The 53,307-nt window shown below is 42.4% G+C and carries 72 protein-coding genes and 1 other annotated feature (2 of these 73 running past the window's edge); of the genes, 60 read left to right on the top strand and 12 right to left on the bottom strand.

Going from position 1 to position 53,307, the window contains the following annotated elements; genetic code table 11:
- The 7 genes from FRX57_RS03080 to FRX57_RS03050 form a co-directional block, all read left to right on the top strand.
- Positions 1-662 carry the 3' portion of an alpha/beta hydrolase gene (locus FRX57_RS03080; RefSeq protein ID WP_146566515.1) on the top strand. 115 nt of this gene lie to the left of the window's left edge, so 662 of the gene's 777 nt are visible here — the last part of the coding sequence; its start codon lies off the left edge, out of view; it ends in the stop codon at positions 660-662.
- Positions 663-772: 110 nt separating this feature from the next.
- Complete coding sequence (locus tag FRX57_RS03075) at positions 773-1,486, top strand: M57 family metalloprotease (protein WP_146566513.1); 714 nt, start codon at positions 773-775, stop codon at positions 1,484-1,486.
- Positions 1,487-1,572: 86 nt separating this feature from the next.
- Positions 1,573-3,468 carry an ABC transporter ATP-binding protein gene (locus FRX57_RS03070; RefSeq protein ID WP_146566511.1) on the top strand — a complete coding sequence of 632 codons (1,896 nt, stop codon included), beginning with the start codon at positions 1,573-1,575 and terminating at the stop codon, positions 3,466-3,468.
- Positions 3,469-3,907: 439 nt separating this feature from the next.
- Positions 3,908-4,867: an ABC transporter substrate-binding protein gene (locus FRX57_RS03065; protein WP_146566509.1), complete on the top strand. Its 960-nt coding sequence runs from the start codon at positions 3,908-3,910 to the stop codon at positions 4,865-4,867.
- Between the two features lie 17 nt (positions 4,868-4,884).
- A complete protein-coding gene (locus FRX57_RS03060) occupies positions 4,885-5,868 on the top strand; it encodes an ABC transporter substrate-binding protein (RefSeq protein ID WP_146566508.1) in 984 nt (327 codons plus the stop codon).
- A 110-nt stretch (positions 5,869-5,978) separates the two neighbouring features.
- Complete coding sequence (locus tag FRX57_RS03055) at positions 5,979-6,872, top strand: ABC transporter permease (RefSeq protein ID WP_146566506.1); 894 nt, start codon at positions 5,979-5,981, stop codon at positions 6,870-6,872.
- A 9-nt stretch (positions 6,873-6,881) separates the two neighbouring features.
- Positions 6,882-7,682, top strand: coding sequence for an ABC transporter ATP-binding protein (locus FRX57_RS03050; RefSeq protein WP_146566504.1), 801 nt, complete (start codon positions 6,882-6,884; stop codon positions 7,680-7,682).
- Between the two features lie 69 nt (positions 7,683-7,751).
- Here FRX57_RS03050 and FRX57_RS03045 read toward each other — a convergent pair whose 3' ends face one another.
- The gene (locus FRX57_RS03045; protein ID WP_146566502.1) at positions 7,752-8,309 is read right to left on the bottom strand and encodes a hypothetical protein; all 558 of its coding nucleotides are present in this window, start codon (positions 8,307-8,309) and stop codon (positions 7,752-7,754) included.
- A 49-nt stretch (positions 8,310-8,358) separates the two neighbouring features.
- Between FRX57_RS03045 and FRX57_RS03040 the strand changes: the two genes are divergently transcribed.
- The 5 genes from FRX57_RS03040 to lpdA all read left to right on the top strand — a co-directional run bounded on the left by FRX57_RS03040 (position 8,359) and on the right by lpdA (position 14,043).
- Positions 8,359-8,559 carry a hypothetical protein gene (locus FRX57_RS03040; protein ID WP_146566500.1) on the top strand — a complete coding sequence of 67 codons (201 nt, stop codon included), beginning with the start codon at positions 8,359-8,361 and terminating at the stop codon, positions 8,557-8,559.
- A gap of 200 nt (positions 8,560-8,759) precedes the next feature.
- The gene (locus FRX57_RS03035) at positions 8,760-9,728 is read left to right on the top strand and encodes a thiamine pyrophosphate-dependent dehydrogenase E1 component subunit alpha (RefSeq protein ID WP_146566498.1); all 969 of its coding nucleotides are present in this window, start codon (positions 8,760-8,762) and stop codon (positions 9,726-9,728) included.
- 54 nt (positions 9,729-9,782) lie between these two features.
- Positions 9,783-10,778 (top strand): alpha-ketoacid dehydrogenase subunit beta, encoded by a 996-nt coding sequence (locus tag FRX57_RS03030; RefSeq protein WP_146566496.1) that lies wholly within the window; start codon positions 9,783-9,785, stop codon positions 10,776-10,778.
- 79 nt (positions 10,779-10,857) lie between these two features.
- Positions 10,858-12,246, top strand: coding sequence for a dihydrolipoamide acetyltransferase (locus FRX57_RS03025; RefSeq protein ID WP_146566494.1), 1,389 nt, complete (start codon positions 10,858-10,860; stop codon positions 12,244-12,246).
- Positions 12,247-12,291: 45 nt separating this feature from the next.
- A complete protein-coding gene (gene lpdA / locus FRX57_RS03020; RefSeq protein ID WP_146566492.1) occupies positions 12,292-14,043 on the top strand; it encodes a dihydrolipoyl dehydrogenase in 1,752 nt (583 codons plus the stop codon).
- 43 nt (positions 14,044-14,086) lie between these two features.
- On the opposite strand, the gene FRX57_RS03015 is transcribed toward lpdA, so the two are convergent.
- Positions 14,087-15,418 (bottom strand): NtaA/DmoA family FMN-dependent monooxygenase, encoded by a 1,332-nt coding sequence (locus FRX57_RS03015; protein WP_146566490.1) that lies wholly within the window; start codon positions 15,416-15,418, stop codon positions 14,087-14,089.
- Between the two features lie 131 nt (positions 15,419-15,549).
- Between FRX57_RS03015 and FRX57_RS03010 the strand changes: the two genes are divergently transcribed.
- The gene (locus FRX57_RS03010) at positions 15,550-15,933 is read left to right on the top strand and encodes a winged helix-turn-helix transcriptional regulator (protein WP_146566488.1); all 384 of its coding nucleotides are present in this window, start codon (positions 15,550-15,552) and stop codon (positions 15,931-15,933) included.
- 168 nt (positions 15,934-16,101) lie between these two features.
- Positions 16,102-17,091 (top strand): lipoate--protein ligase, encoded by a 990-nt coding sequence (lplA, locus tag FRX57_RS03005; protein ID WP_146566486.1) that lies wholly within the window; start codon positions 16,102-16,104, stop codon positions 17,089-17,091.
- A gap of 19 nt (positions 17,092-17,110) precedes the next feature.
- On the opposite strand, the gene FRX57_RS03000 is transcribed toward lplA, so the two are convergent.
- Positions 17,111-17,434, bottom strand: coding sequence for a DUF4298 domain-containing protein (locus FRX57_RS03000; RefSeq protein ID WP_146566484.1), 324 nt, complete (start codon positions 17,432-17,434; stop codon positions 17,111-17,113).
- An 82-nt stretch (positions 17,435-17,516) separates the two neighbouring features.
- Positions 17,517-17,591, top strand: a sequence feature (ribosomal protein L21 leader region).
- Between the two features lie 32 nt (positions 17,592-17,623).
- On the opposite strand from FRX57_RS03000, the gene rplU reads away from it, so the two are divergent.
- From rplU to rpmA, 3 genes are read left to right on the top strand one after another with little or no spacing between them, the layout of a single operon-like run.
- Complete coding sequence (gene rplU, locus FRX57_RS02995; protein ID WP_146566482.1) at positions 17,624-17,938, top strand: 50S ribosomal protein L21; 315 nt, start codon at positions 17,624-17,626, stop codon at positions 17,936-17,938.
- Positions 17,939-17,952: 14 nt separating this feature from the next.
- Positions 17,953-18,297, top strand: a complete 345-nt coding sequence (locus tag FRX57_RS02990; protein ID WP_146566481.1) for a ribosomal-processing cysteine protease Prp — start codon at positions 17,953-17,955, stop codon at positions 18,295-18,297.
- Positions 18,298-18,317: 20 nt separating this feature from the next.
- Complete coding sequence (gene rpmA, locus FRX57_RS02985; protein WP_003032879.1) at positions 18,318-18,611, top strand: 50S ribosomal protein L27; 294 nt, start codon at positions 18,318-18,320, stop codon at positions 18,609-18,611.
- An 84-nt stretch (positions 18,612-18,695) separates the two neighbouring features.
- On the opposite strand, the gene FRX57_RS02980 is transcribed toward rpmA, so the two are convergent.
- The 5 genes from FRX57_RS02980 to FRX57_RS02960 all read right to left on the bottom strand — a co-directional run bounded on the left by FRX57_RS02980 (position 18,696) and on the right by FRX57_RS02960 (position 23,907).
- Positions 18,696-19,799 (bottom strand): site-specific integrase, encoded by a 1,104-nt coding sequence (locus FRX57_RS02980; protein ID WP_146566479.1) that lies wholly within the window; start codon positions 19,797-19,799, stop codon positions 18,696-18,698.
- Between the two features lie 150 nt (positions 19,800-19,949).
- On the bottom strand, positions 19,950-20,933 hold the full coding sequence (locus FRX57_RS02975; protein WP_146566477.1) for a virulence RhuM family protein: 984 nt from the start codon (positions 20,931-20,933) through the stop codon (positions 19,950-19,952).
- A gap of 424 nt (positions 20,934-21,357) precedes the next feature.
- Entirely contained in the window at positions 21,358-22,185 is an 828-nt protein-coding gene (locus tag FRX57_RS02970; RefSeq protein WP_146566475.1) for a KilA-N domain-containing protein, read from the bottom strand.
- Between the two features lie 93 nt (positions 22,186-22,278).
- Positions 22,279-23,118 carry a DNA damage-inducible protein D gene (gene dinD / locus FRX57_RS02965; protein ID WP_146566473.1) on the bottom strand — a complete coding sequence of 280 codons (840 nt, stop codon included), beginning with the start codon at positions 23,116-23,118 and terminating at the stop codon, positions 22,279-22,281.
- Positions 23,119-23,121: 3 nt separating this feature from the next.
- Positions 23,122-23,907 carry an XRE family transcriptional regulator gene (locus FRX57_RS02960; RefSeq protein ID WP_246100916.1) on the bottom strand — a complete coding sequence of 262 codons (786 nt, stop codon included), beginning with the start codon at positions 23,905-23,907 and terminating at the stop codon, positions 23,122-23,124.
- Between the two features lie 330 nt (positions 23,908-24,237).
- Here FRX57_RS02960 and FRX57_RS07620 point away from each other — a divergent pair, with 330 nt between their 5' ends.
- The 5 genes from FRX57_RS07620 (at position 24,238) to FRX57_RS02940 (ending at position 26,506) form a co-directional block, all read left to right on the top strand.
- A complete protein-coding gene (locus tag FRX57_RS07620; RefSeq protein WP_186600814.1) occupies positions 24,238-24,384 on the top strand; it encodes a hypothetical protein in 147 nt (48 codons plus the stop codon).
- Between the two features lie 148 nt (positions 24,385-24,532).
- Entirely contained in the window at positions 24,533-24,757 is a 225-nt protein-coding gene (locus tag FRX57_RS02955; RefSeq protein WP_146566471.1) for a helix-turn-helix transcriptional regulator, read from the top strand.
- Positions 24,758-24,866: 109 nt separating this feature from the next.
- The gene (locus FRX57_RS02950) at positions 24,867-25,595 is read left to right on the top strand and encodes a hypothetical protein (protein WP_146566469.1); all 729 of its coding nucleotides are present in this window, start codon (positions 24,867-24,869) and stop codon (positions 25,593-25,595) included.
- A complete protein-coding gene (locus FRX57_RS02945) occupies positions 25,561-26,100 on the top strand; it encodes a restriction endonuclease subunit S (RefSeq protein WP_146566467.1) in 540 nt (179 codons plus the stop codon). The genes FRX57_RS02950 and FRX57_RS02945 overlap by 35 nt, the downstream gene beginning before the upstream one ends.
- Complete coding sequence (locus tag FRX57_RS02940; protein WP_146566466.1) at positions 26,090-26,506, top strand: DNA methyltransferase family protein; 417 nt, start codon at positions 26,090-26,092, stop codon at positions 26,504-26,506. Before FRX57_RS02945 ends, FRX57_RS02940 begins: the two co-directional genes overlap by 11 nt.
- A 214-nt stretch (positions 26,507-26,720) precedes the next feature.
- Here the strand turns inward: FRX57_RS02940 and FRX57_RS02935 are convergent, their stop codons facing one another.
- Together FRX57_RS02935 and FRX57_RS02930 are read right to left on the bottom strand one after the other, a co-directional pair.
- Entirely contained in the window at positions 26,721-27,107 is a 387-nt protein-coding gene (locus tag FRX57_RS02935; RefSeq protein ID WP_146566464.1) for a hypothetical protein, read from the bottom strand.
- Positions 27,108-27,263: 156 nt separating this feature from the next.
- Positions 27,264-27,470, bottom strand: a complete 207-nt coding sequence (locus FRX57_RS02930) for a hypothetical protein (RefSeq protein ID WP_146566462.1) — start codon at positions 27,468-27,470, stop codon at positions 27,264-27,266.
- Positions 27,471-27,743: 273 nt separating this feature from the next.
- On the opposite strand from FRX57_RS02930, the gene FRX57_RS02925 reads away from it, so the two are divergent.
- The 16 genes from FRX57_RS02925 to FRX57_RS02870 all read left to right on the top strand — a co-directional run bounded on the left by FRX57_RS02925 (position 27,744) and on the right by FRX57_RS02870 (position 33,733).
- The gene (locus tag FRX57_RS02925) at positions 27,744-27,938 is read left to right on the top strand and encodes a helix-turn-helix domain-containing protein (protein WP_146566459.1); all 195 of its coding nucleotides are present in this window, start codon (positions 27,744-27,746) and stop codon (positions 27,936-27,938) included.
- A gap of 133 nt (positions 27,939-28,071) precedes the next feature.
- Positions 28,072-28,338, top strand: coding sequence for a helix-turn-helix domain-containing protein (locus FRX57_RS02915; protein ID WP_146566457.1), 267 nt, complete (start codon positions 28,072-28,074; stop codon positions 28,336-28,338).
- Positions 28,339-28,351: 13 nt separating this feature from the next.
- Positions 28,352-28,525 carry a hypothetical protein gene (locus FRX57_RS07615; RefSeq protein ID WP_186600813.1) on the top strand — a complete coding sequence of 58 codons (174 nt, stop codon included), beginning with the start codon at positions 28,352-28,354 and terminating at the stop codon, positions 28,523-28,525.
- Between the two features lie 9 nt (positions 28,526-28,534).
- On the top strand, positions 28,535-28,696 hold the full coding sequence (locus FRX57_RS07610) for a hypothetical protein (RefSeq protein WP_186600812.1): 162 nt from the start codon (positions 28,535-28,537) through the stop codon (positions 28,694-28,696).
- 98 nt (positions 28,697-28,794) lie between these two features.
- Positions 28,795-28,956: a hypothetical protein gene (locus tag FRX57_RS07605; protein ID WP_186600819.1), complete on the top strand. Its 162-nt coding sequence runs from the start codon at positions 28,795-28,797 to the stop codon at positions 28,954-28,956.
- On the top strand, positions 28,943-29,176 hold the full coding sequence (locus FRX57_RS02910; RefSeq protein ID WP_246100914.1) for a hypothetical protein: 234 nt from the start codon (positions 28,943-28,945) through the stop codon (positions 29,174-29,176). Before FRX57_RS07605 ends, FRX57_RS02910 begins: the two co-directional genes overlap by 14 nt.
- Complete coding sequence (locus FRX57_RS02905; RefSeq protein ID WP_146566456.1) at positions 29,173-30,186, top strand: DnaD domain protein; 1,014 nt, start codon at positions 29,173-29,175, stop codon at positions 30,184-30,186. Before FRX57_RS02910 ends, FRX57_RS02905 begins: the two co-directional genes overlap by 4 nt.
- Positions 30,167-30,394 carry a hypothetical protein gene (locus FRX57_RS02900; RefSeq protein ID WP_146566721.1) on the top strand — a complete coding sequence of 76 codons (228 nt, stop codon included), beginning with the start codon at positions 30,167-30,169 and terminating at the stop codon, positions 30,392-30,394. Before FRX57_RS02905 ends, FRX57_RS02900 begins: the two co-directional genes overlap by 20 nt.
- Complete coding sequence (locus FRX57_RS07795; protein ID WP_281287347.1) at positions 30,387-30,521, top strand: hypothetical protein; 135 nt, start codon at positions 30,387-30,389, stop codon at positions 30,519-30,521. The genes FRX57_RS02900 and FRX57_RS07795 overlap by 8 nt, the downstream gene beginning before the upstream one ends.
- The gene (locus tag FRX57_RS02895) at positions 30,487-30,693 is read left to right on the top strand and encodes a hypothetical protein (protein ID WP_246100912.1); all 207 of its coding nucleotides are present in this window, start codon (positions 30,487-30,489) and stop codon (positions 30,691-30,693) included. The genes FRX57_RS07795 and FRX57_RS02895 overlap by 35 nt, the downstream gene beginning before the upstream one ends.
- Positions 30,690-31,454 carry a phage recombination protein Bet gene (gene bet, locus FRX57_RS02890; protein WP_146566454.1) on the top strand — a complete coding sequence of 255 codons (765 nt, stop codon included), beginning with the start codon at positions 30,690-30,692 and terminating at the stop codon, positions 31,452-31,454. Before FRX57_RS02895 ends, bet begins: the two co-directional genes overlap by 4 nt.
- Before the next feature lie 9 nt (positions 31,455-31,463).
- On the top strand, positions 31,464-32,492 hold the full coding sequence (locus tag FRX57_RS02885; RefSeq protein WP_146566452.1) for a DUF1351 domain-containing protein: 1,029 nt from the start codon (positions 31,464-31,466) through the stop codon (positions 32,490-32,492).
- Positions 32,493-32,643: 151 nt separating this feature from the next.
- Complete coding sequence (locus FRX57_RS02880) at positions 32,644-32,961, top strand: RusA family crossover junction endodeoxyribonuclease (RefSeq protein ID WP_146566450.1); 318 nt, start codon at positions 32,644-32,646, stop codon at positions 32,959-32,961.
- Between the two features lie 57 nt (positions 32,962-33,018).
- On the top strand, positions 33,019-33,267 hold the full coding sequence (locus tag FRX57_RS02875) for a hypothetical protein (protein ID WP_146566448.1): 249 nt from the start codon (positions 33,019-33,021) through the stop codon (positions 33,265-33,267).
- Complete coding sequence (locus FRX57_RS07600; RefSeq protein WP_186600811.1) at positions 33,268-33,429, top strand: hypothetical protein; 162 nt, start codon at positions 33,268-33,270, stop codon at positions 33,427-33,429. It begins immediately after the preceding gene.
- Between the two features lie 7 nt (positions 33,430-33,436).
- Positions 33,437-33,733 carry a helix-turn-helix domain-containing protein gene (locus FRX57_RS02870; RefSeq protein ID WP_146566446.1) on the top strand — a complete coding sequence of 99 codons (297 nt, stop codon included), beginning with the start codon at positions 33,437-33,439 and terminating at the stop codon, positions 33,731-33,733.
- Positions 33,734-33,757: 24 nt separating this feature from the next.
- On the opposite strand, the gene FRX57_RS02865 is transcribed toward FRX57_RS02870, so the two are convergent.
- Both FRX57_RS02865 and mazE read right to left on the bottom strand, forming a co-directional pair.
- The gene (locus FRX57_RS02865; protein WP_146566444.1) at positions 33,758-34,099 is read right to left on the bottom strand and encodes a type II toxin-antitoxin system PemK/MazF family toxin; all 342 of its coding nucleotides are present in this window, start codon (positions 34,097-34,099) and stop codon (positions 33,758-33,760) included.
- Positions 34,092-34,304: a type II toxin-antitoxin system PemI/MazE family antitoxin gene (mazE, locus tag FRX57_RS02860; protein ID WP_146566442.1), complete on the bottom strand. Its 213-nt coding sequence runs from the start codon at positions 34,302-34,304 to the stop codon at positions 34,092-34,094. Before mazE ends, FRX57_RS02865 begins: the two co-directional genes overlap by 8 nt.
- A gap of 130 nt (positions 34,305-34,434) precedes the next feature.
- On the opposite strand from mazE, the gene FRX57_RS02855 reads away from it, so the two are divergent.
- From FRX57_RS02855 to FRX57_RS02750, 22 genes are all read left to right on the top strand, one after another.
- The gene (locus FRX57_RS02855) at positions 34,435-34,860 is read left to right on the top strand and encodes an ArpU family phage packaging/lysis transcriptional regulator (RefSeq protein ID WP_146566440.1); all 426 of its coding nucleotides are present in this window, start codon (positions 34,435-34,437) and stop codon (positions 34,858-34,860) included.
- A gap of 115 nt (positions 34,861-34,975) precedes the next feature.
- Positions 34,976-35,671 carry a phage terminase small subunit gene (gene terS / locus FRX57_RS02850; RefSeq protein ID WP_186600810.1) on the top strand — a complete coding sequence of 232 codons (696 nt, stop codon included), beginning with the start codon at positions 34,976-34,978 and terminating at the stop codon, positions 35,669-35,671.
- A complete protein-coding gene (locus FRX57_RS02845) occupies positions 35,658-36,908 on the top strand; it encodes a PBSX family phage terminase large subunit (RefSeq protein WP_146566435.1) in 1,251 nt (416 codons plus the stop codon). Before terS ends, FRX57_RS02845 begins: the two co-directional genes overlap by 14 nt.
- Positions 36,909-36,911: 3 nt before the next feature.
- Positions 36,912-38,444, top strand: a complete 1,533-nt coding sequence (locus tag FRX57_RS02840) for a phage portal protein (RefSeq protein WP_146566433.1) — start codon at positions 36,912-36,914, stop codon at positions 38,442-38,444.
- Positions 38,416-39,822: a minor capsid protein gene (locus FRX57_RS02835; protein ID WP_146566431.1), complete on the top strand. Its 1,407-nt coding sequence runs from the start codon at positions 38,416-38,418 to the stop codon at positions 39,820-39,822. The genes FRX57_RS02840 and FRX57_RS02835 overlap by 29 nt, the downstream gene beginning before the upstream one ends.
- Positions 39,822-40,067, top strand: a complete 246-nt coding sequence (locus FRX57_RS02830; RefSeq protein ID WP_146566429.1) for a hypothetical protein — start codon at positions 39,822-39,824, stop codon at positions 40,065-40,067. The genes FRX57_RS02835 and FRX57_RS02830 overlap by 1 nt, the downstream gene beginning before the upstream one ends.
- A gap of 101 nt (positions 40,068-40,168) precedes the next feature.
- Positions 40,169-40,411 carry a hypothetical protein gene (locus FRX57_RS02825; protein ID WP_146566427.1) on the top strand — a complete coding sequence of 81 codons (243 nt, stop codon included), beginning with the start codon at positions 40,169-40,171 and terminating at the stop codon, positions 40,409-40,411.
- A gap of 55 nt (positions 40,412-40,466) precedes the next feature.
- Entirely contained in the window at positions 40,467-40,718 is a 252-nt protein-coding gene (locus FRX57_RS02820; protein ID WP_146566425.1) for a hypothetical protein, read from the top strand.
- 166 nt (positions 40,719-40,884) lie between these two features.
- Complete coding sequence (locus FRX57_RS02815; protein WP_146566423.1) at positions 40,885-41,322, top strand: hypothetical protein; 438 nt, start codon at positions 40,885-40,887, stop codon at positions 41,320-41,322.
- Entirely contained in the window at positions 41,312-41,539 is a 228-nt protein-coding gene (locus FRX57_RS02810; protein WP_146566421.1) for a hypothetical protein, read from the top strand. Before FRX57_RS02815 ends, FRX57_RS02810 begins: the two co-directional genes overlap by 11 nt.
- 209 nt (positions 41,540-41,748) lie before the next feature.
- Positions 41,749-42,330: a DUF4355 domain-containing protein gene (locus FRX57_RS02805; protein ID WP_146566419.1), complete on the top strand. Its 582-nt coding sequence runs from the start codon at positions 41,749-41,751 to the stop codon at positions 42,328-42,330.
- A gap of 11 nt (positions 42,331-42,341) precedes the next feature.
- Positions 42,342-43,229 (top strand): phage capsid protein, encoded by an 888-nt coding sequence (locus FRX57_RS02800; RefSeq protein ID WP_146566416.1) that lies wholly within the window; start codon positions 42,342-42,344, stop codon positions 43,227-43,229.
- 16 nt (positions 43,230-43,245) lie between these two features.
- On the top strand, positions 43,246-43,602 hold the full coding sequence (locus FRX57_RS02795; RefSeq protein WP_146566717.1) for a phage head-tail connector protein: 357 nt from the start codon (positions 43,246-43,248) through the stop codon (positions 43,600-43,602).
- Positions 43,603-43,612: 10 nt separating this feature from the next.
- Positions 43,613-43,891, top strand: coding sequence for a hypothetical protein (locus FRX57_RS02790; protein WP_146566414.1), 279 nt, complete (start codon positions 43,613-43,615; stop codon positions 43,889-43,891).
- The gene (locus FRX57_RS02785; protein ID WP_146566412.1) at positions 43,888-44,232 is read left to right on the top strand and encodes an HK97-gp10 family putative phage morphogenesis protein; all 345 of its coding nucleotides are present in this window, start codon (positions 43,888-43,890) and stop codon (positions 44,230-44,232) included. Before FRX57_RS02790 ends, FRX57_RS02785 begins: the two co-directional genes overlap by 4 nt.
- A 9-nt stretch (positions 44,233-44,241) precedes the next feature.
- Entirely contained in the window at positions 44,242-44,601 is a 360-nt protein-coding gene (locus tag FRX57_RS02780; protein ID WP_146566410.1) for a hypothetical protein, read from the top strand.
- Positions 44,602-44,616: 15 nt separating this feature from the next.
- On the top strand, positions 44,617-45,180 hold the full coding sequence (locus FRX57_RS02775; protein WP_146566408.1) for a phage major tail protein, TP901-1 family: 564 nt from the start codon (positions 44,617-44,619) through the stop codon (positions 45,178-45,180).
- Positions 45,181-45,235: 55 nt separating this feature from the next.
- On the top strand, positions 45,236-45,709 hold the full coding sequence (locus tag FRX57_RS02770; protein WP_146566406.1) for a tail assembly chaperone: 474 nt from the start codon (positions 45,236-45,238) through the stop codon (positions 45,707-45,709).
- A gap of 20 nt (positions 45,710-45,729) precedes the next feature.
- The gene (locus FRX57_RS02765) at positions 45,730-46,017 is read left to right on the top strand and encodes a hypothetical protein (RefSeq protein ID WP_246100910.1); all 288 of its coding nucleotides are present in this window, start codon (positions 45,730-45,732) and stop codon (positions 46,015-46,017) included.
- Between the two features lie 22 nt (positions 46,018-46,039).
- The gene (locus tag FRX57_RS02760; protein WP_146566404.1) at positions 46,040-50,116 is read left to right on the top strand and encodes a tape measure protein; all 4,077 of its coding nucleotides are present in this window, start codon (positions 46,040-46,042) and stop codon (positions 50,114-50,116) included.
- 12 nt (positions 50,117-50,128) lie between these two features.
- Positions 50,129-50,974 carry a phage tail domain-containing protein gene (locus FRX57_RS02755; RefSeq protein WP_146566402.1) on the top strand — a complete coding sequence of 282 codons (846 nt, stop codon included), beginning with the start codon at positions 50,129-50,131 and terminating at the stop codon, positions 50,972-50,974.
- Positions 50,975-50,985: 11 nt separating this feature from the next.
- A protein-coding gene (locus FRX57_RS02750) for a gp58-like family protein (RefSeq protein ID WP_146566399.1) crosses the window boundary here: on the top strand, positions 50,986-53,307 show its start. Its footprint extends 2,934 nt past the window's final position; the window shows 2,322 of its 5,256 coding nt (coding positions 1-2,322); its start codon is at positions 50,986-50,988; the stop codon falls past the right edge of the window.

The raw sequence follows: 53,307 nt of genomic DNA, 5'->3' as shown, positions 1-53,307 counted from the left end.
TCTATCTCCTACATGGCATGGGAGGCAATGAGAATTCCTGGCGCAAGCGAACGGCCATTGAGCGTCTGTTACGCCAAACCAATTTAATGGTGGTCATGCCCTCAACGGATTTAGCTTGGTACACCAATACTCAGTACGGTTTGGATTATTACAAAGCCTTGGTAGAGGAATTGCCCCAAGTTTTACGTCATCTTTTTCCCAAGATGAGTCGAAAGCGAGAAAAAACCTTCATTGCAGGCTTGTCCATGGGTGGTTACGGGGCCTTTAAGCTGGCCTTGTTAAGCAATCAATTTGCCTATGCAGGCTCTTTTTCAGGGGCCTTGGATTTTGATCGCCAGGCCCTGTTGGAACATGCAGAAGCCAAGCTGAGCTATTGGCAGGGGATTTTCGGTGATTTTGATCAGCCTGATTTTGCCCAACATCTCTTGCCTAATATGGTTGACCAGCATGATGGACAAACGACTTTTTATGCTTGGTGTGGTCAAGAGGATTATCTTTTTTCGGCCAATCAAACTGGCGTAGCAGCCCTGAGAAAGGCAGGTTTGAGTGTGGATTACCAGGTGGGACATGGGACGCATGACTGGTATTATTGGGAAAAGCAGCTAGAGGTTTTCTTAGAGATGTTACCGATTGATTACATAAAAGAACAACGTTTGTCATAAAGATAACAAATTGGCGAGATAATGATTTATTCTTGCAAGCTCAATTAATCCTTGCTATACTGGTAGTCAAGTTTTAGGAAATCTCAGGATTTAGTTAGGATGTAAAGAAAATGTTCAGCCTTCTTAGACTATTATTAGTTATCCCCAGATTTTTAGGTCGTCTTTTGTGGAATGTGATTTGGAGCTTTGTGCAGCTAGTCATGGTGATCTTTCTACTCTGGTGGGGGATGACCTGGTATGTCAACAATAGCACGTCAGAGCTAGCCAATCAACTCTCCAACCTGATGTCCAATGTTAGCTTGTTTTTTCGATTAGACAAGGGAAATCTGAATGAAAGTCTTCAAAATTTGGCCACAGATTTTTATGCCAATCAAGAGGGCACGCGCTGGTCAAGCAATCAGGCCAAGGTTTATATTACATCAAGCCAACCTGAACTGGTTTCAGCCTATCAGACAGCTCTTGCTAATTGGAATGCCACAGGGGTCTTTACCTTTCAATTAGTTGAAACCCCTGAACAGGCTGATATTGTAGCCGGTGATGCCGCTGAGGTCAATAGTCAGGCAGCTGGTTTGGCAGAAACCAAGATGAACAGTTTAACCAATCGGATTGTAGCGGCCAAGGTCACTTTGAATACTTACTACTTACTCAATAGTGACTACGGGTATGATTTTGAGCGCTTGGTCAATACAGCCGAACATGAATTGGGGCATGCTATCGGTTTAGCACACAATGACACAGACGTTTCTGTCATGCAGTCTTCAGGGTCTTACTATGGGATTCAGGAAGTGGATGTTACCAAAGTAAGAGAACTCTATGCTCAATAATCTGCTACAGATGGTACTGGCAGAAAGTCGAAGAAAAAGCGAGCCTTTTTCCTTCTGGACTTTCTGTTTTTTGTTATAATAACATCATGATTATCTTACAAGCAAACAAGTTGGAACGCTCTTTTTCAGGAGAAGTTCTCTTTCAAAATATTAACCTACAAATTGATGAGCGGGATCGCATAGCCTTGGTTGGCCGTAATGGAGCAGGGAAATCCACCCTCTTGAAAATTCTAGTTGATGAGGAAACACCTAGCTCGGGGCAGGTCATAAAAAAACGAGATTTGTCCTTATCGTATCTCGCACAAAATAGCCAGCTGGAATCGAATCAAACGATTTTTGAAGCCATGCTAGAAGTTTTTACGGATTTGCAGCAACAAGAAAGTCAGCTCCGCCATTTGGAAGGGCAGATGAGTGAATTGACTGGACAAGAGTTGGCGGACTTAATGCAGCGTTATGACCAATTATCCGAGGATTTTCGTGTCCGTGGTGGTTTTACCTATGATAGCGACATCAAGGCCATGCTAAACGGTTTCAAGTTTGACCAAAGCATGTGGGACCTTCCTGTCTCTGATTTATCTGGTGGGCAAAAGACGCGTTTGGCCTTAGCGAAAATGTTACTGGAAAAGCCAGAACTTTTGGTCTTAGATGAGCCGACCAACCACTTGGATATTGATACGGTGGCTTGGTTGGAAAACTATCTGGTCAACTACCAAGGAGCTCTCTTGATTGTTAGTCATGACCGTTATTTCCTAGATAAGGTGGCGACTAAAACAGCTGACTTACGACCACATACCCTGGAGATCTATGCTGGCAATTATTCAAAATTTATGACCTTAAAAGCGGAAAAATTGGCGACTGAGCAGAAGAACTTTGACAAGCAGAGCAAGGAAATTGCCAAGTTGGAGGATTTTGTCAAACGTAATATTGCCCGGGCTTCAACGACCAAACGGGCCCAGTCACGACGCAAACAGTTGGAAAAGATGGAGCGGTTGGAAAAGCCAGAACTGGCGGATAAATCTGCGGTCATGACCTTCCAAGCAGACAAAAGCTCCGGTAATCAGGTCTTGCAACTAGAAGCGGCAGCCATTGGTTATGACAAGGAAATGTTGGCCCAGCAGATTGAGCTAGATTTGCGTAAATATGACGCAGTTGCCTTGGTTGGTCCAAATGGGATTGGCAAGTCCACCTTGCTGAAAACCTTGGTCGGAGAATTGGAGCTATTGGCAGGGACAGTCCAGTATGGGGCAAATGTTAAGCTAGGCTACTATGACCAAAACCAATCAGCCCTGACGTCCTCACATACCGTCCTAGAAGAGCTCTGGTCGGCCTTTCCGACCACACCAGAAGTTGCTATCCGTAATCGCTTGGGGGCCTTTCTCTTCTCGGGTGACGAGGTCAAAAAAACAGTTGGCATGCTTTCCGGTGGTGAAAAAGCCCGTCTCTTGTTGGCAAAACTGTCTATGGAAAATAATAATTTGCTCATTCTTGACGAGCCAACCAACCATTTGGACATTGAGAGCAAGGAAGTCTTGGAAAATGCCCTGATTGACTTTGATGGCACCCTTCTTTTTGTCAGCCATGACCGCTATTTTATCAATCGGGTGGCGACCAAGGTGGTGGAACTCTCTGCATCGGGTAGTCAACTTTATTTGGGTGATTATGATTATTATTTGGAAAAAAAGGCAGAGCAGCTTGACCAGTCCGCACCAGAAAGCCAAGTAGTAGAGCCCACTGCTCAACAGGGAGATTATCAGCAACAAAAGCTAGAACAAAAAGAACGTCGCAAAAAAGAGCGACAATTAGCCCAAGTCGAGGCAGATTTATCAAGCTTAGAGAATGACATAGAGCAGATTAATCAAGCCATGTTAACCACCAATGATGCTGACGACTTGATGGAGTTACAAGGCCAGTTAGACCACTTGACAAGCCAGCAAGATGATTTGTTAGCAAGTTGGGAACGTTTAGCAGAGGAGCTAGATTGAGGGAAGGCTCTTGCCAGTTTTTCTTGTTGTTTTCAGTAAATCTGATAAAAAAATGAAAAAATTGCCATATTTCTATTGACAAACGATTTAAAAACGAGTATCATAGAAACAACTTAAGAAATGAAAGGAGAACAGATATGTTACTAATGTGTCAAAACCAAGCAGTTAATACTTATTTCTATGGCTATTTTAGATAGTGTTTGTAGACATGGTAAACATGGATGCAAACACGGGAACGTAAAGTTTGTATCTATGTGGCTGTAGTTGTTTTGATGCGTGCCTCGTAGATGATACATCTAAATGGCACGAGTAGTCAATCTGTTTTCATTATACAGTGGACTTATTAGGGACCGTTTAGATAGTATTCTAAGCGGTCCCTTTTTTTCTATTTAGTTCAACAATAACTTATATTTTTAGATATTTATCAGAGGAGAATCTTATGAAATTCAAGAAAATCATTTTTAGTTCAGTTGCCTTGTTATCAGTTTTTGGCTTAGCAGCCTGCGGCTCCCAGTCATCAGGATCTGATTCAGTCAAGGTTGGTATTATTCAATTTGCGGAACATGAAGCCCTGACTTCAGCTCGTCAAGGCTTTGTTGAGGCCTTGGAAAAAGCCGGCTATAAGGAAGGGGATAAATTGACCCTTGATGTGCAGAATGCCCAAGGCGATCAGGCCAATCTACAAACCATGGTTGCTAAATTGGCTGGTAAAAACGATTTGAACTTTTCAATTGCAACACCAGCGGCCCAAGCTATGCTCAACGCCGATAGCGAAACGCCAGGAGTCTTTACGGCTGTTACAGACCCTGTTGAGGCTGGTTTGGTCAAGTCTTTGGATAAGCCAGAAGGTAACATGACGGGTTCAATTGATGCGACGGATGTAGCTGGTCAAATTGACATGTTAGTCAAGGTGGTGCCGACAGCTAAGACAGTAGGAATTTTCTACAATTCAAGTGAGGTTAACTCAGAAGTTCAGGCTAAGCAGGCACAAAAAGCCTTGGAAGCGAAGGGTGTTAAAGTAGAGATTGCAACCGTAACGTCAACCAATGATGTCCAACAAGTGATGACTTCGTTGGCAGGTAAGGTGGATGCTATTTACCTACCAACTGATAACACCGTTGCGTCAACAGCTTCAACAATTGGAGATATCTTGAAAGCTGCTAAAGTTCCAGCAATGGGCAGTGATGCAGCAGTCATTGATGCGGCTCTCTTCACTTACGGTGTTGACTACAAGGCTATCGGTGTTCAGGCAGGAGAACTGGCAGTCAAAATCCTTGAAGGGGAAAAACCAGCTGAATTGGCTGTTCAAAAACCAAATACGGCAGCTATCGCCGTTAATGAAGAAATGGCAAAAGCAGTGGGAATTGATTCAGCAACGATTAAAGCATTAGAAAAATAAGAGAAAGAGGAATTTATATGTATTATAAGGCGGTAAAAAAATTAGCAATGGTATCAGTTGCCGGTTTGGCTCTTTTGGGGCTTGCGGCTTGCTCATCATCTTCAAGTTCAAGTCAAGGCACGTCAGCAGATGTGGTTAAGGTTGGTGTCTTGCAGTACATGGAGCATGAGTCTTTGACAGCTGCTCGTAAGGGTTTTGTGGATGAATTGGCGGCCAATGGCTACAAAGAAGGTGAAAAATTAGTCTTGGATTACCAAAATGCCCAAGGCGATCAGGCCAACCTGCAAACCATCTCAGAAAAGCTGGTTGATAAAAATGACTTGATTTTGGCGATTGCGACACCATCAGCACAAAGTTTAGCTACTGTATCAACGGAAACACCAGTGCTCTTTACCGCCGTAACAGATCCCTTGTCGGCTGACTTGGTTGAGTCTATTGAAAAGCCAGGAGGCCTTCTAACTGGAACCTCAGACCAAGCCCCCATTGATAAGCAGGTGGAATTGCTAGGTCAGGCTGTGCCAAATGCCAAAACAGTAGGGATTCTCTACACAACCAGTGAGCGTAATTCAGAAGTTCAAGTAGAAGAAGCTCAAAAATTGCTAGAAAAAGCAGGCTATAAGGTTGTTTTGAAAGGGATCACATCGTCAAATGAAGTCCAAGATGCGGCTAGCAGCTTGATGAAAGATGTGGATGCGGTCTTTGTTCCAACAGATAATACTTTGGCATCGACCATGACCATGATTGGTGAATTATCTCTTGCCAACAAGGTGCCGGTTATCGGTGGCTCAACTGACATGGTTGATCAAGGTGGTCTCTTGACTTATGGTACTAACTATGAGGCATTGGGTCGTCAGACGGCACAAATGGCAATCAAGATTCTCAAAGGTGCCAAGGTTGGGGAAACAGCTGTCGAATATCCAAAAACAGTTAACCTTCATGTCAATGAAGAGATGGCCAAGAAATTAGGTGTGGATACCTCAAAACTTTCTGTTTCAGAATAAATAACGAATAACCAAGAAGAGGGCGGGACTAATTAGCAAATCCCTGCTCTCTCGGACAAAAAAAGATTAGCAGTGGTCTGGGATTTTGGACCCTGTAAAAGGAGAAGATTGTGGACATTATCTTATCAAGCATCTCGCAAGGCTTGCTCTGGTCAGTCATGGCGATTGGTGTTTACTTAACATTTCGTATCTTAGAGATTGCCGATATGACAGCTGAGGGGTCTTATCCCCTGGGTGCGGCGGTCTGTGCAACGGCCATTGTCAATGGTCTTAATCCCTTGCTGGCAACCTTTTTGGCGGTCTTGGCTGGTATGGGAGCAGGTTTGGTGTCAGGGCTTCTGCATACCAAGTTAAAAATCCCTGCTCTCTTGACTGGTATCGTCACCTTGACTGGCCTCTACTCAATTAACTTAAAAATCTTGGGTAAGGCTAATGTTGCCTTGCTGAAACAAGAAACCCTAGTGACTCAGTTACAAGGGCTTGGACTTAGCAAAACCAATGCCGTTCTAGTGATTGGACTTGTCTTTATTCTGATTGTTGTCAGTGCCTTGACCCTCTTTATGAACACGCAGATTGGTTTGGCCATTCGCTCAACAGGCGATAATATTCCTATGAGTGAGTCTAACGGTATCATGGTTGATACCATGAAAATTTATGGTTACATGATGTCAAACGGTCTGATTGCCCTTTGTGGAGCCCTTCTGACTCAAAATAATGGTTATGCGGACCTCAATGCTGGAACAGGAACCATTGTCATCGGTCTGGCCTCTGTCATTATTGCTGAGGTGATCTTCCGTAATCTTCGTCTGGGTTGGCGTTTACTATCGGTTGTTCTAGGTGCGGTCATCTATCGTTTGATTATCCTAGCTATTTTGGAAATCCCAGGTATGGATGCCGATTTGGTTAAACTCTTCTCAGCCATCTTATTGGCAACCGTTCTTTATGTGCCAGAATTGCAGAAGAAGCTGAACATTCGTCGCCCTAAATTAAATGGAACTGCTTAGGAGGAAGACATGAGCACTATTTTATCAATTCAATCCATTCATAAAACCTTCGAGGCTGGAACAGTCAATGAAAATCATGTGCTGCGTGGTTTGAGCCTAGATGTCAAGGAAGGTGATTTTGTCTCCATTATCGGGGGTAATGGTGCCGGTAAATCTACCTTTATGAACTCTTTAGCTGGGACTTTAACAGTGGATTCAGGTGACATCTTGCTTGAAGGAAAGTCTATCAAGCAGGTTCCTGCTGCCAAACGGTCTAAAGATATTAGTCGTGTCTTTCAAGATCCCAAAATGGGAACGGCTTCGCGTCTAACCATTGAGGAAAACATGGCTATTGCCTACCGTCGTGGCCTCTCGCGTGGTCTTGGTTGGGGTGTTAAGGATAGCGAGCGAGCAATCTTTAAGGAAGCCCTAGAAGAATTGGGTCTTGGTTTAGAAAATCGGATGAAGGTTGACACCCAGTTTCTTTCTGGTGGTCAACGTCAAGCTCTAACCTTGATGATGGCTTCGCTAGTCAAACCCAAGGTCCTGCTCCTTGACGAGCATACAGCAGCTCTGGATCCAAAAACCAGTGACATGGTCATGGAATTGACCCAAAAAATCGTTGAAAGCCATCAGCTAACGGCCCTCATGATTACCCACAACATGGAAAATGCCATCCAGTATGGTAATCGTCTGGTCATGCTCCACCGTGGTCAAATCGTGGTGGATGTTGAAGGAGAAGAGAAAAGAAATCTAACGGTACAAAACCTGATGGACCTCTTCTACAAAAACAGCGGTGAAAAACTAACCGATGATGAAATGATTTTGTAATCAATTAAAAAACCTTCAGTCTCTTTCATAAGGCTGAAGGTTTTATGTTATTAGAGATACCTATTATATTTAAGGTGTATTTACGTAGCTTGTTTTGGTGGTCACGTATCCTGTGAAGTTAGCGTTTTTATAATATTGATTAACTACCTTAAATTGACGTTTTGCGGAATTAAAGTAGGTGTAGGTTATGCTATATGCCCCAGGAGGAGTGGAATGAGTTGCTAAACCAACGGCTGTAATGAATGCACCAACAGCTCCACCTCCTACCGAACCTAGGATAGTGGCACATAAAGTTGCTATGGCATTATTTACTGTACTGTTTCTATCAGATCTTCCAGAAGATGTTCCAAGAAGAATCCATGAATTGGCACTTCTATTATTTGCTAAGGCATCAAGATTTTGTAATGGTAGAAAATAAACCCCATTTTTATAAACCCCATCTGAACGTTTTTCAAGTAAATCAGAGGTTCCGTCTGGATAGGTTAATTTTAGGGTATTTTCATTTAATACCTCAACTAATGTTCCATTTACCGTATATGAAGCATAAGCACCACTTTGATAATACTGTGTTTCAGAGTAATCATTTGTTTCATAATAAACACCTCCATTTACTTGATTTTTCCTCACAAATGGTATAGCTTAATAATAAAACGTTTTTATTTTTTGGGAGGGTAATATGAAAAAAATTTTGCTCAAATTTTCGCTTCAAGTCATTCTTTTTGATTTACTATATTTTTTAATGATTATTGTCAAAAAATATAATTCAATAGAGAACTTATGGATTTCTATGGCAGGCTTTGTTGTCTTTCATTCTATTTTTTTATTAAACTTATTTAACCAAGTTCATGACCGTTTTCCTGAACAATATGATGAATAGAGTTGAACTGAAAAGGAGCTAATTTAGGCTCTTTTTCTTATGGCAAAGGAAAGACAGTCCTTGGAAAAAAGTTTGTGAATTTTTTGTTTTAATAAACTTGGTAAACCTTTACATTGCTAGAGTTTCGCTACATTTTCTAATTGCTAATTGTGAAATTTTAGGGTATCATAAAAGAGTAATAATAATTTATGGAGGCCAATATGGTAACGATTTCTAAAGAAAAACATTTGGAAATGTATTTGAAAATGCAACGTATCCGTGAGTTTGATATGCGTATCAATAAACTTGTTCGTCGTGGATTTGTACAAGGGATGACCCACTTCTCAGTTGGTGAGGAAGCAGCCAACGTTGGTGCCATGGCTCACTTGACCTATGATGATATTTTCTTCTCTAACCACCGTGGTCATGGTCATTGTATCGCCCAAGATATGGACTTGAACGCCATGATGGCAGAGTTGGCAGGTAAGGTAACCGGTGTCTCTAAAGGTCGCGGCGGTTCCATGCACTTAGCTGACTTTGAAAAAGGCAACTACGGTACCAACGGTATCGTTGGTGGTGGCTATGCTCTTGCGGTTGGTGCAGCCTTAACTCAGCAATACAAGGGCACAAAGAATATTGCGGTTGCTTTCTCAGGAGATGGTGCAACTAATGAAGGCTCTTTCCACGAGTCTGTCAATATGGCAGCGACTTGGAAATTACCAGTCATTTTCTTTATCATTAACAATGGTTACGGTATCTCAATGGATATCAAAAATGCAACCAATACGCCTCATCTTTACACACGTGCGGAAGCCTATGGTATTCCAGGTTTCTATTGTGAAGATGGTAACGATGTGCTAGCTGTCTATGAAACCATGGAAAAAGCCGTTGAGCATGTTCGTGGTGGCAATGGTCCAGCTATCGTTGAAGTGATTTCTTACCGTTGGTTTGGTCATTCAACTGCTGATGCAGGTGTTTACCGGACTAAGGAAGAAGTTGATGAGTGGAAGAAAAAAGATCCAATGCTCAAGTACCGTGCCTATCTAACGGAAAACAAGTTGGCTACTGATGAAGAACTTGATGCCATTGATGCACAGGTGGTTAAAGAGGTTGATGATGCCTATGAATTTGCCGTAAACAGTCCAGACCCAGAATTATCAGTCGCTTTTGAAGATGTGTGGGTTGACTAAGCTTTTAAACAAAGAGCAGTAACAAAACTAAAAGTTAAAATTAGGAGAAATAGAATGTCAGAAACTAAATTGATGGCTTTGCGTGAAGCAATTAACCTTGCCATGAGTGAGGAAATGCGTAAAGATGAAGATATTTTCTTAATGGGTGAAGATGTGGGTATCTACGGTGGAGATTTTGGTACCTCGGTTGGCATGTTGGCAGAATTTGGAAAAAAACGCGTGCGTGATACACCAATCTCTGAGGCGGCTATTGCAGGTGCTGCGGTTGGTGCGGCCATTACTGGTCTGCGTCCGATTATTGATTTGACCTTCATGGACTTTATCACCATTGCCCTAGATGCTATTGTCAATAACGGTGCTAAAAATAACTACATGTTTGGCGGTGGCTTGAAAACTCCGGTAACTTTCCGTGTGGCTTCTGGTTCAGGTATTGGTTCGGCAGCCCAGCACTCACAATCTCTGGAAGCTTGGTTGGCACATATTCCAGGCATTAAGGTCGTTGCACCAGGTAATGCCAATGATGCCAAAGGTCTTTTGAAATCGGCTATCCGTGATAATAATATTGTTTTGTTCATGGAACCTAAAGCCCTTTATGGTAAAAAAGAAGAAGTTACACAAGACCCAGATTTCTGCATTCCACTTGGTAAGGGAGAAATCAAACGTGAAGGAAAAGACTTGACCATTGTGTCCTATGGTCGCATGTTGGAACGTGTTCTTCAAGCAGCAGAAGAGGTGGCGGCTGATGGGATTAGTGTGGAAGTGGTTGACCCACGGACGCTTGTGCCATTGGACAAGGAACTTATCTTTGATTCAGTCAAGAAAACTGGTAGATTGATGTTGGTCAATGACGCTTACAAGACAGGTGGTTTCATTGGTGAAATTGCTGCTATGGTGACAGAGAGTGAAGCCTTTGACTATCTGGATCATCCAATTGTCCGCTTGGCAAGTGAAGATGTGCCAGTACCTTATGCACGTGTTCTGGAGCAGGCTGTCTTACCAGATGTCGCAAAAATTAAAGACGCTATTTATAAGATTGCTAACAAACAATAAAAGTAAGGTAACTGACGATTGTCTTATTAGTGGTCAGTCCTTATACTAACTAGAAATTTTATAAAGAAGGGAAGATAGAATGGCTGTAGAAATTATCATGCCAAAACTCGGTGTAGACATGCAAGAAGGCGAAATCATCGAGTGGAAAAAACAAGAAGGCGATGAAGTCAAAGAAGGGGAGATTCTTCTTGAAATCATGTCAGACAAGACCAACATGGAACTTGAAGCAGAAGATTCAGGCGTCTTGCTAAAAATTGTCCGTGGAGCTGGAGAAACCGTTCCGGTGACCGAGGTTATTGGTTACCTTGGTGCAGCGGGAGAAGTAGTGGATACAGCAGCGGCTAGCCAAGTGGTAGAGCCAGCTAGTCCTAGCCCAGTTGCTGAAACGGTTAGGCCAGCAGCGACACCAGTTGTGGCAGAAGTAACCTTTGCTGAAGGTGAGAAAGTCCGTGCTACTCCAGCAGCCCGCAAGTTGGCTAGAGAACTAGGGGTCAACCTTCACTTGGTACCAGGATCAGGGGCTCGTGGCCGTATCCATAAGGAAGATGTTGAGAAAGTGAAACAGGCAGCCCCTCGTTTGTCACCATTGGCACGTAAGATTGCCGAAGACAAGGGGCTTGATGTGGAAAATCTAGTTGGCAGCGGTGTTCGTGGTAAGATTATGAAACGTGATGTGCTGGCAGCCCTTGGGGCTAGTCAAGAGACAGTGACTGAAGACGTGTCAGCACCAGTTGTTAACACTGACCCAGTTGCGGAAACGTCAAGGGACATTGAAATCATCAAGATGAGTCCAATGCGTAAGGCGATTTCTAAGGGAATGGTTAATTCTTACTTGACCGCACCAACCTTTACGCTCAACTATGACATTGACATGACCAATTTGATGGCCTTGCGTAAGCAGGTCCTTGAACCAATCATGAATAAGACCGGGAATAAAGTCACCTTTACTGATTTGATTGGTTTAGCAGTGGTGAAAACCTTGATGAAACCTGAACATCGTTACATGAATGCTTCCTTGATTAACGATGCTAATGAGATTGAAATCCATAACTATGTTAACCTTGGGATTGCAGTTGGTCTGGACGATGGGTTGGTGGTGCCAGTGGTTCACGGTGCTGATAAGATGAGCCTGTCAGAATTTGTTGTGGCTTCAAAAGACGTGATCAAAAAAGCCCAGACAGGTAAGTTAAAGGCAGCGGAAATGTCAGGGTCAACCTTCTCAATCACTAATTTGGGAATGTTTGGCACTAAGAGTTTCAACCCAATTATCAATCAACCAAACTCTGCGATTCTTGGTGTCGCAGCAACCGTACCGACCCCAGTAGCTCTTGATGGCCAAGTGGTTATTCGCCCAATCATGGCCATGTGCTTGACCATTGACCACCGTATTATTGATGGGATGAATGGGGCTAAGTTCATGGTTGATTTAAAAAATCTCTTGGAAAATCCAATGGAATTACTCATCTAAGAGAGCCCTCATGTAATAGCTTAAAAAATAGAAAGTGAGAAAATCATGGCTGTAGAAATTATCATGCCAAAACTCGGTGTAGACATGCAAGAAGGCGAGATCATCGAGTGGAAAAAACAAGAAGGTGACGAGGTCAAAGAAGGGGAGATCCTTCTTGAAATCATGTCAGACAAGACCAACATGGAACTTGAAGCAGAGGATTCAGGTGTCTTGCTAAAAATTGTCCGTGGAGCCGGAGAAACCGTTCCTGTGACGGAGATTATTGGTTACCTTGGTGCAGCAGGAGAAGTAGTGGATACAGCAGCGGCTAGCCCTGCACCAGCAGAAGCAAGTGCTCAATTAGAGGCAGCTGGTCTTGAAGTACCAAAAGCCCCTGCAAGTGTTGCTCCTCTAGCAGATAAAGCTCCCTTAGCAGACAATGAATACGATATTGTTGTTGTTGGTGGTGGTCCTGCTGGTTATTACGCAGCTATTCGTGGGGCTCAACTCGGTGGTAAAATTGCCATTGTTGAGAAATCAGAATTTGGTGGAACCTGTTTGAACAAGGGGTGTATCCCAACCAAGACTTATTTGAAAAATGCCGAAATTCTTGATGGTTTGAAGATTGCAGCTGGTCGTGGTATCAATCTTGCGTCAACCAACTACACGATTGATATGGACAAGACAGTTGATTTCAAGAATTCAGTCGTTAAAACCTTGACAAGTGGTGTTCAAGGCTTGCTCAAGGCCAATAAGGTAACCATCTTTAACGGTTTGGGGCAAGTTAATCCAGACAAGACAGTGACGATTGGCAATGAAACCATCAAAGGTCGCAGTGTCATTTTGGCAACAGGTTCTAAGGTGTCACGTATCAATATTCCAGGGATTGATTCTAAATTGGTCATGACTTCTGATGACATCCTTGACCTTCGTGAAATTCCAAAATCACTAGCTGTTATGGGTGGTGGTGTCGTTGGTATCGAGCTTGGTCTGGTTTATGCCGCTTACGGTACCGAAGTGACCGTTGTTGAAATGGCAGATCGTATCATTCCTGCCATGGACAAGGAAATCTCACTTGAATTGCAAAAAATTCTTGCTAAGAAAGGCATGAAGATTAAAACGTCTGTTGGTGTTTCTGAAATCGTTGAAGCCAATAACCAATTGACCCTTAAATTGAATGATGGCTCAGAATTAGTGGCAGATCGTGCCCTCCTTTCAATTGGTCGTGTGCCACAATTGGCTGGTTTGGAAAACCTTAATCTTGACATGGATCGTGGTCGCATCAAGGTCAATGCCTATCAAGAAACATCCATTCCAGGTATCTACGCACCAGGTGATGTCAATGGTACGAAGATGTTGGCCCATGCCGCTTACCGTATGGGAGAAGTTGCTGCGGAAAACGCCATGCGTGGCAATGTGCGTAAAGCTAACCTTGAGTTCACTCCAGCAGCTGTCTACACTCATCCAGAAGTCGCCATGTGTGGTTTGACAGAAGAGCAGGCTCGTGAACAATATGGTGAAGTATTGGTTGGTAAATGTAGCTTTACTGGTAATGGTCGTGCAATCGCTTCTAATGAGGCTCACGGATTTGTCAAGGTTATTGCCGATGCCAAATACCATGAAATTCTTGGCGTTCACATTGTTGGCCCAGTGGCAGCAGAATTAATTAACGAAGCAGCGACCATTATGGAAGCTGAACTGACCGTTGATGATGTTGCTCAATCCATTCATGGTCATCCAACCTTCTCAGAAGTTATGTACGAAGCCTTCCTAGACGTCCTTGGTGAAGCCATTCATAACCCACCAAAACGTCACTAATCAGGCAAAAAATCCTTTAGACTTGTCTAAAGGATTTTTTTGTTTATTCTTGTCTGCCATACTGGTAGGGAAGGTCAAGGTGCTCTCGTAGGGTTTGCCCCTCATAATCTTGATGAAAAAGACCACGATCCTGCAAGAGTGGAACGACCTGCTCAACAAATGCCTTAATGCCGTCATGGGCTAAATCGGGCACAATTGAAAAGCCGTCACTAGCCCCAGCCTCAAACCATTCTTGTAAGAAATCAGCCACATCTGTTGCTGTGCCAACAACGACTGGGTGGTAGTTGATGACCCCATGAGCTAGGGTGTCAATAGGAGAATAGCCCTCTTTTAGCACTTCTAAGGCTCGAGGGGAACGAGGGTCACCAGGGTTGGCTCGAGCCAGTTGTAGCCAACTCTGAGGCAGGGGTTGATAAGGATCAATCCCTTGGAAATTTAAGCCGACCATAGCCCCGAGATAGGCTAGGCGTTGGGCTAATTCGTCTTGATCAAATTCCAATAGTTGGCGGCGGCGTGCTAAGGCTTCTTCCTTGCTATCAGCGATGGTAAACATAAAGCCCGTGAAGACATTTATTTCATCAGCCTGTCGACCATTTTTTTCCGCCTCTGCTCTCAACATTTGACGATAGGCTTTGGCCTCTTCAATGGTAAAGGGATTGGCATAGACACCCGAAGCAAAGCGACCAGCTAGATGAATACCATCTGGGCTAGGACCTGCTTGAAAAATAGGTGGTTGACCTTGTTCAGATGGCGGAATTGGAAGTGGGCCACTTGTTTGAATATAGGTTCCTTGATAATGAATGGGGCGGATTTGGCCCATATCAGCAAATTGGCCTGTCTCTTTATCATGTAAATAAACCCCCTCGCCCCAAGACCTCCAGAGGCCTTGTACGGCTTCGATAAATTCATGAGCCCTGCCATATCGCTCTTGTCTGCTGGCTAGATGCTGACCAAAATTGGCAGCGGCTGCACTTGTTGATGTTGTGACAGCATTCCATCCTACGCGGCCATGGCTAATGACATCCAAGGTTTTTAAGTGTCTGGCTAAATTATAGGCTTCATTAAAAGTGGTTGAAAAGGTTCCCACTAAACCAATACGTTTGGTTGCTCTAGCCACAGCAGTCATTGCAATCAAAGGATCCATTGAGTGCATTGGACTTTCTGTTTCTAAATGATTGGTCAAGGCGGGGGTATCGGCCATAAAGAGGGCGTGAATTTTTCCTTTTTCAGCCAGTTGTGCCATCTCGACATATAAATCCATGTCCGTATAAGCATCAGCCTTGGCTTCTGGTAAGCGCCAAGACCTAAACTCACCACCGTAGCCAGAAACCATTTGTAAGACGATTTTCATTTGTTTTTTTCTTTCTTGGGTCATTTTATCTCTCCTAGGCTTTTTTATGATAAAATGTAGTATAACAAACTTTAAGACGACTGGAAAGAGGGCAAAAAAACTTGCCCTAGTACACTTTTTTGTTGTTAGTCAATAGGCAAAGGAAAAGAAGGGTTATGGCTAAAATTTGTCCCCGTGGTTTTCAACCAGAAGATTTGGAAAAACCAACTCCCCTTTTACACTTACTCTATACCCAGAATATTCTTCAGGGGCGATGGAAATTACTCATTCTGGATTTTTTAGCTAAGGGCCCCCAGCGTTTTAGTCAGCTTCAAAGACATCTAGGTAACCTTTCTCAAGGCTCTCTGACCAAGCAACTTAAGGAAATGGAGGCGGATGGTCTTTTGCAAAAGGAAATTTATCCTCAAGTACCGCCGCGAGTGGATTATCAGCTGACCCATAAGGGGAGGGATCTCTTGCCCATTTTAGAGCTGATGGTCGCCTATGGTCAAGCCCACATGCCAGCAGTAGAGGATAGAGAAAATAATCAAAGACCGTAAGCCGTTGACATCAGTTAAGGGCTGTTCTATCAGTTTGAGCCAATCGTCTAGGGCCTTAATGGTGATGTCAGATTGACTTCATTTGTTAAAAGACCAGCATAATGGTTGGAATTTTGTTATAATGGAAGAAACCCCTTTCAAGGCGGAAAATATTTGAGGAGTAAGCAGATGAAATACATTGTCAATACCAGTAATGAAACAGACTATAATATTGCTCTTGAGGCTTATGCTTTTCGTGAGCTGATGGAGGAGGATGAATTGTTCATTCTTTGGATTAATCGTCCCTCCATTATCATTGGGCGTCATCAAAATACGATTGAAGAAATTAACAAGGAATACACCGATGCCCATGATATCCGTGTGGTTCGTCGTCTATCGGGCGGTGGGGCTGTCTATCATGACTTGAATAATCTCAATTACACCATTATTTCAAATAAGAGTACCGAAGGTGCCTTTGATTTCAAGACCTTTTCAGCACCTGTCATTGAAACCTTGGCAGATTTAGGGGTCAAGGCAAGCTTTACAGGACGTAATGATTTGGAGATTGATGGTAAAAAAATCTGCGGCAATGCTCAGGCCTATTATAAGGGACGTATGATGCACCATGGTTGCTTGTTGTTTGATGTGGACATGACAGTTTTAGGCAATGCCTTGAAAGTCAGCAAGGACAAGATTGAATCTAAGGGGGTCAAATCTGTTCGTGCGCGTGTGACCAATATTTTGGACCAATTGCCTAAGAAAATTACCGTCAATGAATTCGCTGATCTCCTCCTGCAAAAAATGAAGGACAAGCACCCAGATATGACGGAGTATATCTTATCGACAGGTGACTTGGCAAACATTAAAAAACTAGCTGATGAGCAGTTCGGCACTTGGGATTGGACTTACGGACAAGCACCTGAGTACACCATTTCACGGGAGGTTCGCTATCCAGCAGGCAAGATATCGACCTACGCCAATGTGGACAAGTCTATGATTCAATCTGTAAAAATTTATGGTGATTTCTTCGGCATTAAGGATGTCGCTGATGTAGAAGAAGCCTTGGTCGGTGTCCGCTATGAGTATCAAGATGTTCTTGCTCGGCTTAAAGACATGAAGCTGTCTGACTATTTCGCTGGTATGACAGTAGAAGAAGTTGCTAAAGCCATTGTCGCCTAAGAAAAAGGATTGACGATGGTCAATCCTTTTTGAGATTTTCTAAGTTCTGAGTCATGGCCTGACTGAAGGTTTTGAGACTGTCAGCAGTGGCCACATAGGAGGCAAGGAGGTCATAAATGGCATCTTGTGAGAGAACACCTCGAGCAAGGTCATCAGGTAGCCGTCCTTTGTCATCGGTTTCCAAATCTGCTAACCACTGGGGACTTTGATAGTAGGTGAAAAGCTCTTGTAGATTGGGTAGGATAGTTTCAAGCTGGTCCAGCTTTTGCTTGACCTCTTCCAAAGCCTTTTCCCCTTGGTTTAGGTGGTTTTCCATTGTTTGTATGCGTTTTATTGTATCCATAGTCTCATTATAGCAAAAAAGCTAGCAAAATGCTTGTCAAAAAAATCAAGATATGTTAGAATGAAAATGTTGACTAAATGCACGTCCTGTGCAACCGCACGACCATCGTTCTCAAGTAGTTTCGCACTCACGGTGCAAGGCGAGTCTTCACAGAGGGAAACCTCAAAAAATTTTTATAGGAGGTGCATCATGAGCACATATGCAATCATCAAAACTGGTGGAAAACAAGTTAAGGTTGAAGTTGATCAAGCCATCTATATTGAGAAACTTGACGTTGAAGCAGGAGCAGAGGTAACTTTTGACGAGGTTGTCCTTGTTGGTGGTGACAAAACTGTTGTAGGAACACCACTAGTAGCTGGTGCAACAGTTGTTGGTACTGTTGAAAAACAAGGTAAACAAAAGAAAGTTGTTACCTTCAAATACAAACCTAAAAAAGGTAGCCACCGTAAACAAGGTCATCGTCAACCTTATACCAAAGTGGTTATCAAAGCCATCAACGCTTAATTGTAGCTGGGCACATGATAGACATTAACATTCGTAAAAACAAACAGGACTGGCCCTTGCAGGTCAAGGTTATTGGCCATGCTGGTTCAGGTCCCTATGGTTATGATGTCATGTGTGCATCGGTCAGTACCCTTTGTTTGAATTTTTTGAACAGCTTAGAGGTTTTGGCTGATTATCAACCCAACTATCAGTTAAATCAAAAAGATGGGGGCTATCTGCTGATTGATTTATCAGCCATGGATAAGCTCGTTAAAAAAGAAACAGCTCGGATTTTATACGACTCGTTTCAGCTGGGCCTAAGCCAGTTGGGGGCAGATTCGCCAGAATTTGTTCGCACGGTTATCAGGTCCCAAGATTAACTTAAGAGAGGACTATCATTATGTTAAAAATGAATCTTGCTAACTTGCAACTTTTCGCCCACAAAAAAGGTGGAGGTTCTACATCAAACGGACGTGACTCACAAGCTAAACGTCTTGGAGCTAAAGCTGCTGACGGACAAACCGTAACAGGTGGTTCAATCCTTTACCGTCAACGTGGTACCCATATCTATCCAGGTGTTAACGTTGGTCGTGGTGGCGATGATACACTTTTCGCTAAGGTTGAAGGTGTTGTTCGCTTCGAGCGTAAAGGTCGCGATAAGAAACAAGTATCTGTTTACCCAATCGCTAAATAAGGTCTAAAAACCTTATATTACAAGGCTTTCCTAGGTTTAGGAAGGCCTTTTTTATTGTTTTGATACCCACCGTGATACCCATATTTAAAAACCGATGTAGGAAGCGAACTTGTCAGCTACTTCATTTTTGGCTTTTTGGGTCACGTGAGCATAAATGTCCATAGTGGTTTGAATATTCTCATGACCAAGTCTTTCTTGGACTTCCTTGATAGTAGCACCAGCTTCAAATAGAAGAGAGCAGTGGGTGTGTCTAAATCCGTGTGGGGTAATTCTCTTAAAGTTGGGATGTTTTCTCCAAACACGGTTAAGCATATTATTGACGTGGACGATACTTTTTGGCTCTCCATTTTCATTTTTAAAGAGTAGTCCTTTGGTGCTATATTTTTTCCATGCTTTCAAAATTTCTACTGTCTGAGGGTCCAGGGAGATAGTTCTGGCACTTCTTTTTGTCTTTGGTGATTGGAATATGGTTCTATTGTTTTCTCCTTTAGCGAGCGTCTTGGTGACTTTTAATTGTGCAGCTTTTAAGTTTATGTCTGACCAACTTAAGGCACCAACCTCATTTTTTCTCATGCCAGTAAAGGCGAGTAGTCTAAAAAATGTTAGCATTTCAGGATCATCCATTTCTTCCACAAGAACAAAGAAATCTCTTAGTTCCTCCTTGTTGTAGAACTCATCAATTTCTTCTTTATCTTTTTTCTGTCGCTTTGGTTTGAGTGTTTTTCTCATAGGATTGCTATCTATCAATTCCATTGATATGGCATAGTCAAAGATTTGGTTAGCTATGCTGATAATTCCAAAAAAGCGTTTGTATTGGTCAGCCCATTTATTGACTTGAGTTTGGCACATTGTCAGAGTAATCTTGTTGATGGCTTTATTGCCGAAAATAGGTAAGATGTGACGTTGTGCAATATTGGTTTGGCTGACATAGGTTGATTCTTTGACGGTGTTTTTGTAATGACTTTTCCAAATCTCATAGACTTGGAGAAAAGTGGTGTTGGTATTTTTAGCTCTGAATGTTTTCTTTTCATACTCAGTTAGGCATTTTGCTTCAGCAAGTCTAGCTTCACGTTCTGTTTTAAATCCACGACGGAAAGTTTGAATTTTTTTCCCAGTCAACGGATCTAACCCGTGGTAGGCTTTAAAATAATAAGCAGTAGTATCACCTTTTTTATATTGACCAATCATTGATTTTTACCTCATTTCTTGATAAAATAGGTACAGTAAAGAGGGCTTTTTAATGCCTTTTCTTTATTATACTGAATGCCTCACACTCAAGGTTTGCTGACGGAGAGTGTGGGGAGTTTTTTGTTTCTAACCATGCGAGATTTCATACGGTTAGTCATCTAGTTTATCAGCATGTTTTATCGTGTCTAAAAATGCTTGCTCGACTTTTGTGATGTGATTTTTTGTTCGCTTTTTGTACTCTTGAAATTCTTGTTTTGCTTTAGTGATGGCTTGTTCATGCTTAATTTTGCCAGCATGGGATAAGATACCTTTTCCATACCTTTCAGCGAAGTTGTCTAGTTCATCTACCCAATCTTGCATGTACATTGGCTGGTGTGTCTCTGCTCTGAGTTCGGCTACGTCAAAGAAGGCATTGACGATTCTGTTTAGTGTTTTTAATTCGGTTTCAGAGAGATAGTTTTTAGCTATTGTGATGTCATCACTCTTTATTCTGTCTCCTGGGAAATTAGTTAGTCCCATATTTGGTAATTGAGCGTCAGCTCTGGAAAAGATGATTTCAGCTGCTGTGTGACCATGTGCAGCGTAGTGAATTTTGTTTTGTAATGTTTTGAACATGAGTTGGGACTCACTGGAGTGGGGGTCGTAATCAACGCTGGTAGCATAGAGGTCAAGCACTTGGCGATAGAATACTTTTTCGCTAGACCGAATATCTCTGATACGGTCTAGTAATTCTTTCCAGTAGTTGCCACCTCCTAAGTTTTTTAGGCGGTCATCGTCCATGGCAAAACCTTTTATTAGGTATTCTTTAAGGACGCTTAAAGCCCAGCGTCTGAACTGTGTGCCTCGTAGGGATTTGACACGGTAACCAACGGAGATGATGACATCGAGGTTGTAGTAGTCTACTTGGTAGGTTTTTCCGTCAGTTGCAGTTGTTGCATTTTTTGCAACAACTGAAAGCGGATCTAGCTCTCCTTCTTCAAAGATGTTTTTGATATGGCGTGAAATGGTTGATTTGTCTCTTTGGAATAATTCAGCCATTTGGTCTAGGGATAGCCAGACGGTTTCGTTTTCCATTTGAACGTTGATTTTGGTTAGCCCATCTTCGGTTTGATACATTAAAAATTCTGTTGTCATTGCTATCCTTTCTAGTTTTTCCTGTATATGGCTATGACTTGACTGATGGTGCGGATGGTGTCGTCAAGTGAATAGAAAAAAGTCAACGCCAGACGTTGACTTTCTCCAATAACCCGAATGCGAGCCAAGGGCGAACCTTGTTTCCTCACTGTTAGTTTACTATAGCTGTTGTAGAAAGTCAATAGATTTTATTACTATACAAAATTGTTGACAAGTAACAGGATTTATAGGAAAATCTAGGTTAGATGACACTAACCGTCATGACTTACTTGCCGAAGTGATCGTGCAATAATGTGAGAATAGAGAGCCTTACTAATTTAGTAAGGTTCTTTTAGATGCGTTTTCAAGGGACTTAAGCAATTATTTCAAGGGTTTCAGGAGAGAGTGTGGGGAGTTTTTTATTATAACGTTCATATTGATTTAGTCAGTCAATCAATTTTTTTAGTTCTTTAAGAGCTTTTTGATTGCTGTTAGTTAGCGTTTTGAGCTGTTGAATGGCTATGCGGTTGAGTTGCTCTAGTCTGACTTGTCGTTCAATTCCTTGCTTTATCATTTCAGCATTTAGATTTTGTAGGTTATTGAGTATTAAAAGTTGTTCAATCGTGGAATTGTCCCTTAAATTGCCTTCTTTATCTGGATATTTTTCACTATACTCCTTAGCTGTCATGCCGTAAAGGGCAACGTTTATCAAGTCCATTTCAGAAGCGTAGGCATAACGTATTTGACTTTGTGTCAGGGTTGGGATAATATTTTCCTTGATGGCATCGGTATGTATGGTATGGTTGAGTTTGGCAATGTAACGGTTGGCTTGCCACTCGATTTGATTTTTATAATCTTCTTCTTGTTTTAGTCGCTGGTAATCTTGAATGATATAGAGTTTGAACTCTGGGGAAATCCAAGAGGCGAACTCAAAGGCAATATCAGAGTGGGCATAAGTGCCACCCCCTCGACCAGATTTGGAGATTATTCCTATTGCTGCAGTTTGTGCAATCCACTTTTGGGGAGATAAAGTGAATCCGTTTAAGCCAGATTGACTCTTAAAGGAGTCGAATTCGACCCCTTTAAAATTAGGGTTATGGATTCTTTCCCAAGTGCCTAAAAATTCAATAGTATTTCTATTTCTTAGCCAGTTTTTTACAACATCTTTGGGTTCTTCAGGATTTGCATATCGTGCTATATCCGTCAGACTGATGTAGTCGGTATTGCTGGTTAGTAGTGTTATTTCTTTACCGTTCGCATTGATTTTTATCATATTATCTCCTTTCTAGCTTTCCCTGTATATATCCACTACCTCGCCGATGGTGCGGATGTTGTCATCGGGGCAATGGTATTCCTATCCTGTATTTTAAGGTAATTTGCCAGAATTTTTGATAAGGTCTTTGTTTTGCTGATTGACTTTACGTTCTAGTTTTTTGAGGTCTTCAGCTGGCGGAAGTTCTTCTGGTTTGATACCACGTTGCCCTAGCATGTCACGAATGGTACTGTTATTGAGAACGTGTTCATCTGTGATTGCTGTTTCTCCGTAAAGGTTGTTTGATTCTACGTTATAGTTTGTCATCTCTGTTGCGAGGTTTTTAGCGGCTATGGTTAGGGTTGGTAAGAAATCTGCTAGAGGACGATTATCGTTTACACCAAGTCGCTGTTTCATTTCTTTAGTATTATGTCCACCAAAGAGTGCTGTATCTCCTTTTGAACGAATACGTCCAAAACCTTTGTCGTCAACTCCTCTTTCATAGATATTTTGAGACAATCGTTTTTCAGATTCTTTGAGTTTTCCTCTTGCCTCTGTTCGCTCGATATAGTGCAAGCGTTCTTCAATCAGTTCTTGCTTTCTTGTTTGAACGGAGAAGTAGGATTGGGCAAATGCAATTTCTTCCTTTTTGGTGTCTCCGTTCATGGCGATTAGGTAGCAGGCATAGCGTGTCAACATGTAATCTTTAATAGGTCGTTCAGCACCACTTCCCAGGGGTACCATTTTCGTGATTTCACGAAAATGGTCTGATACGGTGGTATTAGTGGTTTCTACGGAGTCCATAGCTCGATAGATAGCAGTATTAAAATTTTCCCAACGCTTGTAACCAAGGAGTTGCATAAGGTCTCTGGCATACCAGAAATCAATGTTTTCTAGTTGGTGGAGAATGGAGTCGAATTTTTCTTTTATTTTATAGATTTTTGATTGCTCCATTGCCTACCCCTCCCTGTATATATCCACGACTTCACCGATGGTGCGGATGTTGTCATCGGGGGTTAGGGGGATGTCGTTGTATTCTTTGTTCAGGCTCTCTAGATAAGGGGTGCCGTTTTGGTCTTGGCGGAGTTTTTTGACGTAGTTTTCGCCATTGACTTGGAAAATGCCGATGGTGTTCATGTCCACTTGTGGGGTTAGTTTGATAAAGAGGAAGTCGCCATGCTTAATTTTTGGCTGCATGGAGTGACCGACAACAACGGCAATGGTGTCGTAGTCGTCATCGTCCAAGATGTCGTCTTGATAAAAGCTGACGTCGTTGTCATGGTCGTACTCTTGCCAGGCTCCTGATCCCGCTGAAACGGTACCGTCCACATTTTTGACAATCCGTTTTCTGCTGTCGTACTCGGCCCGCTTTTCCTCGATGGAGGTGACCTTGCTTGCCTTTTCCTGTTGTTGGGCCTCTAGCTGGTCACTAGCGTAGTCTAGGACGCTTTCTTGCCGTGGGGGGTCTAATTGTACCACCTTGTCGGTAATGGCCGTGACAAGCTCGCTGTGGGCTTGTGGGGTATAGAGTTCTACTAAGTCAGATTTTTCTACTCCGAAATAATTAGCCATGATTTCAATTTTGTCAATTCTAGGGTAAGTCTTCGCATTGACCCAATCAAGTACAGTAGTATATTTGAAATCTAAGGTTATAGCAAAATCTTTAACAGTCATACCTAGTTTATCAATATGTCTTTTGATATTGTTAGCCATGATTTCTTTATTTCCAAGTGAGCCACTCATTTTTTTACCTCTTTTCTTATCCTTATTATAACGTTTTAACCGTGTTTTTGTCAAAAAATAGCTAAAAAAATCAAAAAAACTTTGTTTTTGTGTTGACAACACGGTAAAACCGTGTTACAATATAATCAAGATAAAGGAAAGGAGGAAATCAGATATGAAACCAAGGCGAAGCAAAAAGCCCTCTAATGAAAAACTAGCACTGCTACTCATAAAGCTGGAACTTGTGAAAACAGTACTAGAAATCATTAAAGAGCTGTTAAGCCTATAAGAGGAGGGGCGAAAGCCCCAACCCTTATGGGGGTATCATATCAGATTTGAGAGGAAAAAGCAATGAAAAAAAGATATTTTTGGTTAGCTTTGGTTTCATCAGGTATCATTTTGAACGTGATTTTAATGATGAAAACTGGTGTTAGTCTAACAAACTTTATGAACTTAGTTATTTTGGCTGTCTGTGCTTATGCCTTGTATGATAATTGACAGTCGGCAAGATTTATAGGATAATGTAGGGGAAGAGATAAAATTGGGCATTAGTGCCAACAGAAATCCCCTAAGTTGTTCCAGCAACCTAGGGGATTTTTTCTGAGTTAGATAGTGCCAGCTATTTACTTGAAAGGGGTGATGATTATTGAAAGATAAAGTGACCTTAAAAATTTTACGCATACAAGCAGGTTTAACACAAGAGCAAGTTGCTGAAAAGTTAGAAATTGCACCATCAACGTGGAGTAAGTGGGAAAATGGAAAAAGTTATCCCGATGTGCCACAGATTGGCAAAATTGAAGAATTATTTAATATCACATATGCTGATATTAAATTTTTAATCAATAACACGGTTAAAGCGTGTTTGAAATAAAAAAACTAACAAAAGTCAAAAAAGGTCAAAAAAATTTGCTTGATATACTACATATATCAAGATACTTGTTGACAAGCAACAAGTATCGTTACTAATGGAAAGGAGGACTATGGCGAAGAAAAAAGTTACTGAAATTCGTGATGACATCTTTTTCTATAAATTGCTAGATGTTTCTAAAAATGCGGTTTTTATTGGCTGGGCTAACGTTCAACGTAGGGAGTATCAGAAATTCTTAAAAGACCATCTGCCACATTTGAGGGAATTATCCACCATTGAAAACGCAGGCTTTGAGTCAACTGGTATCAATGTTGCTCTATATGTCTTTTCAGAAGAGGTCAGTGATACTTATATTAGTCGGGTCTATGATGGCGATCAAATCGTTTATGAGGAGATTTTCCAAAAGGATGATGGTGACGTTGAGATTGCTCGTAAGCCAATTCCTATGGAAGACTTGCGACCTAAGGTGAGTGACCTTTTCAAGACGGTGTGTGACTATAAGGAATGGGAAGCTAAGACTAGGCTAAACCAACGATTGGAGGCTATCAAGGCTTGGGAGAGGGGCGAGGGTCCTAATCCTTGGGGAGAGATAAAAGAAGAGCGGATAGACTGGGAGAATGGTGGGAATGCTGCCTTGTCAGACTTGTCTTTCCGAAATTATCTCAAATCTGTCAATCATGACTTGATGATATTTGGTCAGTGTGGCGACATCAGTATCTTGGAAACCTTGAGTGAGAACCTTGCTATCTTGGCAGAGTTGGGGCAGAAAGTCAAAATCCAGTTAGAAGTGTTGAGGACGTTTGAACATGCAAGAAGTCAGCTTTCAAGTGATGAAACTTGATGAGGTTTGTGAGATTGTCCGTGGGCAGCGGGCTGTATCAGTGGAAGGTGGGAAAGTTCCGGTTTATGGGGCTGGGAAGAAGCCCACCAAGTTTACTGATAGGGCAAATACGCAAGCTGGTTCTATCCGTGTGACGAGCAAGGCAACCCTAGGTAATGTTTATCTACATTCGGAACCCTTCTGGGCTGAGGAAACGTGTTTGGTTATCAAGGCGAAAGAGGATATTATCCTATCCATGTATCTTTATCACTGGCTAAAGAGTAATCGGGTGCTGATACAGACTTTGAAAAGAGGAGAGACGATACCTAGTTTGGACTTGGAGAAGTTTCGGGCTTTACCTATTGAGATACCGTCTTTGGCATATCAGTATGAGGTTTGCTTTTTCTTGGGGCAGTTAGCTGTGGAGGTTGCTGATTTAATCTTGCAGGCGGACTTGGAGAGAAAACGAGCAAGTGCTACTTCGGAAAAATTCTATGAGAAGTTAGGAGGTCATCATGACATTTAAGGCTTATGATAAGCGAGAGGAAGCTAAAAAGCAGAATTTTCATGCGACACCAGAGTTACTTAGTCGTTTGGTGGTTGAGAAGTTAAGGGAGTACAATCTTCCTCATCGGACTATCTTGGATAACTCGGTAGGTAGTGGGCAACTGGAACGTTTTGTAGATTTTGAAATACTCTATGCCTATGAGATTGATGAGAATGCTCGAGCAGTGGCTAAGGAAAACTTTGGCGACAAAATAGTATTTTTAGGGGATAATGCCCTTATCGTTGAAGACTACCCTGTCTGTCCTGATTGTGTGATTGCTAACCCACCTTTTGCGATAAAAAAAGAGTGGTCAAGCGATGAAGATAAGGCAAACGTCTTGGCTTATCTCAATAAGCGGGAAGACCGACAAATCAGCTTGTTTTAAGTGTAGGGCTAAAAAGGTCAACAAGTATCGTTACTAATAGGAAGGAGGGAGGAGATGGGGAACCAAATGTTATTGACATTCTTATTGTCTACGATATTTTCTTTGATTTCGTATATCGTGGTGACTACTGTGGTTGATAGAAAATCTAAGAAAATGCGTGATGAAATGTATAAGAGTGTTTGGGAAGACTATAGAAAAAGAAGTGGCAAGTAGCCTACTTCTTGGAATCTTTTTGATTCTGTCTACGTTGGTTTCTAACTTCTTCGCTGATTGCTTCTTGAAAAGCAGGAGTTGCAGCATTCATGAGTGTGCCAAATATATCCTTGGCCATATCTAATTCTGATTGCTTTTGGATATTTTCTAGTTGCAACTTATGGGCTTCTTTCATTTTTTCAATTTCTTGTGAATGATTTTTCTCGATTGCTTCAAAATCATGTTTATATTGTTTTTCTAGCTTTTCTAAATCATTTTGATGATTTTTTTCAATCTGTTTTATTTCCGATCGATTTTTCATCCAAGAAGCAAAGAAACTGAGTAAACCAGTTATAGTAGCAGGAATAGTAGCGGTAGCAAGTGTGAGCCAGAATTGAAAATTTTCCATGAGTATTCTCCAGTCGTTTTTATTTCATTATAGCAAAAATTTATTAAATACCTAGTGGAAAGGGGTGAGGAGATGGGGACAGAAATAATTGAAACTAAAAAAGCCAGTGTCACTTTTGACACTGACGGTCGGGTCGTTATTAAGGGAAAAAAAGTTTTAGTAAACGACCGTAAATCTACCATCTGATTCTAGTTTCAGTGGTTTGTTGCAATCAACATTGATTGTACCATCTGGTAGCATGTCGTAATTGATGGTCAAACCATTTGGATAGAATGTTTCAACGTAGACGTGACCTGGTCCTTTTTCATGGACAACCTTGGTGACTTGGTCTTCAGGTATTCCTGTGTCAATGATTATTGTCATATAGCTGTACCTCCTTTCTACTGGGATAAGGCTATTGTAACAGGTTTTGACTTAAAATGACTAATGGAAAGGAGGTAGGAGATGGGAAACCTTATAAATATTATAATTTTTGCGATATGGATGAATTTAATTTTGTTTGAATTCTTTGATGAGTTTATGGAAAAACTTAATAAATTTCGAAATCAACGAATAAGACATCAAGGACGAAAGAGAGATAAAAATTCCTAATGCTTCAAATTGTTCTTTGTTGAACATATAGAAAGGAGTAAGTAAATGACTTATGGTGAACGGATTCGCAAGTTGCGTGAGGAGCGTCAGATGAGCCTGCGTGATTTGTCAGAAAAATCTTTGATTGATTATACGGTCTTGTCTCGGGTTGAGAATGATTTTAGTGAATTGACCGTGGCAAAGGCCAAGGCGATTGCTCGTGGTCTGGGCTGTGCCTTATCTGATATTGTGGGGAATTAGTGGAAAGGAGGAGGAGAGGTGATTTATGACAAAATCAAGAAGATTGCATCGGAGAAAGGGATCTCGATTTATCGGATTGAAAAAGATCCGATGGCTTATAAATTTATCTTAGAAATCAATGCGGAGGAATCAAATGAACATCTTGAGCGAAGAATTTGAAACTGGTATTAGAACAGTTGTCAGAATGCAATTTAAGGAGTCTTTTGCAGAACTTCTAAAGCACGAAACCGTGGACAAGCAATGGTTGTCTTTGGATAGCGCTGCTAACTATGCAGATTGCAGTTACAATACAATAAAAAAATGGATTAGAATGGGCCTTAATCTTTATCAGATTGATGGTACTAAGCGTATTAAAAAGGATGAACTGGATGAATTCATTGAAAATCATCTAGTAGTTTAAGAAAGGAGGAATAATGACGTTAGAATTTTTGGTGTTAACTTGGTTGGCAGCCTCGTTATTGGCAGGCTTGATAACCGTTTGGTTGTGGTTCTGTCTAGTGGTTTGGAAGGTTAATCTTGTCCTTGCCTTGTTGGGTAGTTTAATCCCTCTATTTATCTTTGTAGGGTGGGTTTGTTTAATAGTTTAAGGAGAAAAAATGAGTAAGGTGCGTTTATCGGTTTTAGACCGTTTGGAACTTTTAGAGGCTGAGATGAATACTGTTTTAGCTGAAAATGTAGAGTTGAAAGCTCGTCTGGACCGTTTGGAACATCCGACGGCAGACAATCTGATGACGGAGTTTTTACAGGCGGCAAAATAAAAAAAGCCCCTTTGGATGGTAATCCAAAGAGTGACGGGCTTGAATAAAAAAACAGTTTAATTATAGCATAGTTTGTGAATTTTTGAAAGGAGAAAGAGATGATGAAAAAATTATTTGCTTGGTTGTTTGCTAAGCCAAAGAAGATTGAGCGGTTTGAGGAGGTCGTCCCTCGGCCAACTTGGGAGGAAAATGCTAGACGATATGACGCTTTTCATGCTGGTATGCGATTCAGACTGGACGGGAAGTATGGCGATGATTGAGTTGGTCTTTGTCTTTAATGGCAGTCGGCAGGTCGGTCTTGGGTCTTATGAAACAGGAGATGAGGCTGTTGCTGCTTTGAAAGAGCATGTTAGGGTCAATTCGGCTATTACTCAGCCAGTGTATCACAAAAGCATGAGTGGCGGTCAGATTAGGATTGATTATGGTGCTAGGGATTGTTATTACTTGTTGAAAGAAAAGGAAGAACAGAAAGGGGAGTGAGTGAGATTGCAGAGGTAGGAAAATATCGGTTTGTTAAACTGTTCGAGGTCATGTTGGAGCATGAGGAACTCTTGACGCTATCGTTTTATGCCAGGGGCTTGCATAGTATCTTGTATGATAGGTTGCAGCTGGCAAGGCGTTATGAGGAGCGTTATCAGGATAAGGACGGTGAGTTTTTTGTAGAGGTTTCGGCAGAAACCATGTGTCGTTGGCTAGGGATTTCTAAGCCAACCTTGATTAAAGTGAAAAAAGAATTGATTGATGCTGGCCTTTTGGTTGAGAAAAAAGGCGGGTTTAATAAGCCAAATCGGTTATACCCTCAATCGTTAGCAAGTGTGGTCAACCTGACAGGGGCAGAGGAGTTTGGGCTGTTCGATGGTAAAGATGACTCACAGGTAGGGGTGGTATTGGAGTCCACTCGTGAGCATGGAGATGCATTAATTGGTGATGATAAAGGGGTAAAAAATCTTAATGGGGTAAAGAAATTTAATGATGTGGGTAAAAATTCTTTACCCACAGGGTTAAAAAACTTTACGACTGGTGGTAAAAATTCTTTACTTCCAGAGGTAAAAAATCTTTACCCTAACCAGACTATATACCAGACTAATCATCAGACTATTAACCAGACATACTTACAGACTAGGGAGAGTGTGTCGGTTGGTCGGTATTATCAGGAACGTGTGGGTGTTTTGGATGGTGTCCAGTACGAGCAGTTGATGGATTTTGTCAGTCAGGACGAGATGAGCGAGGAAGTGCTTTGCTTGGCGATTGACCTGGCAGCTGACAAGGGGAAGCGGAGCTTTAAGTACCTTTTGGGCATCTTGAGAAATTGGCGGCAGGCGGGTATCAAGACGGTTGGAGATGTGATGGCTCGTGAAACAGAGCGAAAAGCACAGCAATCGTCACCGTCAGCTATTCCAACTTGGTCACAGCCTGGCTATAAGGCTAAGACCTACGATGACCTGTTGACAGAAGTGGAGGAGATTGATGATGACGCAGACGCTTTTTAAGGCCTATAATGAGTTTTTGAAAAAACGCTATGGTCGGTCAGCCAGCAAGGAAACCTACGAAAACTTTATCGGGTATTGTCGGCGAGGTGTGATGGAAAATGGTGTTAAGCCAATCCTGAATCCTGTCAACCTCTACGCATTTGGTTGTGGGATTAGTTCAGCTGAGGCAGTTGACTTATTATTTGAAAAGGCGGTGGCGGATGGATAATTGGGATTTTGATTATGATAGCTGGAAGTTGACGCCACCTGATGATTACTGGGGCGAAGAAGGAGAACAAGAAGAAAACGAGGATGAAGCCTATGATAGATGGCGAGATGACCAGATCACTGGTTAGGGAATTGTTGGAGAGCATTGATGATTGGCGAAATCGTTACATGGACCTTGGCTACGAGCTGGGGGAAATCATCAATGAACAGCAAGATGTGATTGTGGCACAAGCCGAGCGGATTAAGCGTTTGGAGCGTGCTAATTGGAATTTGAAGAAAAATAAAAGGAGAAAAAGATGACGAATAAGACGACTGAATTAACACAGGTAAAAGGTGGTTATTTAACTGATTTACAAAAGCTTGACGGGGCAACTCTTAGAAACTTTGTAGACCCTAAACACCAAGCAAGTCCGCAGGAACTACAGACTTTACTGGCTATCGTGAAGAATAGGAACTTAAACCCATTTACCAAAGAGGTCTATTTTATCAAATATGGTAATAATCCTGCCCAGATTGTGGTATCAAAAGATGCCTTTATGAAACGGGCTGAACAAAACCCTAATTATGACGGCTTTGAGAGCGGAGTCATCTATGAAGATGAAAAGGGAGAACTCAAAAATAAAAAAGGGATTATCTTACCAAAGGGGTCTAAGCTAATTGGGGGCTGGTGTGAGGTCTACCGTAAGGATCGGACACGTCCGGTCTATCGTGAAGTGGAATTGTCGGCTTATAACACAGGTAAGAATTGGTGGCAGAAAGCACCGGGACAAATGATTGAAAAGGTAGCGATTGTGGCAGCAGTCAGAGATAGTTTTTCAGAAGATGTTGGTGGGCTTTATACTTCAGATGAGATGGAGCAGGCAACACCGATTGATGTCACTCCTCAAGAAACACAGGAAGAGGTTCGAGCTCGTAAGATGGCTCAAATTGAACAGATGAAACAGGAACAAGCTCGGAAACAAGCAGAGTTGGCTAATACGAGCTATGCAGCTGAGGAAATCCCTAGTTTTGAAGATGAAGCAGTGCAGGGAGAGTTGCTTGATGGAGAATTAGAATACTAGGAGGACACCATGCAGGAATTACAGGTAAAAATAACACAAGCACAGGTTGAAATTATTGACCGTGAGCAATTTGAGAAAAATATTAGTGATGTAGTTGCCAAGTATGAAAATTATACAGTGACGGCTGCAACTATCAAGGGTGATAAGCAGGTACTGGCTGACTTACGCAAACTCAAGAAACAGATTTCTGATGAGCGTATCAAAGCCAAAAAGGAACTCTCAAAACCAGCTGATGAGATTGACGGATATATCAAACAAGCAAGTAAGCCACTTGATGACATGATTGACAAGATTGCGGCTGATGTTAAAGCCTTTGAAGACCATCAAAAAGCGGTCCGTTTGGACACTGTTAAGAGTTATTTAGCCAATAAATCTTCGGAGTATCTGATTGACCCTCGTATTTTTGATGGAAAAGCTCTTGAGTATATTAAGGCCTCTGACTTTATGGCTGATGGAGTGACCTTAAAGAAAGTCACAATGAAATCTCTTGATGATATGGTGACTTTTGAATATCAAAAGCAACAGGAGTATGAAAAAGCCAAGTCTGCTATTTCAGGACAATGTGCTGAGTATGGAATGACAGACCAGCCTTATATCCGCATGCTAAAAGATTTGAGCTTGGTCGATGTTTTGGAGCAGATTAAGTCAGACTATCTTTTTGAAAAAGAAAAGCAGAAAGCAGAACGTGCTCGACTTGAGCGTGAGAGACTGCTAGAAGAACAGCGACAAAAGGAACGAGCACAAGTCCAACATAGCCAAAATCAGCCACAAGTTGACCCAGAGACAGGCGAAATTTTGGACGGAGGGCAATTATCCCACACTGAACAAGAAAAGCTTACAGGGGATGAAAATGAGCCTAAAAAATACACTCAGAAAATGACCCTTGAGGTGTATTTAGAAAATACAGCTGACAAAGACCGCTTTAAGGCAACGCTTGAACAGGCGGGATTTGAACATAAGAAAAATTATCAGGTCAGCGGTTATCAACGTATAGAGCCGTTAACCCAGACGGAACTTAGTGAACTGTGTGGTTGGTAAACAATAAACAAGCCGGGTATCCTTGTAAAACTGCGTACTAGAAAAGGTGTCAGTTTATCGGCTGTGTGGCTGATGAATGATATAAGGAATGGCGACTGCCTGTATTTAGCCAAACTCACATCATGGCAGTCGCATTTTTTGAAGAGAACAGATGAAATTAGTGTTAAATATCGAGCCTAAACCCCAGAGTAGACCTCGTTTTACTCGTCATGGTCGAGCCTTTGAAGATAGGGCAATGAAGCGTTGGCGACAAGGTTGTACGAGGTTGATTAGGAAAAATTACACGGGTCAGCTTTTGGTAAATCCTGTAAAAATCAAGGTGATTTTCTATATTGAGGCACCTCAGTACATCAGACGGATGAAGTATGTGGAGGAAGAACTGCGACAGGAGAGGATTTATTGTGCCAAGCGACCTGATTTGGACAATTATATCAAGGCACTTTATTCAGGAATACTTAGAAGTTATTAACCGTAAAGTAAATACTATAGTTTATATCCCTGATAGTAAGGATGGAAAGGAGTAATTATGGAATGGATTGAAATTAAGACAAGACCACTTACTGATGAGGAGGAAGAGTTATACCCCTTTGCTGATTTTATGTTTGATTGTCCAGTGCCAGATGTATTTGAAAATGTCCTTGTTACACTTGGTGATGGACGCATAGAAGTTGATATGTTCGATGATTATGGTTATAGTGGGGTTGATTTTTCTGAATATGGCGGTATTGTTATCGCATGGAAGCCATTACCAAAACCATTTAGAAAGGAGACTTAAATGGGCTTATTGACACTATTGGTTAAGGCAATCAAACGGTTTTTCATGGCTTGTCGGCATGATTATGAGCTGGTCCGTGAGGCGGGTAAGCCAGTGGGCTATCGGTGCAAGAAGTGTGCTAACAGGTTGCCTTATGTACGGCCAGAGGATTTGTTAGAATAGGAGGACGATGATGGAGTTGCGGATTAGAGAGCTATGGCAAGAGTTGGGGATTAGCCTGGCTCAGATGAGCCGAATGACAGGGATTTCTAAGCGGACCTTGGAGAATTATGTTTATAGTGGGGTCATGCCACCTTTGCAGAATATTGAGCGGATTGCAGCGACTTATGAGGTCAATCCAGCCTGGTTGGTGGGTTGGACTTGTCATAGGAGCCTTGCTCAATCAGAGCAGATTGAAGACGAGCAAGTCCGCCTGCCGCCTTACTGGAATAATGACCATGAGGGGCGGTTGATTTGCTGGAAGTAGGATATAAAAATAAGGCTTGTAGCCTTATTCAAAAATGAAGTTGTAAAGTTGGACGACTTGAGCAAAGGCAAAGTCATCTAGTGTGGTAATTTTTTCAGCTCGTCTGGCTCGATAGTCAAAGGTGTGGAGTTGAAAAGGGTTGACATAGCCATCAACTTTATCGGAATCAACAGGCACGAGTAGTCCCTTTGCTTTTAATTTTGGTTGACCGTGGGTAATGGGACAGACAGCGATAAAACCCGTTTGTTTATTGTAGTTGTCGCTGGAAATAACGAGAGCTGGTCTGCGTTTTTGAATTTCTCGACCAGCAGAAGGGTCAAAATCCAGCCAGATGATGTCTTGTTTTTGAGGAATATAGCTATTCATGGTCAAGTAGTGCTACTCCCCCAAAATCATCTGTCATGGTTAAATCGTCACTGCCATTGAAAGGGTTGGGAATTTTGGGAACCAGTATGATGACATCGTTTCGTCCTTTTTCAATGAGAAACTCCTGTCCTGTTGTGATACCGAGGTCTTTAGGTAGGGTTACAGTAATGGAGTTGCCTACTTTTCGAGTTTTTACAAGGTTCATTAGCGTTACCTCTCTTTCTGTGTATACAAGTATACACCGAGTAGGGCGAAAAAGCAAGAAAAAAGTCAGCACGCCTGTCCTGACTAGCATCTATTTCCTAAAATGATTATACCACAGAAAGGGCGACCAGATGACTTTTTTTCCAGAGATTGATGTTGAAAAAACCAAGGCTAACGCCAAGCGGAAGTTGGAGGAGTATAGATGTTGGCGAGAAGTAGCCAATGATGAGCATGAGCAACGCATTACTCAGGTTCTATCATTTATGCCGAGAACTACGGGTAGCCGTCCTAATCAAGTAGTTGAGACTTTGGTGGTTAATAAGGTATCGGCTGAGCAGGAGATTGAGGCGATAGAGAGGGGATTTAATAAAATACTTAGTGAGAGGCATCGTTATATTTTATTGCATAAGCACTTATTGAATGAGGTTGAGTATGATTATGTGATTTATGGGGATTTGGGTTACGAGAGTGCTAGGTACTATGAGTTATTGGAGGAGGCTTATCTGTCTTTTGCAAATACTTATCGGAGTGGGATTTTACTGGTCTATAAATCATAGACAGACCGTAGATTGTAAGGTTTTTTCAGTGGTAAAATGGTAGTATCGAATAAGAAGGCAAGGCTGTGGTCTTGTCTTTTACTTTTTTACAAAACGACGAAAAGGGAGGGAGGATGTGCCAAAATCAAGGAATGAGAAGTCAATCAAGGCTGAAGAATTGTATCGTCAAGGCTGGAAACTGGTTGATATTGCTGAGAAGTTGGGCATTCCCTCTGGTACGGTTCGGCGGTGGAAAAGTAACTATAAGTGGGATGGTCAAAGCGAACGCTCGGATAAATCCAAAGCGAACGTTCGCAAAAGAGGTGGGCAACCCAATAACAAAAATGCAACTGGACCGCCTGGCAATACACATGCGGTCAAGCATGGTTTATTTTCAAAATACTTGCCCCAGTCGGTGCTGGATATAGTCGGCGAGTTGGAAGAAAAGCAACCTATTGATATTCTCTGGGAAAATATCACCTTGACCTACGCCAATCTCTTACATGCTCAGCGTATTTTATTTGTCGAGGATAAGGCAGATGGTAATGTCTATGTTACCAGTGAGGGTGAAGGTGGGACAGGCTACGAACATCAGACGGCTTGGGATAAGCAGGGGCGGGCTTTTGCGGCTCTTGCAAGGATACAGAGCGAATTGCGTCAGATGATTAAGACTTATGATGAGCTGACACGGTCTAGCCTGGTAACGGAAGAGCAACGCCTGAGAATTGATAGTATCAAGGCTAAGTTAGGTAACGATAGTGTCAACCGTACGGAGTCAGCCTTAGATGAATACTTTGACAAATTGGAGGATAATATCAATGGGGCTGAATAGGCTATACCATGACAAACAAATCAGCATTCTCAAACGGGCTCTTCATGAGGACTGGTACATGATGATTAACCATGGAGCGGTCCGTGCAGGTAAGACCCAGCTGGACAATGACCTGTTTTTCCTAGAGTTACGCAGGGCCAAGAAGAATGCGATGAAAGATGGAGTTGAGACTCCCATGTATATTCTAGGGGCGACCAGTGGTGGGACCCTACAAACCAATATCTTGCGAGAGTTGTCGGATAAATACGGAATTGACTTCAAGTTTGACAAGCATGGGAATTTCATGTTGTTTGGTGTTTATGTGGTCACTACCTTTACAGGGTCGATTGCAGGACTTCGTTCTATTCGTGGGATGACGGCTTACGGGGCTTATATCAACGAGGCGACCTTGGCCAATAAAGAGGTCTTTGATGAAATCCGTAAGCGGTGTTCAGGTTCTGGGGCTAGAATTATCTGTGACACCAACCCAGACCACCCTAATCACTGGTTGAAGGTGGATTATATTGACAAGGCAGATGGTAAGAGTATTATTGCCAATCATTTCACGGTCTTTGACAATACCTTTCTCAATCAACGCTATATTGACAATCTCATTGCGACAACACCTAGTGGCATGTTTACCGAACGTGGGATTTACGGCCGTTGGGTTAGTGGTGAAGGAGCGGTCTATCGTGAGTTTACAAAAGACATGTATATGTCTAGTCAATCTTTGCCAGTGGCAGAATTGGTTGGTTATTATGCGGGGGTGGACTGGGGTTATGACCACTATGGTGCAATCGTTGTTTGTGGAGAGACTTCTGACGGTAGTGTTTACTTGCTTGAAGAACATTCAGCACGTCACCAGGAGATTGAGTATTGGGTTGCTGTTGCCAAGGATGTGAAACAACGTTATGGTAATATTCCTTTCTATGCTGACTCTGCTCGTCCTGAGCATGTGGCACGTTTTAGGCGTGAGCGGTTAAATTGTATTAACGGGAATAAGTCTATCTTGTCAGGTATTGAGCAAGTGGCTTTGCTGATGAAGCAGGGTCGTTTTTTTGTTTGTCAGGACAAGGTCGCTAGATTTAAGGACGAAGTCTATCAGTATGTGTGGAATGAGAAGACTGGTCAACCAGACAAGCATGATGATGACGTATTGGACGCTCTACGGTATGCGATTTATACGCATTATGTGGTCCGTCATGGTTCAACGACAAAAGAGCGATTGGCCAATGCCAGCTATTATTTTGGGAGGTAAGACATGAAAACTGTTGAGTTTTTGAAAGGTCCTCGCTTTAACCAACGAGCCAATGACCACTATGTGATGATGGAGGAAGATTTTTTGCTCGTTGATTATGCCTCCGAGGACTGGATTGAACAACTTCAGCATTATGTGGCAAGGCATAAGCAGGAACAAGTTGGTCGTTTGCAGGAGCTGATGCGGTATTTTAAGGGGGATAATAATATCAAGTATCGGGCAGCTAAGACAGATGATACAGAGGCGGATAATCGTATTTCGAGTGATTTTGCTAAGTATATTACGATTTTTGAGCAGGGCTATATGTTGGGCAATCCTGTGGAGTATAAAAATGATGACGGTCAGTTACAGGACTTAATCAAGGATTTTTCCAAGCGAAACAATGAGAAAAGGCACAACATTTCTCTCAAAAAAGACCTTTGTGTCTATGGTAGGGCCTATGAATTGTTGACAGTGACCAAGACTGGCTCGGTGGTCTGGGTTAAGCTCTATAAATTATCGCCTGAGCAGACGTTTGTTATCTATGATGACAGTTATGAAAGGCACTCGTTGATGGGAGTTAACTATTATGAGCTAGATTATGGCCAGAGTAAGCGAAAAACAGTCATCAAGGTCTATACTGTGGATAAGATTTATACTTATGATTGGTTATCTACCCAAGGGGATAAGATGGCTCTGCGAGAGGTGGAGGACCACTTTTTTAATGGGGTGCCAATCAATGAATATGCTAACAATGAGGAGCGTCTAGGGTCTTATGAATCTGTCCTAGATAATATTGACGCTTATGATTTGTCGCAGTCGGAGTTAGCCAATTTTCAACAGAATAGTAATGAGGCGATTTTGTTGATTAAAGGGAATGCCTATACTGGTGCAGATGAGGAAGATTTTTTAGCAGATGGGCGAATCAATCCTAATGGTCGGTTGGGGATTTCCTTGGCCTACAAGCGGGCTAAAATGTTAATCTTGGATGACAACCCTAATCAAGATGGTGTCGAGCCAGATGCCTCCTACTTGGTAAAATCTTATGATAGTCAAGGGGCAGAAGCCTATAAGCAACGCTTGGTCAATGACATTTTACGCTTTACCTTTACACCAGATACCCTCGATAGCAATTTTGCAGGTGTTCAGTCTGGGGAATCCATGAAGTACAAGATGATGGCTAGCGATAATTACCGTGAGCAGCAAGAGGATTTGTTTGAGGCAGGGCTGATGCGTCGCTTACGGTTGGCAGTCAATATCTGGTCAATTAAGGGGACAGAAGCGACTAATTATGAGCAAATCAACGAGACCTCAGTTGTCTTTACACCGAATAAACCGCAGAACCAGAGTGAGTTGGCAACCACGGTCAAGAATTTGTATGGTATCGTTAGTGATCAGACGGTGTTTGAGTTGTTGAGTTTAGTGACGGGGGTTGATGCCTTGGCAGAAATGAACCGTCTCAAGCAGGAGAAAGGGGACGAGGATAAGGGGGGAGAGCCTTCATCACGTTTTGGCGAGGTAATAGCTCATGACCAAGAAGAAACAAGCCCATCTTGATTATTGGCGTGCTCGTAGTGAAGCGATTTTTCGTTATGTAGATCAGACGGATTTGGATGTTTTTGCTGAATTATCCAAACTCTACACGGAGCAGGCGGTAGCCATGCAGAAGGACCTTTACCAGTTTGTCTTGACTTATGCCGAAAACGGTCAAATGAGCTATCGGGAAGCTTTGGAGCGTTTGCGAAAGGTGGATTTGTCAGACTATCAAGAAAATGCTAAGCGTTATTTTGAGCAGGCTAAGGAAGAAAAAGACCTAGAACTCTTGGAGCGACTGAATGAGCAGTATGTTGCTGCGAGGGCTAATCGAATGGACTTGCTTCATCTGGAGATGACTTATCGGCTCGGTAGGCTGTCGAGAACTTTACAGGGGACTTTTGAAACTTATCTGAAAAAGACGGCTAAGTATGCCTACCGTAAGGCTATGGTTGGTTCTGCTAGCTTGGATGACGTCTTGTTGAAAGCTTTGGTTGAGACACCTTTTGACGGCCAAAATTATTCTCAGCAATTATGGGCTAATACGGATAAGCTAGCTAAGGACTTGCGGGACGTTTTGAAGTGTGGTTTTATCCGTGGAGATAGTGTCAAAACGATGGCCCAAGACATTGCCAACAAGTATAACATCGCTCGTAGTAGGGCTCAGACCTTGATACGGACTGATGGAACAGCCATTGTTAATCGTGCTGCCATTCAGCGTTACAAGGACGCAGGCTTGACTTATTACCGTGACAGTGTCCATTTGGATGAGAGGACGACAGCTATTTGTCGAGAGGTCGCTAGAAAAAACGAGCTGAAACGGATTGACGAGATGGTCATCGGTGTCAACGCTGCACCCTATCACTACAACTGTCGAACGGCGGTTATACCAGAGGTGGATGAGAGTGATGAAAGACTTGATAATACAAGTGATAAGGTGTATAATGAAACTATGAAAAGTAGCGGAGCAGTCTATGGTGCTTGGAATGATAGGAATGACCCTTATAGTAAAGAACGTGACCGACACGCTGAGATGTACTATGAGCAGGTCAGAAATCGTGATAAGACACTTGAAATTGCTCGTGTTGCTCGTAATAGTAGTTTTTCACAGTCTGAGATAGAAAAAATTTATAATCATGTATTTATAAATGAGTATAACTTGCATGGTGGCATACAACGATTTGACCCGAGCTACGACATGGCTGAAAGTTGGAGACGACTGTCTGAGTTGGCTGGTAAAAATATACAATCTCATGATATAATCATGTTGCACCATGAACTTGGAGAGTATTTGTTAATGCAGAGCGGTCTAAGTTATGAGGAGGCTCATGCTAAAATTAATCAAGATTATAATTATTATGAGGCTCTCAAAGCATGGCAGAGGAAACGAGGTGATTTGTAATGATGATTTTACTGGAGAAAATTCAAAACTCTAAAAGTGTTGGTTATTTCTACACGCCAGAAAATTATCCTGGACCTGGAATGATTGAAATCGATACCAAGACTGGAGAAGTTGAGATTGTTGAGTTATCTGCTTATGATAAGAAAGATGATTACCCTTATTTTGCGAACAAAGCTCGTGGCATTGTTAAGAGACTTTGGGATAGTGGCGAGATGCCAGACAAAAAATTTGTAGCTTATGGTTAGTGAAAATTTAATTGATAAACAGGTTATTTTCTAAGACTTGGATTACACTGAGACTCATAGGCTTGTAAATCAACAGTACAATTATGATGAGGCTGACAAACATGGGAAAAATTGATAATCAGATGATTGTTTTATGCAAAGTGGAAGAAAATAGTAATATCCGTCGTTATTCTGCAGTCAGTGGAGAATGTACAGGGGTAGCTACTGTTGTTAAAAATGACCTAAATTATCAATATGAGGGGGATGATTTGGGAAAATTTACTAATTTTGTAAAAGATACTTTGATTAGAAGTGTTCAACTAGATAAACAATTGCCTGAAAAAATAGTCCATGGATTTGGTTAAAGACTAAGCACCTAGAGCAATCTAAGTAAAGAGAAACGAAAGAAGTGACTTTTCTATGAATACGATTTGGGTGCCAGTATTTGAAGATTTAATCAATAAAAAAGAGCCTATTTTGAGTCCGTTTGACGGGGTTACTCCTTTAAAATTTGCTTATATGAGATTTGGAGAATTTGCAACTCTATTTATATGGGATGATGTCAATAAGAAAAAAGGAATTTTTAGTCGCATTAGAATTCCAGAAAATATTGAAGAGATTCCAACTCAGAATGGTTTTTTATCTGGTTATGAACTTGTTTCTAGTGTCTAGTATAATTACGGTAGATATAAACTGAAATGAGGTGGACATTATGACCGAATTAGAATGTCAAGAGTTAGAAACTCTGAGAGAACGTACATGGTGTTTAGTATGAAGAACGTCGGTTATACCGGAGGTGGATGAGAGTGATGAAAGACTTGATAATACAAGTGATAAGGTGTATAATGAAGATGTGAATGGTTTGAAGAGAAATAAAAATCCTAACAAACGTCGACCTGTTCCAATTGTTAGACAAAATAGATTAACTAGATTATTTAGAGAGCGTGGCGGGAAAGTTTGGCAAGATGAAGAAGCTTTTGCTTATCTTGATTTACAAGGGGCTGATGCGATTTGTTTGGGGCAAGATATAATTGTTTTGCAGAGAAAACCAATTATATCTGAGATATTGGAGGAACTTTACCATGCAGACCAACATTTTCGTGGAGAGATAGATACGAATAGTAGAGAGAGTGTTGTTTTAGCAGAAATTGCAACTCAGCAGTATTTATTATCTGTTACCGAAGAATATGGTATACCAAAGTCGGAAGTAAAACAAACTCAAAAAGCATTGAAGGCTTATCAGAAAGAATTGGAGGGATTAAGAAATGAAAAATAGAATTATTTCAACTTATCCACTTAAATCGTTGGGATTACTATCAATTACTGTTGAGAATCCTGATTTTAGTCATTCAAAGCCTGAAGGTAAGATTATGATTGGAGATAAACAATACACTTTTCATAATATTGTTATGGGAAGAGGAGTTCAAAGATTAGATACTTTTACTGTGGAATATACTGAAGATAACTTGATTGATAAACAGGTTATTTTCTAGCACTTAGATAAACTCTAAGTGCTTTTTTCATTCTATATAGTGATGAAAGGTGCAAAGAACTTTCTGATTATAATTTAAGCTAACCGTATGGTATTCCATGCGGTTTTTGTTTGCCTAAACTGTGCTGATGGCGTTAAAAGCTGGACTGTGTCGTTGCCGAACGTAAAACGAGATTATCGAGTGGCGACGTAATCGCTAGGAGGACAGTGATGTCAGAAGAACTTAAAACTGTGGATGTGGTGGATGCTCAAGAGACAGTCGACACTCAGGGAGCAGCTGAAACACCGACAGAAGAAAAGCAGGAACGGACCTTTACTCGGTCAGATTTGCGGAAGATGATTTCTGCGGAGCGTGCTAAGTGGGAGGCTGAACAAGCAGATGCCCTTGAAGCGGCTAAGAGTGAGGGAGAACGTTTGGCTAAGTTGTCCAAAGACCAACGTGCCAAAGAGGAACAGGACAAGCGTTTGGCAGAGATTGTAGAGCGTGAGCAGGCGATTGCTGCTAAGGAATTGCGTTTGGAAACTCGTGGTATTCTGGCTGAGGAGGGCTTGCCAGTGGCCTTTTTAGATATTGTCTTAGCAGATACTGCAGAAGCTGTTAAGGATAATATCGCTACCTTACGACAGGTCTTTGATGAAGAGGTTGAAAAGCGAGTGACAGACCGTTTGACACAAAAGGCCCCTCGTCAGGGAAATACTGGCACTGGGTTGACCAAGGCCGATATTATGGCTGTGGTTGATGATGAAGAACGTCAGCGGTTAATTGCTGAGAACATGCATTTATTTAGGTAAAGGAGAATGATATGGTTGCTGAAACTAATTTGAATACAATGACAGACTTGGGAGATATTAAGAGTATTGATTTTGTCAATCGTTTTTCCAAGAATATTGATGATTTGCTAAAGCTGTTGGGAGTTACTCGTCGGGAGAAACTTTCTCAGGATTTAAAAATTAAAACTTATAAATGGGCGGTACAATTGGACGATACTAATGTGGGTGAGGGCGAGCTGATTCCACTGTCTAAGGTCACTCGCACACCTGACCAAGAATATACAGTGTCTTGGTTTAAGAAACGTCGTGCCACAACTGCTGAGGCGATTGCTCGTCATGGAGCCTCTAAGGCGATTACAGAGTCAGATAATCGCTTGATTCGTGAAATTCAAAACAACATCAAGGAGGAGTTCTTTGCCTTCCTCAAGAAAAAACCGACCAAGGTCAAGGGTGCTGGCTTGCAAAAGGCCCTAGCTGAATCTTGGGCTAAGTTGTCCACCTTTAATGAGTTTGAGGGGTCGCCGATTGTTTCCTTTGTTAGTCCTTTGGATGTGGCCACTTATCTGGGCGATACTAAGGTTTTGGCTGATGCCAGCAATGTGTTTGGTTTTACCTTGTTGAAAAACTTCCTTGGCTTGACCAATGTCATTGTCATGCCATCTGTGCCAAAAGGTAAAATTTATTCTACGGCTGTTGAAAACATCGTTTTTGCTAATCTAGATGTGAAAGCGTCTGATTTAGGCGGTTTGTTTGCTGATTTTACTGATGAGACAGGTTTGATTGCAGCTACTCGTTCTCGTCAAATCTCCAATCTGACTTATGAATCAGTTTTCTTTGGGGCTAATGTCCTTTTTGCTGAGATTCCTGAAGGGGTTGTCGAAGCGACGATTGAAGCTGTGGCAAGTCCTGCTGCTGGTTAGAAAGGAGCTACGCTTGATGAATGAAGATAAGCTATTGGAAGAAGTCAAATTATTTGTCTTTGGTAGATTAGAGGATACGGAACAGGATTCTTTAATTCGCTTGGCCATTACGGAGAGCATTGAGCGTATTCTTTCTAAATTGAATGATTATAGTGAAGAAGAAATTTTGGCTATCCCAAGCAGTTTGACCTTTGTCGTTCGTGATGTGGCCATTAAGCGATTTAATCGCTTAAATTCAGAAGGCAGCAGTAGTGATAGTGAAGAAGGTCGGTCTTTTGTTTGGGAGCGTTACCTAGACGAGTATGAGACAACCTTGCGGCGGGTGGCTCAAGGTCAGCACTACACGGGTAAGGGGCGAGCACGGTTTATTTAGGAGGGATGAGATGATTTATAAGGATAGGGTCATTTTAATCCAAACGAAAGAAGTGGCAGACTACCTAGATACACGCTTGGTCAAGGAAGAGTCCTCGCCTGTGCCGTGTATGGCAAGCCCTTTAACTGGTCAGGAACAGATGGGGCTATTTGGCCAGTATCGACTGGATAGTTTTAAGCTCCATTTACAGGGGCATTATCCCAATATTGCTGAAATTAGGTATGCTGGTCAGACGAGAAAGGTTGCTGGTGTGAAACATCATCGGCATAGCACGGTGATTTATGTATGAGTATTCGATTTAAGGTCCGTGGTGTGAATCAGATGGTTAATCTGGCTAAAATGAAGGGCAGGCAAGCTCAACAAGCAACGGATAAAGAACTTGAGCGGTCTTCTATCAGGATTGAAAAAGGGGCTAAAACTAGGGCCCCTGTTGATACCGGTCAACTGAAAAAGACAATTTTTCAGGGGCAGGCAGGTGCTTTGACCTATAAGGTGGTTGCTCCAGTTCATTATGCGATTTACTTGGAAAAAGGAACTCGGAAGATGGGAGCGAAACCTTTCTTGCGACCTGCCTTGGAAGAAGAAAGACCAAGATTATTGGCCAGATTGAAACAGATTTATGGGAAGTAGGGGGTTGAGATGAGTTATTCTCCAATGACGAGATACTTGAAAAGCTTAAAAGATAAGTTGGCAATCTTAGGGCTACCAATCTATTTCAAATTGCCAGATGTTAGCGTCTCAGAGCCTTTCCTTGTCATTGGGGCTAATTCATCAGATACTAGTCAGACGGCTCAGACAGGTCCTATGATTGAGGTTGTGACGATATCTGTGGATGTTTTTCTCTCTAATGTCAGTCGGACAGAGGCCGAAGAGATGAAGTCTCGGGCTATTCGAGTTTTGGGACGGTCTAGGAAGATTTTTGCCAATGTGATTTTAGATGATAGTGTTGGGCGAGAGGTTTACCATATCGCTCTTACGATTTCAGATATAATTTATTAAAAAGGAGAAGATTAAATGGGAATTGAAGTAACCAAAGGTAAGCCAATTGTTGGCGGTAAGATTTTTTATTTTATTCAGTCGGTAGATGCAGCTGTGGGAAGTAATGCCCTTTTGCCAGCTTATCGTACAGATGGGACAACAACCATGGGTGGGGAATACCTAGATGAGCAGACCCAGCAGGGGCGTTTGCTTGAGAAATCAACAGATGAGCATTCGATTGACTTGGCGACTTATTTTGCTCCTCAGGATCCATCGATTCAGGTCATCAAAGAAGCGTCAAAATCTGGTAAGAGTATCAAGATTTGGCGAGTGGTGGCTGATGAAGCGGTTAAGACTAAGAATGAGCAACAAAAGGATGTTTATCCTGCTGAATTTGGTTATGCCAAAGTCAATGAACTGGAATTTGATGAAGGGATTGGCGATTTTGTTAGAGTGTCTTATACGGCTGGAGTAGTTGGTAAGTTGCAGGAAGGTAAGTTCCCTCTGACGGCGGAGGAGATTGCCTTGCTGAATGATGTTTATGATTATCAAAACCCAGGGGAGACAACTGGCGATTACGATAACATTCGTACGTCATAATGAGAGAAGAAGTGGCAAAATGCCACTTCTATTTTTTAGAAAAGAGGAGAAATAGATGGAATTTAAGGTTAAAAATAAACTAGTTGAGATTACATTTGATTATCGTACCATGTTTAAGGTAGATAAGAAGTTGGCGACGACGAATGCTCAGACAGGCGACTCAAACAATGATGGTGTGGGTAACTTGTTCAATAAGATTCTAAATCAAGATGATTCAGGCTTGGTTGATTTGATTGTCCTGTGTGCTGGTAAGAGCTTGGTTAAGGGCGTGTCAGAGGACGATGCTATTTCTGCTATTGAAACTTGGTTGAGTGAGCATGAGGCGGAAGACACTGGCGTCTTATTTGAGGCGATTCAGCAAGAAATGGTTGATTCTGGTTTTTTCAAGCAGAAGATTTTGAAGTATATCGGCAACATGGAGCAGTCTTTGGAGTACATGCAGGCACAGACAGTGGCGAACGAGGAGCGAGAATTACAAGTCAAGGCCGTCGAAGGTCTTATTGGCAAGATGAAAAGCGTGCTATCTTAACGGAGTGTGCAAGGTTAGGCTTGACAGACCTTGAGGTTATCTATGCCTGCAATAAGTGGGAGTTAGATGCTATCCTTGAGGGATTGCATTATCGTCAGGTGGATGAGTCAGAGCGTTTGGTTGAGTTGGCTCTTAATCTTCGCTACACACTGAATGCCAAGACGATTAAGGTCAGCAAGTTAAGTAAGGATAGACTCAAGGCTAAAATCAAGCAGGCCTTTCAAACTCAGTCTGGTCACAAGGGCTCAACTGCTAGTAGCTTTGTGGAGAAAATTCAGCGGTTGAATGCCCATTTTCAAAATAAGTAGGAGATAAAGAAAGGAGGATGTCATGGCACAGTTTGATGGGTCGATTTTTGCCTATGTGGGAGCTGATATCAAAGATTATCAGCGAGCTATGGACGAGGTAGCTAGTGTGACTCAACGTGGCTTTCAGAAGGCTCAAGACGCGGCAGTTAATAGTACGAATGGTTTGATTCGGTTGGTTGGCCAAATGATGGCTCAATTGGCTAATAATGGTCAGTCCTTGGGGCAACGATTGGGCAATGCTTGGTCCACTGGGGTCAAGCTATCCATGGGGCAATTGCAACGGGTCATGGCTTCTATCGGTGAGAAGATTCCTCAACCGCTTAAAGCTGGTTTTACTAAGGTTGTGACAACGGTTCAGAGCCTAGCTAGTAAAATCCCTCAGCCGATAAAAACAGCTATATCTAACACTGTTTCAGCCTTTGGCCAACTAGGGAATAAGGTTAAGAGTAGCCTGGGGACGGCTTTTTCAGCGATTAGTGCTAAGGCAAGTCAAGCGGCTGCGAAGATTGAACAACATTTTGCTTATAAATTAGGGTCATCGACGGCTAGGTTAGCAACTAAGTTGTCTAGCTCTTTATCAGCTGGCTTTAGTAGTCTGTCAATGAAAGCCAGTAGTGCCCTTAATGGGATTAGCCAACGGTTTTCAGGAGCTTCCAGTGCAGGGCAGAAGTTGGCTAGTACGGTAGGAAGCATTGTCAAGGCTTTTAGTTTGATGAGCTTGGCTAGTAAAGTGATTGGAGCGGTTCAGAATGCGATGGACGGTGCCATTAGTCGGGTTGATACCATGAACCGTTTCCCTAAGACTATGGCCTTATTTGGTTACTCTGCCAACCAGTCTAAGGGGGCGATTGACAAACTTTCCAAAGGAATTGAGGGGTTACCAACGCCTTTGGATAGTGCCGTTAAGAGTGCCCAGCAGTTGACTATTACAACTGGGAGCTTGGATAAGGGTGTTGATTTGGCTTTGGCTTTTAACAATGCTATGCTGGGCTACGGAGCCTCAACGGTGGATGCAGAAAATGCTCTTAGGCAGTTTAACCAGTCCTTGGGGTCAGGTAAAATGCAAGCTGAAGAGTTTAATTCTGTCAGTGAGGCGGCACCTGGTTTGATGGCCAAGATGGCTAAGTCTTTTGGCTTTGGCGAGAATGGGGTCAGTCAGCTTAAAGCAGCATTGTCTGAGGGAAAAATCACTGCCCAGCAATTTGCGGATAAGTTGATTGAGTTGAATGAGGGAGCAGATGGTTTTGCAGCAATGGCTCAAACATCGGCTGGAGGTATTCGGACAGCCTTTGGTAATCTGAAAACGGCCGTCACAAAAGGTGTGGCTGATATGATCATGAGCTTTGATGAAGCTGCTAAGGCTAATGGCTTAAAGACGATTGCCGAAAGTCTTTTGGCTTTGAAACCGATTATCAACTCAGTTTTTAGCACGATTAACTCGGTTATTCCTAATGCAGTTGCTGCCTTTGCTCGTTTGAAGAGCATGTTTAACATTGATTTGTCAGGTTTTACCAATGGTGTTAAATCTGCTATTGATTTGGTCAATCAAGCTCTGGGAGAGTTTGCTCGGTCTGGTCAGGTCACACAAGAAACCATGGATAACATCAAGGAAAAAATTAGCAACTTAGGTCCTTTAGCCGTGGCGACTTGGGCCTTGTTTAATCCATCTAGTGCCATTGCGACCGTTATGCCATTGGTCAGTTTACTAGCTAGTATGACTGACATTTTATTCGGGCTTGGTATTGGAGTTTTTTCCTTTGGGTCAGTCTTTAGCTCAGCTTTGGGTAGTCTTGGAGGTCTAGTTGGTGCCCTTGTCGCTAAAGTCAGTGGCCTTGGTGGGGTTTTTGCCAATGCGGCAAGTCTTGGTTTTTCCGTTTTATCTAGCATGACCAGTGCTATGGCTGGCGTGGTTGCTTTGGCTTTGGCTTCTATTGGTCCTGCGGCAATCCTTGGTTTGGTTTTGGCTGGTCTAGGTTTGATTAACAGTCAATTTGGTCGTCAGATTGATGCCTTGATTAACTTGGTCACCACTAGGGGGCCTCTCATCATTCAGCAACTGGTTAATGGGATTGTGAGTGGTATTCCTGCTTTAATTGCTAGTGGTACAAACTTAATCGGCAAGTTAGCGGCTGCTTTTGCCACGATGTTCCCAGTCATCGTCCAAGCTGGGGTTGCTATAATCACGTGCTTGGTGCAGGGTGTGGGGCAAAATATCGGTAGCTTAATGTCTTCAGCTATTACGATTATTGGTACCTTGGTTAATAGTTTACTGAGTGCCTTACCTCAGTTATTGATGGTAGGAATGAGCCTTATCTTGAGTTTGGTTCAGGGGATTGTGAGCAATCTGCCTCAATTGTTGACCATGGCTCAGGAGATTATCAGTCATTTTTCTAGCAATTTAGGTCAACAGTTACCGACCATTATTCAGACAGGTATTCAAATTCTCGTGACCTTAATTCAGGGAATTGTCCAGAATATTCCTCAACTGCTTGCTATTGCAACGCAAGTGATTACTGGCTTTATTCAAGGGGTAGTTAGTGCCTTGCCAATGCTTTTGCAGGGTGGCATACAGATGATTGTTAGTTTAGTTCAAGGCTTAATCAGCAACCTGCCTCAGATTGTAAGCAGTGCTTTGGAAATTGTCAATTCTTTACTTCAAGGACTAGCAACAGCTCTTCCCCAGTTAATTGCTGCTGGTTTGCAGTTGATTGCCCAGTTGGTTATCGCTCTGATTACTGGTTTACCGCAAATTATGGAAGCTGGTTGGCGATTGATTACTGGTCTTGGTCAAGCTATGCTTGAAGCTATTCCTAATGCTTTGAGCGGTGTGGTTTCGGCTGTCGGTAATTTCTTTGGTGGGATGTGGGATTTTATCACTGGCAAGACCAATGAAAGCTCCCAAAAAGTCAAGATAGAGACAACAGCTATGGCTGACCATGTGTCGATGTCAACGGCCCAGATGGCTAATCAAGCAACGACTAACACGGCTAGCCTGTCAACTGGTGTCGTCATGAACTTGTCAGGGATGCAGACGCAGGGGGCAGCTCTCGTTGATGCCTTGGCTCTCAACTCTGGTCAGTCTCTGTCCAGCATGAACCTGCAAGGGGTAGAGAATGCGAATGCGATGGCTCTTGGGGTTAACAATGCACTCTTTAGCATGGAAACGCAAGGAACAGCCTCAACGGGTGCCTTATCTAGTGGGGTGACGACTAACTTGCAGGCAGCTGAAACTAATGCGACCAATGCAGCTAATAGCATGACCAATAGTGTCAATCAGTTCACGGCTCAGATGAGTCAGCTATCTTCTGCTGATACTTCGGTTTTGTCAACCAATATTGCTAATAGCATGGCACAAGCCAGTAGCAACGCCCAATCACAAGCTGGTGCGATGGCAACGTCCATTACTACTGGTATGTCTAAAATCAATACCTCTGTCGCATCCAGTGGTAAGCGGATTTTATCAGCTTTGACCAATACTTTTAAGCAAGCGACCAGCGTGATGACTAGTGCGACACAAGCCATGAATGCGACGTTTCAGGCGGGGATGTCTCGAATCATGTCAACGGCTCAGTCCACTGGTAGTCAGGTGGTAGCGATTTTCAATGGTATTCAGGGGGCTATGGTGTCGGCGGGTCATTTTGCTGGTTCAGGTTTTGCTAGTGGCTTGGCCGGGTCAGCAGGAGCCATTTACGCTGTGGCCAATGGGATTGCTGCGACGGTTTCGGCGACCATTCGGCGGGCATTAAGTATCCATTCTCCGTCTCGGGTTACTCGAGAACTGGGTGGTTTTACTGGAGAAGGTTTCGCTCTTGGTATGGCGGATTGGTTGGTTGAGATTGATAAGCTGGGTAAGGCTTACGCAAATGCTGTGATGGACCAAAAATATGGTGCAGACAGTCAGATAACCACTAGTTCTAAGTTACAATCAGCTGGACTTTCTTCAAGTTTGGATAACTTAAGTAGTGAGGTGAAGAATTCACAACTCGCTAGCCAGACCTTTGAAGTGAAAAATGAATTGGTTGGTGAGGAAATCTACACCACCGTAAAAGAAAGGGAAGCTCGTTCTCGACAAAAGGATGAGTTTTTTGTCTATGCTTAGTGAGGGGAAGTTATGGATCTATTGTTGGAGCAAGAAAACATTAGCTGTCGTTTGACAGACTTAGGTGTCTACAATATAGTCGTTTCTGACGGTTCGCCTGTTATTGAGGTGGCTAAACGTGATGTCAAGGGTCGTCATGGTTTTATTCATGATGGTGTACGGTTTAGCCATAAATCGATAAAAGTAACGGGCCGATTGATGGTATCTAGTATCAGAGAGTTTCACCGTAAGCGAGATGAGTTAAATGGTCTGTTATTTACTGACAGGCCATTTTATATCACTAAGTTGGTTCCTTTGGTAGATAGTCTCTATCAATTTGAGTTACCTGGTCAGCGAACAGGCGATTTTCCTACAAGTCAGACCAGCAGTAATCGTCCTTGGCATTATCGTTATCTGGTCCTGATGGATAGTGAGATTGAATTTTCTTTTATTGGTCGTTCGACAGCTGGCTTGAAATATGATGTCAGACTGAGTTTTGTGACGGCTGAAAGTCCATTTGGCGAAACTGCGGCAAAGACGCAGTCCTTGTCAGGTGGTGTTTTTCCATACAAGGGAACTGCTGAGGCTAGTCAGCTAGAAACTCCTTTTGTTGTTGAGTTGGTGGCAACTGGTGGTCAGACGCATTTTTACCTAGAAATTGATGGGAGGCGGTGGACCTATGAGCATGGAGTGACTAATCAAGCTGGTGATAAGTACCTTATTTCTGCTCTTGGGACCACGTTGAATGGCAATAGTGTAACAGCTAGGACTAATTATAATTATTTTGTCATTCGACCAAATCAGCTACAAGAGATTCCTTACCGGACGGATTTTAGAGGGAGTATTCGCTTGTTGGATTTCAAAGAATTTTATAGATAAGGAGGTATCAATTGTTAATCTTTTTAGATGAGCAAGATAGAGAGTATGGGGCATTGGGGACCCTGTCTTATACGAACTCAGTTAATGGTGAGCGGTCAATTAGTGGTGAGATTTACTCTAATACTCACGTGCTTAATCAGCTTGATAAGGGCTGGCGACTACGTTTCAATCAGGAGTATTATGTGGTGACTTATGCTAAGCCCTTGGATAAGGGAAATCAACTGCAAGTGTCTTTTGATGCTGTTCATCAATTCTTTTGGGATTTTTCGAAGCAATCTGTTTATCAACAATTACCGAATGGTTCTCATACCTTTGTTGCTTACTTAGATTTTATTTTTGCAGGTAGTGGCTATCAGTATGTTTTAGATCCCTTGCTACAGGTTAAAGCCTTTGAAAAGGATTCTTTTGGCTTTAAGAAACGGTTGACCTTATTTAATGACATGATTTCGTCTACGGGTGTTGAATTTCAGGTTAGAGGAAAAGTGGTTCGTTTGCTGGCACGAGTGGGAACGGACTTATCCACCATTGTGCGAAAGAATTTCAACATGAACGAGTTGAGAATTGAGAAAAACATCAACGATTTCATTACCTATCAGAAAGGTTTTGGTGCTTGGCATGATGAAAACGACCATTCTAAGGGACGATTAGAAGTGGCTTATGAAAGTCCACTAGCCAGTGTTTATGGTCGCCTAGAAGGTGCCCCTTTGGTTGATGAGCGTTATAAACAGGTGGAAAGTTTGAAAAATGCTCTCAAGAGAAATGTAGAGTCCTCTTATACTGTATCGGTGCAGTTGGACTTGGAAGATTTGACACGAGCGGGCTATGATTATCAGCAACCTGTTGCTGGTGATTATATTATGGCTATCAATGAAACTCTTGGTTTTCGTGAGCGTATTCGTATCGTTTCTTTTACAAGTCAGTATGATGTGACGGGAACTCTTATCTCTCATAAGGTCACTTGTAATGATTTAGGTACAGTACGAAAGCAGGAATCTGCGACGGTTCAATCGTCTAAACAGATTGGGCAGGCCCTTTCTCAAATGGACACGGTAGCACAAGTAGCTCAAAAAGCCTTGGTATCAGCTAATGGGAAAAACCAAGTCTTTTTTGGAACAGAAATGCCCCTTGACCAACCGAAAGGGAGACTGATTGCGGGAGATAGGCTCTATTTGACTGTGGGTGATGAAACAAAACTGTATTATTGGAATGGGGCCGAATGGTTACCAGAGCCAGTGGTGAATGATGTTGAACGCTTTAAGTCGGAACTATCAGATGAGCTGCAGCGTATCACTGCCCAAATGGCGGAAAATGAGATCGGTCGTTCTCGGGAGATGGCTAGTCTATTGGCTAAGGCCAATAGTAGTCAATCCCTAGCCGAAGAGGCTAAACGTTTGGGGCAATCAGCTCAGGCAGATGTACAGGGAGCCTTGAGCAGGGCTAGGGTAGCTAAAGAAGAGGCTGTGGCAGAGGCGGAGCGATTGGTGACGGTGGAGCGTCAGGCGACAGAGTTAAAAATACGCGATGCTAGACGGAGTGCGACGCTTGAGGCCAAGCAGTTACTGACGACTGAGCGTCAGGCAACTGAAACAAAGCTAGCATTGGCTAAGAGTCAGGCGGTTAGTGAGGCTAGTCGTTTGGTCGATGGGTTAAGAGCCAACTTGGGCAATCAGCTATCTGAGACACAGACGGACCTGACCCAAACCAAGGAGGCGATTAAGCTGTTAGCTTCGAAACAGACGGTTGATGGGTTATTAGGGCGAGTGGCTAGCACTGAAGCGAGTTTGCAGGTGCAGGTGGATCGAATTGCTCAATCGGTTAAAAAGCAGGACTTTGACCAGGCTTCAAGGCGTTTGTCTAGTGCAGAGAGCGCCATTACTCAATTGGGTAATCGGATAACGACAGAAATCAGAGAAACAGTGGCCAAGATTCCAAAGGCTATTGGTAGTCGTAACTATGCGGAGGACTATGATTTCAGTCGTGGTCTCTGGGAGTATAGTCAGGGAGATGCGTCGGCCCCCAACTGGCAGGTTGTCAATGGTGTTTATACGGTCACTGGGTCAACGCCGACTTGGCGACAATTTCAACTTTATTCAGACAGTGGTAGTCGTCAGGGCGGTAAAAGAGATAGTACAGCTCTTTTGGACTTGGAGGTCGGTCAAACGTATACGCTTTCGGTTGAAGCTAAGGTTAATTCTGGTAGTCCTAACATTTGGCTAGAGGTCAGGGACAATGGCCTAGCTAATTACGACCAGGTTGTGCGACATGGGTCTAAGCGGGTTGATGTGACGAGTTCTTGGGAACGCTATGAGCTGACTTTTACCCTAAAACCTAAT

The sequence above is a fragment of the Streptococcus cuniculipharyngis genome, assembly GCF_007859195.1.
GTDB lineage: Bacteria > Bacillota > Bacilli > Lactobacillales > Streptococcaceae > Streptococcus > Streptococcus cuniculipharyngis.
The sequence above is the reverse complement of the archived record's forward strand: the minus strand, read 5'-3'. Positions and strand labels throughout refer to the sequence as shown.

Excerpts from the sequence above, each read along its gene's own strand:
- FRX57_RS07620 (WP_186600814.1), top strand. The coding sequence starts at position 24,238 with ATGAAAAAAAGATATTTTTGGTTAGCTTTGGTTTCATCAGGTATCATT.
- FRX57_RS02865 (WP_146566444.1), bottom strand. The coding sequence starts at position 34,099 with ATGAATAGCTATATTCCTCAAAAACAAGACATCATCTGGCTGGATTTT.
- FRX57_RS07610 (WP_186600812.1), top strand. The coding sequence starts at position 28,535 with ATGAGTAAGGTGCGTTTATCGGTTTTAGACCGTTTGGAACTTTTAGAG.
- FRX57_RS02780 (WP_146566410.1), top strand. The coding sequence starts at position 44,242 with ATGAGTTATTCTCCAATGACGAGATACTTGAAAAGCTTAAAAGATAAG.
- FRX57_RS03015 (WP_146566490.1), bottom strand. The coding sequence starts at position 15,418 with ATGACCCAAGAAAGAAAAAAACAAATGAAAATCGTCTTACAAATGGTT.
- FRX57_RS02870 (WP_146566446.1), top strand. The coding sequence starts at position 33,437 with ATGATGGAGTTGCGGATTAGAGAGCTATGGCAAGAGTTGGGGATTAGC.
- FRX57_RS03065 (WP_146566509.1), top strand. The coding sequence starts at position 3,908 with ATGAAATTCAAGAAAATCATTTTTAGTTCAGTTGCCTTGTTATCAGTT.
- dinD (WP_146566473.1), bottom strand. The coding sequence starts at position 23,118 with ATGGAGCAATCAAAAATCTATAAAATAAAAGAAAAATTCGACTCCATT.
- FRX57_RS02785 (WP_146566412.1), top strand. The coding sequence starts at position 43,888 with ATGAGTATTCGATTTAAGGTCCGTGGTGTGAATCAGATGGTTAATCTG.
- FRX57_RS03075 (WP_146566513.1), top strand. The coding sequence starts at position 773 with ATGTTCAGCCTTCTTAGACTATTATTAGTTATCCCCAGATTTTTAGGT.
- rplU (WP_146566482.1), top strand. The coding sequence starts at position 17,624 with ATGAGCACATATGCAATCATCAAAACTGGTGGAAAACAAGTTAAGGTT.
- FRX57_RS02835 (WP_146566431.1), top strand. The coding sequence starts at position 38,416 with ATGACCAAGAAGAAACAAGCCCATCTTGATTATTGGCGTGCTCGTAGT.
- lplA (WP_146566486.1), top strand. The coding sequence starts at position 16,102 with ATGAAATACATTGTCAATACCAGTAATGAAACAGACTATAATATTGCT.
- bet (WP_146566454.1), top strand. The coding sequence starts at position 30,690 with ATGACGAATAAGACGACTGAATTAACACAGGTAAAAGGTGGTTATTTA.
- lpdA (WP_146566492.1), top strand. The coding sequence starts at position 12,292 with ATGGCTGTAGAAATTATCATGCCAAAACTCGGTGTAGACATGCAAGAA.
- FRX57_RS02770 (WP_146566406.1), top strand. The coding sequence starts at position 45,236 with ATGGAATTTAAGGTTAAAAATAAACTAGTTGAGATTACATTTGATTAT.
- FRX57_RS03025 (WP_146566494.1), top strand. The coding sequence starts at position 10,858 with ATGGCTGTAGAAATTATCATGCCAAAACTCGGTGTAGACATGCAAGAA.
- FRX57_RS03010 (WP_146566488.1), top strand. The coding sequence starts at position 15,550 with ATGGCTAAAATTTGTCCCCGTGGTTTTCAACCAGAAGATTTGGAAAAA.
- FRX57_RS02845 (WP_146566435.1), top strand. The coding sequence starts at position 35,658 with ATGGGGCTGAATAGGCTATACCATGACAAACAAATCAGCATTCTCAAA.
- FRX57_RS02755 (WP_146566402.1), top strand. The coding sequence starts at position 50,129 with ATGGATCTATTGTTGGAGCAAGAAAACATTAGCTGTCGTTTGACAGAC.
- mazE (WP_146566442.1), bottom strand. The coding sequence starts at position 34,304 with ATGAACCTTGTAAAAACTCGAAAAGTAGGCAACTCCATTACTGTAACC.
- FRX57_RS02820 (WP_146566425.1), top strand. The coding sequence starts at position 40,467 with ATGAATACGATTTGGGTGCCAGTATTTGAAGATTTAATCAATAAAAAA.
- FRX57_RS02980 (WP_146566479.1), bottom strand. The coding sequence starts at position 19,799 with ATGATTGGTCAATATAAAAAAGGTGATACTACTGCTTATTATTTTAAA.
- FRX57_RS03030 (WP_146566496.1), top strand. The coding sequence starts at position 9,783 with ATGTCAGAAACTAAATTGATGGCTTTGCGTGAAGCAATTAACCTTGCC.
- FRX57_RS02895 (WP_246100912.1), top strand. The coding sequence starts at position 30,487 with ATGATAGATGGCGAGATGACCAGATCACTGGTTAGGGAATTGTTGGAG.
- FRX57_RS02885 (WP_146566452.1), top strand. The coding sequence starts at position 31,464 with ATGCAGGAATTACAGGTAAAAATAACACAAGCACAGGTTGAAATTATT.
- FRX57_RS03000 (WP_146566484.1), bottom strand. The coding sequence starts at position 17,434 with ATGGATACAATAAAACGCATACAAACAATGGAAAACCACCTAAACCAA.
- FRX57_RS03070 (WP_146566511.1), top strand. The coding sequence starts at position 1,573 with ATGATTATCTTACAAGCAAACAAGTTGGAACGCTCTTTTTCAGGAGAA.
- FRX57_RS02775 (WP_146566408.1), top strand. The coding sequence starts at position 44,617 with ATGGGAATTGAAGTAACCAAAGGTAAGCCAATTGTTGGCGGTAAGATT.
- FRX57_RS02790 (WP_146566414.1), top strand. The coding sequence starts at position 43,613 with ATGATTTATAAGGATAGGGTCATTTTAATCCAAACGAAAGAAGTGGCA.
- FRX57_RS02805 (WP_146566419.1), top strand. The coding sequence starts at position 41,749 with ATGTCAGAAGAACTTAAAACTGTGGATGTGGTGGATGCTCAAGAGACA.
- FRX57_RS02915 (WP_146566457.1), top strand. The coding sequence starts at position 28,072 with ATGAACATCTTGAGCGAAGAATTTGAAACTGGTATTAGAACAGTTGTC.
- rpmA (WP_003032879.1), top strand. The coding sequence starts at position 18,318 with ATGTTAAAAATGAATCTTGCTAACTTGCAACTTTTCGCCCACAAAAAA.
- FRX57_RS02930 (WP_146566462.1), bottom strand. The coding sequence starts at position 27,470 with ATGACAATAATCATTGACACAGGAATACCTGAAGACCAAGTCACCAAG.
- FRX57_RS07795 (WP_281287347.1), top strand. The coding sequence starts at position 30,387 with ATGGATAATTGGGATTTTGATTATGATAGCTGGAAGTTGACGCCACCT.
- FRX57_RS07615 (WP_186600813.1), top strand. The coding sequence starts at position 28,352 with ATGACGTTAGAATTTTTGGTGTTAACTTGGTTGGCAGCCTCGTTATTG.
- FRX57_RS03050 (WP_146566504.1), top strand. The coding sequence starts at position 6,882 with ATGAGCACTATTTTATCAATTCAATCCATTCATAAAACCTTCGAGGCT.
- FRX57_RS02855 (WP_146566440.1), top strand. The coding sequence starts at position 34,435 with ATGACTTTTTTTCCAGAGATTGATGTTGAAAAAACCAAGGCTAACGCC.
- FRX57_RS03060 (WP_146566508.1), top strand. The coding sequence starts at position 4,885 with ATGTATTATAAGGCGGTAAAAAAATTAGCAATGGTATCAGTTGCCGGT.
- FRX57_RS02990 (WP_146566481.1), top strand. The coding sequence starts at position 17,953 with ATGATAGACATTAACATTCGTAAAAACAAACAGGACTGGCCCTTGCAG.
- FRX57_RS03035 (WP_146566498.1), top strand. The coding sequence starts at position 8,760 with ATGGTAACGATTTCTAAAGAAAAACATTTGGAAATGTATTTGAAAATG.
- FRX57_RS02795 (WP_146566717.1), top strand. The coding sequence starts at position 43,246 with ATGAATGAAGATAAGCTATTGGAAGAAGTCAAATTATTTGTCTTTGGT.
- FRX57_RS03040 (WP_146566500.1), top strand. The coding sequence starts at position 8,359 with ATGAAAAAAATTTTGCTCAAATTTTCGCTTCAAGTCATTCTTTTTGAT.
- FRX57_RS02900 (WP_146566721.1), top strand. The coding sequence starts at position 30,167 with ATGACGCAGACGCTTTTTAAGGCCTATAATGAGTTTTTGAAAAAACGC.
- FRX57_RS02950 (WP_146566469.1), top strand. The coding sequence starts at position 24,867 with ATGGCGAAGAAAAAAGTTACTGAAATTCGTGATGACATCTTTTTCTAT.
- FRX57_RS02940 (WP_146566466.1), top strand. The coding sequence starts at position 26,090 with ATGACATTTAAGGCTTATGATAAGCGAGAGGAAGCTAAAAAGCAGAAT.
- FRX57_RS02945 (WP_146566467.1), top strand. The coding sequence starts at position 25,561 with ATGCAAGAAGTCAGCTTTCAAGTGATGAAACTTGATGAGGTTTGTGAG.
- FRX57_RS02760 (WP_146566404.1), top strand. The coding sequence starts at position 46,040 with ATGGCACAGTTTGATGGGTCGATTTTTGCCTATGTGGGAGCTGATATC.
- FRX57_RS02970 (WP_146566475.1), bottom strand. The coding sequence starts at position 22,185 with ATGATAAAAATCAATGCGAACGGTAAAGAAATAACACTACTAACCAGC.
- FRX57_RS07605 (WP_186600819.1), top strand. The coding sequence starts at position 28,795 with ATGATGAAAAAATTATTTGCTTGGTTGTTTGCTAAGCCAAAGAAGATT.
- FRX57_RS02880 (WP_146566450.1), top strand. The coding sequence starts at position 32,644 with ATGAAATTAGTGTTAAATATCGAGCCTAAACCCCAGAGTAGACCTCGT.
- FRX57_RS02810 (WP_146566421.1), top strand. The coding sequence starts at position 41,312 with ATGAAAAATAGAATTATTTCAACTTATCCACTTAAATCGTTGGGATTA.
- FRX57_RS02935 (WP_146566464.1), bottom strand. The coding sequence starts at position 27,107 with ATGGAAAATTTTCAATTCTGGCTCACACTTGCTACCGCTACTATTCCT.
- FRX57_RS02875 (WP_146566448.1), top strand. The coding sequence starts at position 33,019 with ATGGAATGGATTGAAATTAAGACAAGACCACTTACTGATGAGGAGGAA.
- FRX57_RS07600 (WP_186600811.1), top strand. The coding sequence starts at position 33,268 with ATGGGCTTATTGACACTATTGGTTAAGGCAATCAAACGGTTTTTCATG.
- FRX57_RS02800 (WP_146566416.1), top strand. The coding sequence starts at position 42,342 with ATGGTTGCTGAAACTAATTTGAATACAATGACAGACTTGGGAGATATT.
- FRX57_RS02830 (WP_146566429.1), top strand. The coding sequence starts at position 39,822 with ATGATGATTTTACTGGAGAAAATTCAAAACTCTAAAAGTGTTGGTTAT.
- FRX57_RS02910 (WP_246100914.1), top strand. The coding sequence starts at position 28,943 with ATGGCGATGATTGAGTTGGTCTTTGTCTTTAATGGCAGTCGGCAGGTC.
- FRX57_RS02925 (WP_146566459.1), top strand. The coding sequence starts at position 27,744 with ATGACTTATGGTGAACGGATTCGCAAGTTGCGTGAGGAGCGTCAGATG.
- FRX57_RS02975 (WP_146566477.1), bottom strand. The coding sequence starts at position 20,933 with ATGACAACAGAATTTTTAATGTATCAAACCGAAGATGGGCTAACCAAA.
- FRX57_RS02825 (WP_146566427.1), top strand. The coding sequence starts at position 40,169 with ATGGGAAAAATTGATAATCAGATGATTGTTTTATGCAAAGTGGAAGAA.
- FRX57_RS02840 (WP_146566433.1), top strand. The coding sequence starts at position 36,912 with ATGAAAACTGTTGAGTTTTTGAAAGGTCCTCGCTTTAACCAACGAGCC.
- FRX57_RS02960 (WP_246100916.1), bottom strand. The coding sequence starts at position 23,907 with ATGAGTGGCTCACTTGGAAATAAAGAAATCATGGCTAACAATATCAAA.